The sequence below is a fragment of the Streptomyces sp. NPDC006235 genome, from assembly GCF_040613735.1.
Classification (GTDB): Bacteria; Actinomycetota; Actinomycetes; order Streptomycetales; family Streptomycetaceae; genus Streptomyces.
Map to the genome: position 1 here is coordinate 140804 of NZ_JBEXSR010000001.1, position 57671 is coordinate 198474.

47 protein-coding genes and 1 tRNA gene (1 of these 48 cut by a window edge) are annotated in these 57671 nt (G+C 69.2%); 25 read left to right on the forward strand and 23 right to left on the reverse strand.

What is annotated here, in order from left to right; genetic code table 11:
• Positions 1-138 precede the first annotated feature (138 nt).
• The 5 genes from ABZ192_RS00715 to ABZ192_RS00735 all read right to left on the reverse strand — a co-directional run bounded on the left by ABZ192_RS00715 (position 139) and on the right by ABZ192_RS00735 (position 6792).
• Positions 139-2616: a carbohydrate binding domain-containing protein gene (locus ABZ192_RS00715; protein ID WP_356922363.1), complete on the reverse strand. Its 2478-nt coding sequence runs from the start codon at positions 2614-2616 to the stop codon at positions 139-141.
• Between the two features lie 121 nt (positions 2617-2737).
• Positions 2738-3595, reverse strand: a complete 858-nt coding sequence (locus ABZ192_RS00720) for a glycoside hydrolase family 43 protein (RefSeq protein WP_356922364.1) — start codon at positions 3593-3595, stop codon at positions 2738-2740.
• 115 nt (positions 3596-3710) lie between these two features.
• On the reverse strand, positions 3711-4547 hold the full coding sequence (locus ABZ192_RS00725) for a carbohydrate ABC transporter permease (RefSeq protein ID WP_356922365.1): 837 nt from the start codon (positions 4545-4547) through the stop codon (positions 3711-3713).
• A 12-nt stretch (positions 4548-4559) separates the two neighbouring features.
• Positions 4560-5432 (reverse strand): sugar ABC transporter permease, encoded by an 873-nt coding sequence (locus ABZ192_RS00730; RefSeq protein ID WP_356922366.1) that lies wholly within the window; start codon positions 5430-5432, stop codon positions 4560-4562.
• Between the two features lie 91 nt (positions 5433-5523).
• Entirely contained in the window at positions 5524-6792 is a 1269-nt protein-coding gene (locus ABZ192_RS00735; protein ID WP_356922367.1) for an extracellular solute-binding protein, read from the reverse strand.
• Between the two features lie 495 nt (positions 6793-7287).
• Here ABZ192_RS00735 and ABZ192_RS00740 point away from each other — a divergent pair, with 495 nt between their 5' ends.
• Complete coding sequence (locus tag ABZ192_RS00740; protein WP_356922368.1) at positions 7288-8310, forward strand: LacI family DNA-binding transcriptional regulator; 1023 nt, start codon at positions 7288-7290, stop codon at positions 8308-8310.
• 663 nt (positions 8311-8973) lie between these two features.
• On the opposite strand, the gene ABZ192_RS00745 is transcribed toward ABZ192_RS00740, so the two are convergent.
• The gene (locus ABZ192_RS00745) at positions 8974-10023 is read right to left on the reverse strand and encodes a hypothetical protein (RefSeq protein ID WP_356922369.1); all 1050 of its coding nucleotides are present in this window, start codon (positions 10021-10023) and stop codon (positions 8974-8976) included.
• 413 nt (positions 10024-10436) lie between these two features.
• On the opposite strand from ABZ192_RS00745, the gene ABZ192_RS00750 reads away from it, so the two are divergent.
• Positions 10437-12233, forward strand: a complete 1797-nt coding sequence (locus tag ABZ192_RS00750; RefSeq protein WP_356922609.1) for a hypothetical protein — start codon at positions 10437-10439, stop codon at positions 12231-12233.
• Positions 12233-12628, forward strand: a complete 396-nt coding sequence (locus ABZ192_RS00755) for a hypothetical protein (protein WP_356922370.1) — start codon at positions 12233-12235, stop codon at positions 12626-12628. Before ABZ192_RS00750 ends, ABZ192_RS00755 begins: the two co-directional genes overlap by 1 nt.
• 160 nt (positions 12629-12788) lie before the next feature.
• Here the strand turns inward: ABZ192_RS00755 and ABZ192_RS00760 are convergent, their stop codons facing one another.
• From ABZ192_RS00760 to ABZ192_RS00790, 7 genes are all read right to left on the reverse strand, one after another.
• On the reverse strand, positions 12789-13832 hold the full coding sequence (locus ABZ192_RS00760) for a serine hydrolase domain-containing protein (protein ID WP_356922371.1): 1044 nt from the start codon (positions 13830-13832) through the stop codon (positions 12789-12791).
• A gap of 93 nt (positions 13833-13925) precedes the next feature.
• Positions 13926-15047, reverse strand: coding sequence for a glycosyltransferase family 4 protein (locus ABZ192_RS00765; protein WP_356922372.1), 1122 nt, complete (start codon positions 15045-15047; stop codon positions 13926-13928).
• The gene (locus ABZ192_RS00770; protein WP_356922373.1) at positions 15044-15580 is read right to left on the reverse strand and encodes a deoxycytidine triphosphate deaminase; all 537 of its coding nucleotides are present in this window, start codon (positions 15578-15580) and stop codon (positions 15044-15046) included. Before ABZ192_RS00770 ends, ABZ192_RS00765 begins: the two co-directional genes overlap by 4 nt.
• Positions 15577-16116: a dCTP deaminase gene (gene dcd, locus ABZ192_RS00775; RefSeq protein WP_356922374.1), complete on the reverse strand. Its 540-nt coding sequence runs from the start codon at positions 16114-16116 to the stop codon at positions 15577-15579. The genes ABZ192_RS00770 and dcd (ABZ192_RS00775) overlap by 4 nt, the downstream gene beginning before the upstream one ends.
• The gene (locus ABZ192_RS00780) at positions 16113-17354 is read right to left on the reverse strand and encodes a metallophosphoesterase (protein ID WP_356922375.1); all 1242 of its coding nucleotides are present in this window, start codon (positions 17352-17354) and stop codon (positions 16113-16115) included. The genes dcd (ABZ192_RS00775) and ABZ192_RS00780 overlap by 4 nt, the downstream gene beginning before the upstream one ends.
• The gene (locus tag ABZ192_RS00785; protein ID WP_356922610.1) at positions 17351-18631 is read right to left on the reverse strand and encodes a UDP-N-acetylglucosamine 1-carboxyvinyltransferase; all 1281 of its coding nucleotides are present in this window, start codon (positions 18629-18631) and stop codon (positions 17351-17353) included. Before ABZ192_RS00785 ends, ABZ192_RS00780 begins: the two co-directional genes overlap by 4 nt.
• 41 nt (positions 18632-18672) lie before the next feature.
• On the reverse strand, positions 18673-19113 hold the full coding sequence (locus tag ABZ192_RS00790) for an ATP-binding protein (protein WP_356922376.1): 441 nt from the start codon (positions 19111-19113) through the stop codon (positions 18673-18675).
• A gap of 176 nt (positions 19114-19289) precedes the next feature.
• Here ABZ192_RS00790 and ABZ192_RS00795 point away from each other — a divergent pair, with 176 nt between their 5' ends.
• Together ABZ192_RS00795 and ABZ192_RS00800 are read left to right on the forward strand one after the other, a co-directional pair.
• Entirely contained in the window at positions 19290-20561 is a 1272-nt protein-coding gene (locus ABZ192_RS00795) for a helix-turn-helix transcriptional regulator (protein WP_356922377.1), read from the forward strand.
• Complete coding sequence (locus ABZ192_RS00800) at positions 20558-21103, forward strand: flavoprotein (protein WP_356922378.1); 546 nt, start codon at positions 20558-20560, stop codon at positions 21101-21103. The genes ABZ192_RS00795 and ABZ192_RS00800 overlap by 4 nt, the downstream gene beginning before the upstream one ends.
• Here the strand turns inward: ABZ192_RS00800 and ABZ192_RS00805 are convergent, their stop codons facing one another.
• From ABZ192_RS00805 to ABZ192_RS00825, 5 genes are all read right to left on the reverse strand, one after another.
• Positions 21104-22789, reverse strand: coding sequence for a mobilization protein (locus ABZ192_RS00805; RefSeq protein WP_356922379.1), 1686 nt, complete (start codon positions 22787-22789; stop codon positions 21104-21106).
• Complete coding sequence (locus tag ABZ192_RS00810; protein WP_356922380.1) at positions 22786-23436, reverse strand: MobC family plasmid mobilization relaxosome protein; 651 nt, start codon at positions 23434-23436, stop codon at positions 22786-22788. Before ABZ192_RS00810 ends, ABZ192_RS00805 begins: the two co-directional genes overlap by 4 nt.
• Positions 23437-23468: 32 nt before the next feature.
• Positions 23469-24809, reverse strand: coding sequence for a hypothetical protein (locus ABZ192_RS00815; protein WP_356922381.1), 1341 nt, complete (start codon positions 24807-24809; stop codon positions 23469-23471).
• A 91-nt stretch (positions 24810-24900) separates the two neighbouring features.
• Positions 24901-25599, reverse strand: a complete 699-nt coding sequence (locus ABZ192_RS00820; RefSeq protein WP_356922611.1) for an ATP-binding protein — start codon at positions 25597-25599, stop codon at positions 24901-24903.
• Positions 25596-26528, reverse strand: a complete 933-nt coding sequence (locus ABZ192_RS00825; protein WP_356922382.1) for a hypothetical protein — start codon at positions 26526-26528, stop codon at positions 25596-25598. The genes ABZ192_RS00820 and ABZ192_RS00825 overlap by 4 nt, the downstream gene beginning before the upstream one ends.
• Positions 26529-27040: 512 nt before the next feature.
• On the opposite strand from ABZ192_RS00825, the gene ABZ192_RS00830 reads away from it, so the two are divergent.
• The 5 genes from ABZ192_RS00830 (at position 27041) to ABZ192_RS00850 (ending at position 31468) form a co-directional block, all read left to right on the forward strand.
• Positions 27041-27295 carry a helix-turn-helix transcriptional regulator gene (locus ABZ192_RS00830; RefSeq protein ID WP_356922383.1) on the forward strand — a complete coding sequence of 85 codons (255 nt, stop codon included), beginning with the start codon at positions 27041-27043 and terminating at the stop codon, positions 27293-27295.
• 132 nt (positions 27296-27427) lie between these two features.
• Positions 27428-27640, forward strand: a complete 213-nt coding sequence (locus tag ABZ192_RS00835) for a helix-turn-helix domain-containing protein (protein ID WP_242709562.1) — start codon at positions 27428-27430, stop codon at positions 27638-27640.
• On the forward strand, positions 27640-28791 hold the full coding sequence (locus ABZ192_RS00840; RefSeq protein ID WP_356922384.1) for a site-specific integrase: 1152 nt from the start codon (positions 27640-27642) through the stop codon (positions 28789-28791). The genes ABZ192_RS00835 and ABZ192_RS00840 overlap by 1 nt, the downstream gene beginning before the upstream one ends.
• A gap of 143 nt (positions 28792-28934) precedes the next feature.
• Positions 28935-30992: a GNAT family N-acetyltransferase gene (locus ABZ192_RS00845; RefSeq protein WP_356922385.1), complete on the forward strand. Its 2058-nt coding sequence runs from the start codon at positions 28935-28937 to the stop codon at positions 30990-30992.
• Positions 30989-31468: an ASCH domain-containing protein gene (locus ABZ192_RS00850; RefSeq protein WP_356922386.1), complete on the forward strand. Its 480-nt coding sequence runs from the start codon at positions 30989-30991 to the stop codon at positions 31466-31468. Before ABZ192_RS00845 ends, ABZ192_RS00850 begins: the two co-directional genes overlap by 4 nt.
• A 441-nt stretch (positions 31469-31909) precedes the next feature.
• Here ABZ192_RS00850 and ABZ192_RS00855 read toward each other — a convergent pair whose 3' ends face one another.
• A complete protein-coding gene (locus ABZ192_RS00855) occupies positions 31910-32452 on the reverse strand; it encodes a TetR/AcrR family transcriptional regulator (RefSeq protein WP_356922612.1) in 543 nt (180 codons plus the stop codon).
• Between the two features lie 247 nt (positions 32453-32699).
• On the opposite strand from ABZ192_RS00855, the gene ABZ192_RS00860 reads away from it, so the two are divergent.
• The 5 genes from ABZ192_RS00860 to ABZ192_RS00880 all read left to right on the forward strand — a co-directional run bounded on the left by ABZ192_RS00860 (position 32700) and on the right by ABZ192_RS00880 (position 40861).
• Positions 32700-35234: a glycoside hydrolase family 3 C-terminal domain-containing protein gene (locus ABZ192_RS00860; protein ID WP_356922387.1), complete on the forward strand. Its 2535-nt coding sequence runs from the start codon at positions 32700-32702 to the stop codon at positions 35232-35234.
• A gap of 70 nt (positions 35235-35304) precedes the next feature.
• Positions 35305-36603 carry an extracellular solute-binding protein gene (locus ABZ192_RS00865; protein WP_356922388.1) on the forward strand — a complete coding sequence of 433 codons (1299 nt, stop codon included), beginning with the start codon at positions 35305-35307 and terminating at the stop codon, positions 36601-36603.
• A 41-nt stretch (positions 36604-36644) separates the two neighbouring features.
• On the forward strand, positions 36645-37622 hold the full coding sequence (locus tag ABZ192_RS00870) for a sugar ABC transporter permease (RefSeq protein ID WP_356922389.1): 978 nt from the start codon (positions 36645-36647) through the stop codon (positions 37620-37622).
• 6 nt (positions 37623-37628) lie between these two features.
• Positions 37629-38504 carry a carbohydrate ABC transporter permease gene (locus ABZ192_RS00875; RefSeq protein ID WP_356922390.1) on the forward strand — a complete coding sequence of 292 codons (876 nt, stop codon included), beginning with the start codon at positions 37629-37631 and terminating at the stop codon, positions 38502-38504.
• A 107-nt stretch (positions 38505-38611) separates the two neighbouring features.
• Positions 38612-40861, forward strand: coding sequence for a discoidin domain-containing protein (locus ABZ192_RS00880; protein ID WP_356922391.1), 2250 nt, complete (start codon positions 38612-38614; stop codon positions 40859-40861).
• A gap of 294 nt (positions 40862-41155) precedes the next feature.
• Here the strand turns inward: ABZ192_RS00880 and ABZ192_RS00885 are convergent, their stop codons facing one another.
• A complete protein-coding gene (locus ABZ192_RS00885) occupies positions 41156-42145 on the reverse strand; it encodes a carbohydrate kinase (protein WP_356922392.1) in 990 nt (329 codons plus the stop codon).
• A gap of 237 nt (positions 42146-42382) precedes the next feature.
• Between ABZ192_RS00885 and ABZ192_RS00890 the strand changes: the two genes are divergently transcribed.
• From ABZ192_RS00890 to ABZ192_RS00925, 8 genes are all read left to right on the forward strand, one after another.
• Positions 42383-43375, forward strand: coding sequence for a LacI family DNA-binding transcriptional regulator (locus tag ABZ192_RS00890; protein WP_356922393.1), 993 nt, complete (start codon positions 42383-42385; stop codon positions 43373-43375).
• 74 nt (positions 43376-43449) lie between these two features.
• On the forward strand, positions 43450-45135 hold the full coding sequence (locus ABZ192_RS00895) for an ABC transporter substrate-binding protein (RefSeq protein ID WP_356922394.1): 1686 nt from the start codon (positions 43450-43452) through the stop codon (positions 45133-45135).
• Between the two features lie 81 nt (positions 45136-45216).
• On the forward strand, positions 45217-46194 hold the full coding sequence (locus tag ABZ192_RS00900; protein ID WP_356922395.1) for an ABC transporter permease: 978 nt from the start codon (positions 45217-45219) through the stop codon (positions 46192-46194).
• A 13-nt stretch (positions 46195-46207) separates the two neighbouring features.
• The gene (locus tag ABZ192_RS00905; protein ID WP_356922396.1) at positions 46208-47128 is read left to right on the forward strand and encodes an ABC transporter permease; all 921 of its coding nucleotides are present in this window, start codon (positions 46208-46210) and stop codon (positions 47126-47128) included.
• Between the two features lie 2 nt (positions 47129-47130).
• Entirely contained in the window at positions 47131-48084 is a 954-nt protein-coding gene (locus tag ABZ192_RS00910; RefSeq protein WP_356922397.1) for an ABC transporter ATP-binding protein, read from the forward strand.
• A complete protein-coding gene (locus ABZ192_RS00915; protein WP_356922398.1) occupies positions 48081-49124 on the forward strand; it encodes an ATP-binding cassette domain-containing protein in 1044 nt (347 codons plus the stop codon). Before ABZ192_RS00910 ends, ABZ192_RS00915 begins: the two co-directional genes overlap by 4 nt.
• The gene (locus ABZ192_RS00920; protein WP_356922399.1) at positions 49121-50644 is read left to right on the forward strand and encodes a glycoside hydrolase family 32 protein; all 1524 of its coding nucleotides are present in this window, start codon (positions 49121-49123) and stop codon (positions 50642-50644) included. Before ABZ192_RS00915 ends, ABZ192_RS00920 begins: the two co-directional genes overlap by 4 nt.
• Positions 50645-50730: 86 nt before the next feature.
• Complete coding sequence (locus tag ABZ192_RS00925; protein ID WP_356922400.1) at positions 50731-54303, forward strand: GH32 C-terminal domain-containing protein; 3573 nt, start codon at positions 50731-50733, stop codon at positions 54301-54303.
• Between the two features lie 147 nt (positions 54304-54450).
• Here ABZ192_RS00925 and ABZ192_RS00930 read toward each other — a convergent pair whose 3' ends face one another.
• Both ABZ192_RS00930 and ABZ192_RS00935 read right to left on the reverse strand, forming a co-directional pair.
• Complete coding sequence (locus ABZ192_RS00930; RefSeq protein WP_356922401.1) at positions 54451-55029, reverse strand: DUF4352 domain-containing protein; 579 nt, start codon at positions 55027-55029, stop codon at positions 54451-54453.
• A 378-nt stretch (positions 55030-55407) separates the two neighbouring features.
• Positions 55408-55481: transfer RNA gene (locus tag ABZ192_RS00935), tRNA-Gly, on the reverse strand.
• A 536-nt stretch (positions 55482-56017) separates the two neighbouring features.
• Between ABZ192_RS00935 and dcd (ABZ192_RS00940) the strand changes: the two genes are divergently transcribed.
• On the forward strand, positions 56018-56593 hold the full coding sequence (gene dcd / locus ABZ192_RS00940) for a dCTP deaminase (protein ID WP_356922402.1): 576 nt from the start codon (positions 56018-56020) through the stop codon (positions 56591-56593).
• A gap of 26 nt (positions 56594-56619) precedes the next feature.
• Positions 56620-57117: a phosphoribosyltransferase gene (locus ABZ192_RS00945; RefSeq protein WP_356922613.1), complete on the forward strand. Its 498-nt coding sequence runs from the start codon at positions 56620-56622 to the stop codon at positions 57115-57117.
• Positions 57118-57195: 78 nt separating this feature from the next.
• On the opposite strand, the gene ABZ192_RS00950 is transcribed toward ABZ192_RS00945, so the two are convergent.
• On the reverse strand, positions 57196-57671 hold the 3' portion of the coding sequence (locus ABZ192_RS00950; protein ID WP_356922403.1) for a Yip1 family protein. 538 nt of this gene lie beyond the right edge of the window; 476 of the gene's 1014 nt are visible here — the last part of the coding sequence; its start codon lies off the right edge, out of view; the stop codon is at positions 57196-57198.

The window sequence follows — 57671 nt, forward strand, 5'->3', positions numbered from 1 at the left end:
AGACAAGCCCCCGCCCCCAACCCGCCCGGGGGCCCCCCCCCGCTCTCGCTGCCGGGGGGGGGGGGGGGGGGGGGGGGGCGGGGCCCCCCCCCCCCCCCCCACTGTGGGGAAAGGATTCTCCTTGAGGGCCGTGTGCCGTCAGGAGAGCTTGATCAGGGTGTAGTCGTCGCAGTAGCCGGCCGAGGAGCCCGTGTCCTTGTAGCAGTAGACCGCGGCCGAGGTGTTGGTGCTGCCGGTGGTGAAGAAGATCGGCTGCTGGGAGTAGGCGGTGCTGGAGGTGCGCAGGTAGGTCTCGGTGCCGCCGAAGCTCTTCACACCGACGGCGACCTGCTCACTTCCGTTCGCGACCTTGGCCCAGCCGGCCAGCAGGTAGGTGCTGCCCGCGGTGAGGCCGGTGGCGGACTGCTCGACACCGCTGGTGGCGGCGCCGGTCTGCAGGGAGTAGGTGCCGGTGCGGGCGTTGGAAGCGACCACGTTGGACTGCGCGCCGCCGCCGCTTCGGGTCCAGGGGCTCAGGGAGCCGGTCTCGAAGCCCGCGTTGGTCAGCACGTCGGAGGGGGTGGAGATCCGTTCCACCGCGAGGTCGTCGCAGTTGCCGGTGCCGGTGCCGCCGGTGTTCTTCCAGCAGTAGACCAGGGCCGAGGTGTTGGTGCTGCCCGTGGTGAACAGCACCGCGGCCCGGGAGTACGACGTCGTGGCCACGTTGGTGAACTTCTCCGTGCCGCCGTAGTTCTTGACGCCGATGGCGAGGGTCTCCCCGGCGTTCGCCACCTTGGCCCAACCGGTCAGCAGGTAGGTGCTGTTCGGGCTGAGGCCGGTGATGCTCTGGTTGGCGCCGCTGCCGCTCGCCTGGGTGGTGAGGGCGAATCCGCCGGTGTGGGCGCCCGAGGCAGTGACGGAGGGGGCGGCGCCGCTGTTGGTCCAGGGGCTCATCGCGCCCGTCTCGAAGCCGGCGTTGGAGACGAGGTTGCCGCCGGTGCCGTTGTCGGCGCCGATGTTGGGTGCCTCCGTGGCGGAGACCGTGTTGCCGAAGGCGTCCTTGCCGCCGTTGTTGCTGATGACCATTCCGGCCCGGATCACCGGGGACGAGGGGTGGACCTGGTAGGCGTCGGTGCCGGTGTACGAGGAGGAGGTATTCGCGTTGCCGGGGTTGCGGAACTCCGGGTCGGTCACGACCTTCGCCGCATCGGCCGGTTCGGAGGACGGGTGGTTGCCGTAGAAGAGGTTGTTGTTGTAGGTGGAGTTGACGCTGGAGAAGTAGCCGCCGGTGCCGTAGTTGAACACCGCGTTGTTGCGGAACGACAGGTTGCCGGTGACGCTGGTGCCCTTGCGCGAGTACAGGATCGGGGTGTTCAGGCCGCTCTTGTTGATGTAGATGCTGTTGTTGTAGAACCGCGGGACGGCGACCGGACTTCCGCTCCTGTTGGGGACGTTGCCGACGAAGTGGAAGACGCCGGAGCCGTGGGACGCGGTGCCGGAGGCGGGGCAGCCGGCGTTGGAGCCGTCGTTCTCGCTGATGTTGTAGCGGACGACCGTGCCGTCACTGGCGATGGTCGACGTCGGCTCGTTGGCGATGGAGAAGGGCGGCATGACCAGCAGGAAGCCGCCGAGGTTCTGGTGGCTGTAGTTGTACTGGAACGTGGTGTTGTGGTTGCCCCAGTCGACGTCGAAGCCGGTGCCGTCGGCGCCGTTGACGTGGCAGTACACCTCGTTGTTCTGGACGACGGTGTCGTTGCTGCCGGACATCCAGATGCCGGCCGAGGCGCCGTTGCAGTACTGACCGGAGGGCGGGCAGGTGGCCTTCGCGCCGCCGTAGCCGGCCTTGTTGCCCTCGATGAGGGCACCGTCGTTCTTGACGACGAGGACATCGTCGGCGCCGTCGTAGGTCATGGTGTTGTTGCGGATGACCGTGCCCGTGGTCTGACCGGTGCCCTGGCCGTCCCCGTCCGGGGTGACGGCGACGGCGATGCGGTCCACGTGGTCGAAGGTGTTGTTCTCGATCACCACGTCGTCCCAGGTGGAGACGGTTGCGGTGTGGTCGGTCTGGACGCCGACGCCCGCGTTGGTGGAGTACCAGCCGCCCGGCCAGCCGCTGATGTGGTGGATGTTCATGTCGTGCACCCGGATGTGGTGCAGGACGCCGCCCGAGCTGTTCTCGGCGAGGACGCCGGAGCGGTAGGCGGGGGAGGAGGCCGCGTTGGTGAGTTCCAGGCCGCCGATCTCCCAGTACTGCTGGTTGAGCAGGTGGATGACGGGGCCGACGGCGCCGCCCGCGTTGATGACCGGCTTGGCGCCGGTGCCGTAGGAGCCCATGGTGACGGGGCTGCCGGAGGCGCCTGAGCCTTGCGGGGTGAGCTGGCCGGTGCAGGTGGTTCCGGCGGCGAAGAGGATGCTGTCTCCCGCGCCGAAGGTGGTGTTGTTGACGCTGGTGACGGTGTTCCAGGGGCTGGACTGGGTGCCGTTGCCGTTGGTCGCGGCCGAGCAGTCGACGTAGTGGGCACTGCCCGCCGCCATGGCGGCGGGGGCCGGGAGGAGCAGAGCGCCCGCCAGCGTGGCGAGCAGGGTGAGGACGCGGGAGGCCCTGAGGCCCGGACGGTCCGATCTGCGACGCTTCATTGCGACGCTCCTTGCTGGGTGAATGTGTTCTCCGCGCCGCGGGATGCGACGTGGGGCTTCCTGCACCGGGCGGGTCGGCCGAAGCGGGCACGTCCGGAATCTGTGGCTGGGGCGGGGGGCCTCAGCACGGCGGGATCGAGGGCGGGAGCGGCGTTTCGAGGACGGAGGCGTGGCGCATGCCCGGCGGCAGCGCCAGGGAGACGGGCTCCCAGTCCACGCCGTCCTTGCTGCGAGCCGCCCCGTACCGCCCTTCGAGGTAGTGGTCGAAGATCATGACCAGCTCGCCCCCGCGCCGGAAGATCGACGGCCCCTCCACCACCGAGGGGGTGACCGGTCCGGTGCCGGCGGTGTACGGACCGCCGGGGGTCTCGAAGGCGGTCAGGTGGATGTCCTTGTGTGCGGTGGCGAGGTCGTTGGTGCCACGCTCGTCCTTGAAGGCCATGAGGAACCCGCCGTCGTCCAACTGCCGCACGGTGGCGTCGATGACCGAGTGACCGGGATCGAAGAAGACCTCGGGGGCCGAGAACGTGCTGAAGTCCTCGGTGGTGCAGTGCCAGATGCGGTGGTCCTGGCCGACATGTTCGTAGTCGCGGCCCGCGGCCGTGCTCCCGGACTCGACGACCGACGACCAGATGAGGTGGTACAGCCCGGTCCCGCGGTCCAGGAAGAACTCCGGGGCCCAGGCGTTGTGGGCTCCGTCCACGCCGGCCATGACCGGGACGAGTTCCTGGTCCGACCAGGTGAGCAGGTCGGCCGAGGTGGCGTGGACGATGCAGGGGCTCGTCCAGCCGTCGGTGGCCAGCAGATGGAACAGGCCGTCGGGGCCCACCCCGATGAACGGATCCCGCAGTCTGCCGGTGCCGACCGTGCCCCGTAGGACGGGCCGGCCGCCGTTCACCACCGAGAATTCCTCACCGTCGTGGCTGTAGGCGAGGTGGAGCGCCTCGTCGGTGTCGGTGAAGTATGAGACCACGTACATCGGTGGATGGTCCTTCCGGGATGTTCGGGACGGCGGGGATGCCGGGTGTCGGGGCATGGGAGTGCCCTGGACGGTGACGGTGTTCGTGTTCAGGCCTCGGCGGCCGGGCCGGGCTCTACGACTTGACGGCGCCGGCCGACATCCCGGCGACCACGTGCCGCTGCAGGAAGACGAAGATCAGCAGCAGCGGGAGCACGCCGAGCAGGGCGGCCGGGAACAGGGTCGTCGGCTGCACGGTGTGCGGGTCGATGAAGGAGTAGGCGTTCACCATGACGGTGCGCTTGTCGGGGTCCTGCAGGAAGACCAGCGGAACCAGCAGGTCGTTCCAGACCTGGAGGGCGACGAAGGTCAGCAGCGTGCTGGTGATCGGGCGCAGCAGCGGCAGGATGATGGTGAAGAAGGTACGGAGGGCTCCGCAGCCGTCCAGGGCGGCGGCCTCCTCCAGGTCCACGGGGATCGAGCGGACGAAGCTGGTGTAGAAGAACACGGCGACCGGGAGGTTGATGGCCGTGTAGATGATGACCACTCCCGCGTAGCTGTCGAGCAGGTTCAGGTCCCGCATCAGCAGGTACAGGGGCGCCGCCACCACGAAGATCGGTACCGAGGTGCCCAGGATGAACAGCCGGTACACCCAGGTCGACCAGTTCTGGGTGATGCGGGCCAGCGGGTAGCTGGCCAGGGAGCCGATGACGGTGATGCTGAGACACGACAGACCCGTGATGAGCAGGGTGTTCAGCGCGCTGCGCCCGTAGTGGATCTGCCCGAAGGCCTCGGTGAAGTTGTGCAGGGTCAGGGAGTGCGGGAAGCCCAGGGGGGACCTCGCCACATCAGCCGCGGTGCGCAGCGAGGTGACCACGGTGAAGAGGAACGGCAGGACGAACGTCAGCGTGCCGAGACACAGCAGCACGGTGCCGAGGGTGCCGGAGGTCCGGCGCCAGAGGGTGGAGATCATGGTTGCCGTCCGTCAGATTCGTCGCTCGCGGAGCCGGAGCAGGGAGGAGGTGGCGCTGGACAGGACGACCACGGTCACCAGGAGCAGGACCGAGACCGCGATGCCGAAGGCGAACTTCCCGCCGCCGAAGACGTTCCGGTAGACGAGCATGGTCAGGGTGTCCGTGGCACCGGCCGGGCCGCCGTTGGTGAGGACGAGGGGGAACTCGAAGACCTTGAGCGAGCCGATGAGGCTGAGCGTGACGTTCACGGTCAGCGCGGGAGCCAGCATCGGCCACTCCACGCTGCGGAATCGCTGCCAGCCGTTCGCGCCGTCCACCGCGGCCGCGTCGAGCAGTTCGGTGGGCACACTCATGTAGCCGGCGAGGAAGATGGCGCAGGAGTAGCCCGCGAACATCCAGACGTTGACGGCGGCGACCGAGTACAGGGCGGTGGAGGTGTCCCCGAGCCAGACGTGCTGCAGCGAGTCGAGTCCGAACACGCCGAGCAGCGCGTTGATGCCGCCCTCCGGGGCGAACAGGTACGACCAGATGAAGGCCGCCATCACCGGGGAGACGAGGGTGGGGGTCAGCAGCACCACGCTGAGCGTCTTGCGCACCTTGGGCCGGCGGAAGAGCAGGCTCGCGAAGAGCAGACCGAGGGCGTTCTGTGCGACCACGACGACCGCCGCGTACAGCACGGTGTGCCACAGGGCCGAGGTGACCTTCGGGTCGTCGGCCATGGCACGGTACTGCTCCGTGCCGACGAAGTTGGCGATCGGTCCGCCGAGGCTGTCGGTCATGCTCAGATAGACGCCGCGGGCCAGCGGATACAGCATGAACACGCCGTATATGACGATCGCCGGAAGCAGGAAGGCGGCCATGGTGGCACGCCGTCGGTGGAACACGGGAGTCCTCCTCTTGCCCGGACGGGCCGTGGTGGGGGGCGGTCGGGAGCCGCCGATCGCGCTCCCCCCACGGCTGACCAGGGGTGGCCGGTTACTTGGCGGACGCCGCGGTCTGGATGTCCTTGAGGGTCTGCGCGGCGGACGCCTTGCCCAGCAGGTAGGCCTGGATCCTGGAGCCGATCTCGGTCTCGTTGGCCGCGGCGTACCAGGAGTCGGACGGGAGGATCCGGTAACGGCCTTCCTTGAAGGCTGTGGTGAAGGCCGTGGTCTCGGTGGCTTCCGGCGTGGTGCCGTCCGTGAACGGAGACTCCGCGTTCTCGGCCTCCAGGTACTTGGCGAGGTTCTCGTTCTGCGACCAGAACTTGACGTACTCGCGTGCCGCGTCACCCTGCTGCGACTGGGAGTTGACGCCCCACATCGTGCCGGCGAACAGCATGCTGTTGGGCTTGGTGCCCTCGGCGCCGCCCGGCCAGGGAGCGAAGGAGACCGGGAAGCCGGCCTTCTTGATGTTGGAGACCTGCCATGCGCCCTGGTACCAGAAGGCGCTCTTGCCGGCGCTGAAGTCCTGCGGGCCCTGTGCCCACTCGTCGATGCCGAGTTGGTTCTTCCAGTTGACGTACCCCTTGTCCTCCAGGGTCTTCAACTGCTCCAGCGACGCCTTCCAGTCGGGGTTGAACGACGCCTTGCCGTCGAGGAAGTCGGCGTCCCACTGCTTGTTCTTCTGGTAGACGGTGGTCGAACCGCTCGCCTGGAAGACGGAGCTGCCGGTCCACCCGCTCTTGTCGGGCAGCGCGATGGGGTCGATGCCGGCCTTCTTGACCTTGGCGAGGTCCGCGAGGAACGTCGGCCAGTCGGCGGGGACTTCGGTGATGCCCGCCTTCTTCAGCAGGTCCATGTTGGCGTACAGGCCGATGCCGATCAGCTCCATCGGCATCGCGAGGGTCTTGCCGTCGGCCTGCGCGAAGGGCTTGGCGTCCGGGGCTATTCTGCTCGCCCACGACTCCCCGGACAGGTCGGCGAGGTAGCCGGAGGCGCCCCACTTCTTCATCTTGTCCGTGTCGACCATGATCACGTCGCCGGCCTTGCCACCGAGCAGCTCGGGCTGGAGCTTCTGGACGTAGGTGTCGTTCGCGGTGATGTACTCGAAGTCGACCTTGATCTTCGGGTGGGCCTTCTCGAACGCCTTGTTGATCTCCGCGACGTTCGCCGGCTCAGCGCCGCCTCCCTTCCACGCCTGCACGTGGAGGGTCACCGTGCCGTCGCTGGAGGCGCCGGACGACCCGCCTCCGCACGCGGCCAGCGACATCGCCATGGCGGCGACCGTGGTGGCGACCGCGAGACGTCTCCCAGAGCGCTTCATTGCACACCTCACCCATCGTCGGTACGGACCGACTTGTCATCTCTGAAGGGGTTTGAGCGGGCTGGTCGGTTTCCGTGCCGGGTAAGTGCTGACACGTACGGAAAGGGACCGGTCGACCCGATTTTGCGGCGATCGTTCATGCCGATTGCGGGGACTGTAACGCAAAACTTAGCTGGCATCTATACGTAACTTTCTGTGGCTGATTGGCTTGGTTGGCGTGGTCGTGATCCCGGGAGTGGCAGCCCAAATGCCCGCTATATCCATCAATATTGGGCTTGCGCCATGCGGCAATAGGCGGTTTCGTTGACGCACCAGCTGCCTTATCGTTACAGTTTCCTGCGTGTGTTCATGGGGGAGGGCAGCGGGTGCGCGCCCTTCTGGCTCCACAGAGCAGGCCTCGCGCCGAAGGGGCGCGGCACCGCAGGGGAGGCGTCCGCCGGGGGATCCGACGAGCGGACACCGTTCGACCGAAGTCGGCAGACAGAAGGAGTTCGGGTGGCAGGGCGGGCGACGATCGCGCAGGTGGCCGAGGAGGCCGGCGTCTCCGCGATGACCGTGTCCAACGTCATCAACGGCAAGCCGGGGGCCTCAGAGGAGACCCGACGCCGTGTCCTGGAGGTGGCCGGGCGGCTCGGCTACCGGCCGAACGTCTCGGCCCGCAACCTCAAGGCCGGCCGTAGTGGGCTCATCGGCCTCATAGCGCTGGACCTGACCACTCAGTACGGACTGGAGATCCTGCGTGGCGTAGCCGACGAACTCGCCAGTGCCGAGCAGGAACTGCTCGTCAACGCCACCTACCACGACGCGGTGCGGGAAAAGGACCGGATCGAGTTCCTGGCGCGTGGCCTCGTCGACGGCGTGCTCATGATCGCGCCGGTCCTGGAGGACGAGACGGTCGAACTGCTGCGCCGGCAGAAACTGCCCTGCGTCATCATCGACCCTCGGCGCCTGGATGTACCGCTGCCCCGGCTGAGCGTCGACAACTACCACGGCATGCGTCAGGGCACGCAGCACCTCATCGACCTGGGCCACACCCGGATCGCCTACCTCCGCGGTGAGGAGGATCTGGAGAGCACGTCCATCCGCTTCCAGGGCTTCGAGGACGCGATGCGGCTCGCCGGACTGGAGGTCGACGAGCGGCTGGTCGCCTCGTGCGACTTCTCCTATGCCTGCGGCTTCCGCACCACGGCTCGTCTGATCGACGATCACAGTCCGACGGCGGTCGTCGCCGGTGCCGACCTGATGGCGCTCGGCGCCATCGACGCTGCCCGGGCGCGCGGCCTCAACGTGCCCGCCGACTTCTCCGTCGTCGGCTTCGACGACCTCCCGCAGGCGGCGCAGAGTTTTCCCGGCCTGACCACCGTGCGCCAGCCGCTGCACGACATGGGCCAGAAGGCGGCCCGCGCGCTGCTGTCCGTCATCGAGGGGCAGCGGCTGCTCATGGAGCACATGGAGGTGGGTACGGAGCTCGTCGTACGCAACTCGACCGCCCCGCCGCCCCGCGACGGCGCGGCGTGACCCGCGCGATGCCGCGCCGGCTCTTCCGGCGCGCCACGGGACGCAGGACCTGTGCGGCGGGCCGAGCCGGATGCGGTGGCGGACTCAGGAGCAGCACGCACTGATTTCCGGGCACGCCGACGGCGACCGACGACGGGGAGTCGCCGCCGGTTCGACGTGGACGTACGCGAAGGCACGCCGGAAGTGGCGGCCGTGCCGGATGAAGGCACCGGTGACCCCGACGATCACCGTTCTGACACGAATCCGGCACGCGGCTAGTGATCACAGCGGACAGCACCAAGGCCCGGGTCTCTGACCTGGGCCTTCATCATGGAGCGGGTGACGAGAATCGAACTCGCGCTCTCAGCTTGGCAAGCGACGGCGCTCATACAGCAGAGTCGTTTCTGACCTGCGGAAACGTCGCCTTCAGTGTGGCTTCGAGGGCTGCCATTGCACCGCTGTTTACCGTGGTTGTCCGGTCTTATGGGCACGCTGTGGGCATGGGCCCGTACGGAGATGCTGCGCGGGAGCTCGACCGGTCCGTTGTGGTGCTACTCCTCTGGGTTGGGATTGTCCCCGACATGTCGGCTTGCAGATGCACACTCCTGCGGCAGCGTAGGCGGTCAGAGGTGGGCCGTGTGGCCCCTCGGGCGCCCTCGGCCTGCCGGATGTGCCCTGGCGGGTTCAGAAGGTCATCGGCTGGGCAAGGAGCACTGGTTTCCGGTCCAAGCCCTCGAGTACGAGATGGGGGATGATTTCGAGGGCGATGTCCAGGGCGTACTCCAGGGCCGCCGCGCTGGGGGACTTGTCGATGCCCAAGGCTTCGGACCACTTGCGGGGCTGGTAGCGGGCCAGCATCGAGAAGCTATAGAGGAGCAGCCACCAGGTCATCAGGGGCGTTGGGGGCGCCTTCGTGGGCTCAAACGCTGGTCGCAGGTAGCGGTCTTCCGTGAAGCGGTAGGCGGGTGCCCTTGTGTCGAAGAAGTCGCCGATCTCAGCCTCCTCCATGTCCCTCTTGGGGGCCGGCCAGCAGAGTTCGACGAAGAACCGCCCGGGGCGGATCTCTCTGTAGGCGTCCCCTTCGCTCCCCCAGAGTCGTGCGTCGTGGACGCCTGGGTACCTCGGGAGAAACCTCGCCAGCCACGCTTTCCTGTCCGGAAGCGGGGGCATGTCCTCGTTCACACAGACCGACGCGCGCAGGTACTCGACTGGGGGAGTGGCATCGGCCACCCACCTGCCTGTGTCGCCTTGGACAGATGTGTAGCGGTCGGCGATGAAGGTGACCGCCGGATCGCTCGTCATCCCCTTGAGGGGTGCCTCTGTGAGTTCGGGTATGGAGTTCCACAGGGCCCCGATGCTGATCGCATCCGCCGTTCGCTCGGAGCCCGTGGTGTCTGACACGGCCTGGAAGGCACCTTCCCCGTCCGGCCTGACGGCCACATGAGGGATGTCCGGTTCCATGTCGACGACCTTCAGACCGTGCTTGCTGAACGTCCATGTGCCGGGCGTGTGTGCGGCGGTCATCGCCAGACCTGCCTGGACAAGGCCGTAGTACAGGTTGATGGGACGTGTGGCGGCGGAGACTACCTTCGCTGCGTTCATCTGCTCCTCGAACTGCTGCAGAGCAGCGGCGAAGGTCTTCCTTCTGGACGCCGAGTCCTTGAGCCTGGTCTTGTCCATCAGGCTTGTACGCCGGTGCCTCAACCCCACCCGAATCGCTGTTGTGCTGTCCATGCCCCCCGCTCTCTTCCGTGCGCGATAGTCTGCCCGTTTTTTGGCTGCGCGGTAGGGACTGAGGGCGACGTCCGTTGATCGGGGGACCAGTGCGTCCGTGCAGGTGGGTCCGACGACGTGCCTACGAGCGGGATGGAGCTGACCCGGATGATGGCCAACGCCCGAGGCAACTCGCCGAGCCGTAGCCACGCCGGGGCCCTGCGCGAGGCGGGAGGATAGTACGAAGTACGAGCATGCTCCCCGCTGTCGCCGAGCGTGGTCGACACTACCGATGCCTGCACTCTGAGTGTCGCCCGTACATCGCCGACGACCCGTCCGTGGGGAACGTCATTCAGTCAAACTCCGGACCACCAGTGGCCAGTTCGCGCTTTGTCCAGTTTGTGATCTAGCGGTTGCCGGACTGCGCCGTGAAGATGCCCGCCGTATCGGCGAACGGGGGGCGGCATATGGGGTTCGGGCGGGGGCTGCGTGTGCGGGAAGGCGCGGCGGAGGACGTTGTCCAAGGGCCCGCGGTGCCGGTGCAGCCTACGTCTGCGGCATCCGACGAGGTGGATCCGACCTCGTCGGAGGTGACCGGGTTGCTGTGCCAGTCCGTGTACGCGCGCCCGGACCGGGTCAAGGCCGTAAAGGCATGGTGGCGCAAGCTCCGGGGAAAGGAGAAGACGCCGGACAGGCCACGTCGCAGCACGCGAAGACGCATCTACCTCGAGGGCAGTGACGACTGCCCGCCTCTCGGCGAGCCCATGGCGCAGTGGGTTGTGGATCACGTCTTGCACGGGCCGCCCCTGCCTGTTCCGTCGTACGGCTTCGACCTCGTGCCGGTCATCGCGCACAGCCTGCGTGCACGGCGGCGACGCTGGCTGCGGCGGGTTGGCGTCCTGCTGGTCGCAGCGGGTGTCGCGTGTGCGACGCCCCGAGCCGCTGTTGTATGGGGTGTCGTCGTCCTGGTCGCCCTAGTGATGCGATGGGCTGCGCTGCGTGCGGCCCGGAAGGTGAAGAAGTCGCTGCTGGCGCCCTCCCCTCGCTCGGCGTACCTCGTGCTGTGCGTTCCATGGGTGCTCGCGGTGGTTCCTTTCCGGCCGGTCGTCGGCGAGATGGTCGGTCTGCGAGTCGGTCTGCTTCTGCTGCCCTTCGCGTTGCTGGGCGGGGCCGCGCTTGTGTGTGCCGCTGATCGGCTGGCGGCGCGGGCCGCCCTTGCCAGGATCACCCGCGAGGGAGTGTCAACAGACAGGCTGCCGTGGGTGGCTGGGAAGGCGCGGCGCCGGATGTCGCAGATCGGCCGAGAACAGACGTGGATGGAGCTGCCGTACGACCATCCCGAACGGTTCGTCGGGGCTGGGCGCGACGTGTGGGGTGCTGCCGACATCGGTATCCCGCTCAAGCCAAGAGACCCGGAGGAGTCGGTCAAACCGTTCGGCGAGTGGGAGCTGCTGCGACGGATGGGCGCCGCTCTCCGGGAACTGGGGCGCGGGGCCCGGGAGATCACCGATCCGCTGCCCGGCTTTTCCGTTGCCGAGGTGCAGGGTCTGCCGGCGACACTGTGGCTGCGGCGTACCCGTGCGACCAAGCTGGAGATGCCGGACCTGCGTGGCCGGGGTCGCCGGTCGCCGTCCAGCGTGCCGGACCGGCTGTATCTGCGCGCGCAGTGCGTCAGCTGGGACGGCCAGATCGTGGTCAGTGTATTCGTGCATGCCGCGTTGGAAGCGGGGGAACTTCGGCTGACCGTCCGGCCACAGGTGATCACACCCCTGTACAACGAACTGCGGGTCATCGGAGCGCCGGTCGCCAAACGTGGGACCCGCTTGCTCGGTTGCCTCGCGACGCAGTCGGTGTTGGACGCCGCCGCGGGGCCGGTCGCGCTGTGGCGGTTCGTGACCCGGCTCGGGCTCGGCCAGCAGGGCGAGGACGGCAGGGCCGAGGAGAAGGACCCGGTCAGCCTGCGCGACCGGTATTCCACCGAGGAAGTCACCGACATGCACCAGAGTGACGACGCCAAACGGCACGTCGTGCTGATGCAGACCTGCATCTTCCGGGCCGTCTCCGAATACCTCGAAGAGGCGGGCGTGGACACCGCCCCGTACGAGCGTCAGGTGGCCGCGGTCATCACCAACATCCAGGTCTACGGCGACAACAACGCGCCCATCCAGAACGTCGCGGGCAGCGACATCCACGGGGTGGGCCAGAGCAACGGCACCCAGGGAGGCAAGTGATGATCGTCGGACGTGGCCGCCGCGAACAGGAGCAGGGACACGGCTCGGGCATCAGCATCGGAGGCAGCAACCTGGCCCCGATCCAGAGCATCGTGGGGCAGAACATCTCGCATGTGTCCCAGTCCGCATCGGTCCCGGGCACCGTCGACATCGAGACCGTGCGAGACCTCCTCACCTCCTTCCGCACCGATGTCGAGCGCAACGAAGCGGGCCTGGCCAATGCGGCCGTGCTGCGTGCCATGGCGGATTCCGTCGACACATCGCTGGCCGCTCCCGACCCGCAGGCTGGCGCGCTGCGCGGAGTCGCCCAGAGCCTGCCCATGCTGGTGGCGGGAACTGCGGTCCAGCAGGGTGGTGAGGCGCTCGCCAATGCCCTTTCTGCATGGCTGGGGTGACGACAGTTCCGTCCTGGCGGTCACGGTCCACGAGGACGATTTGGGGGAGAGTGCGCTGGTAGTGCGGCCGTGATGCGTTGCTTCAGAGGTCCGCGGGTGCCGGTGCTGCCGAACAAGTGCCGCACCAGCCGCAGGTGACCTGGGGAAGTCACCCGGTTTCCTACCTGAAGGCGAGTCCCCGCAAGGCGTTGCGGACATCGGTCAGTGGTCCACGGTCGCGGGTGTAGTACAGCTTGTTGGTCAGAAGTACCGCCCATCGGTCCTTGGTGGGCGAGATCCACATGCCTGTGCCGGTGAAGCCGTAATGGACCCACACGTCCTGCTCGGCGGTAGTGCCTGGGGCGGGATGCCAGAACAGCCCGCGTGCGGGGTGGAGTTCGCCGGTCTGGATGGTCAGGGAGTAAGCGGTCCACTTGGTCCCGAAGCCGGCCCGAGTGCGGGATGTGGAGGCGTCGAGCATGTAGCGCAGGAAGGCGACGAGGTCGTCGAGGACGGTGAAGACGCCGGCGATGCCGCAGACGCCGCCCAGGAGGCGTGCGGAGAAGTCGTGGGCAGTTCCCTTGAGGTGGGCGTCGGTTTCCTGGTCGAGTTCGGTCGGCGCACAGCGGGCAGCGATCTCGTCGGGCAGAGGGCCGAAACGGGTGGAGTTCATGCCCAGTGGGTGCCAGGTGCGGGTGGCGGCCAGCTGGTCCAATGGCTGGCTGGAGAGGTGTTCGGCGAGGTAGCCGAGGATGAGGGCGGCCCGGTCGGTGTACTCGACCGCTTGGCCGGGGGGCCGGTGGAGTGGCTCGTGGAGAACGCCGCTGCGGATGTCCTCCGCATTGGTGCCGTAGAGGTTCTTCAGCTGGGCCCGCAGTGGGACGCCGGCCGTGTGCGTCAGCAGCTGCCGGGTGGTTACGGCGCCGAGCGGGTGGCCGGTGACCTCGGGCCAGATGGTTCCGAGTGGCTGGTCGAGGTCGAGGGTGCCGTCTTCCCACAGGGCGCCGATGGACGACCACACGGCGAGGATCTTGGTGAGGCTGGCGGCGTCGAAGACGGTGTCGGTGCGCATCGGCACGTCCGGCTGGTCGGGGTCGAGGACGCCGGTGGTGCCTTGTGCGCGGATACCAGTGGAGTCGCCGACGGCCCACACGGCGCCGGGGTACACCTTGTCGCGGACGCCCTCTTCCAGTAGGGCTTCGATGCGGTCGCTGTCGTACGTCATGGTCTCCCTGTTCGCCGGGGCATCCCGCCGGTCAGCGTAGTGAGGTTCGTGCAGTGGGTCGGGTAGTGACGTGTCGGGCCGTCGGAATGAGGTTCAGGCGAGTTGGCGGCCGAGGTCGGTCAGGGAGCGTGCGGTTGCCGAGAGCGGATAGCGTGCCGCGTTTGCGTAGCCTGCCTGCCGTAGAGCGGACAGCAGGCCGGAGGATGTGCGTAGCCGGTCGAGGTCACGGGCCAGGGCCGCGGAGTTCCTGAAGTCGGTGGCCACGCCGGAGGCGGCGAGGGTTTCGCTGAGGCCGGGTACGGGCTGGTACAGGACGGGCAGTCCGCAGGCTTGGGCCTCCAGCGCGACCAGGCCCATGGCCTCCAGGGTGGTGGACGGCATGACCAGCGCGTCGTGTTCGGTGAACGCTCTCCACAGCTGTGGACGGCGGAGCCAGCCGAGGTAGCGGGCCTTCACGCCGACCCGTTGCAAGAGCGGAGCCAGGACATGAAATTGGGCTCGGGGCGCGGCGATGCTGAGCTCGATGCCTGGGACTCGGGACAGGCTCTTGACCAGGGCCTCGACGCCCTTCTCGGCGGTCAGCCGTCCCGCGTAGAGCAGTCGCAAGTGGCTGGAGGCTGCTCGGGCTGGCCGGGTGGGCGGATCGGTGAGCAGGTGGTCGGGGATGCCCCAGGGGATGTGGGCGATCTTTCTGCGGTCGAGCTGTGGGGCGAGCTTGAGGAGGTGGTCGGCCATCGCACCGGTGGGCACCACGATGGCGTCAGCGGCTCGGGCGGACTCGCGCAGGACTTGTAGTTGGTCGCGGTGTGCCTCGGCGAAGATCAGGTCTGTGCCGTGGACCAGGGCGATGCGGGGATGCGAGGGCAGGGCCCGGATCAGGGCGGGAGTGGCGCCGAAGGCGAGGTGCTGTAGGTGCAGGACGCCGATCTGGGCGGGGTCGATCGCGATCGCGAGGGTCTTGCGCAGGGCTGCGACGTAGCGGCCGAAGGCGGGGCCCTCCAGGCACTTCCCGGCCACGGTCAGTAGGTCGAGTCCGGTGGGGAGGCGGTGTCTTGGAGTGGACGGACCGAGCATGAACGCGCGGGCTGGGACGAGGGGCTGGTCGCCGGTGTAGAGGTCGAGGAAGAGTTCGACGCTTCCACCGGGGCTTCCTGCCGGCAGGTCCAGGCAGGTGGCGGCCAGCGGCCCAGCGGTGTGCTGCGCGACTGGGTTCACGAGGCGCCTCCCTGCATCTCCTCGTAGAGCCGGGAGATGTCGATGCCGTTGCTGGCTGCGTACTTGGCGCACTGCTGCTGGTAGCTGACCGGGGCGCCGAAGGCTGTGAGGAAGACGAGCTTGCCGAAAGTCATGCCCGGGTAGATGCGGACGGGCTTGGCCGCACGGATTTCCAGGGTCCAGCGGATGGCATGGCCTTGGTGGCCGAGCGGGGCGGAGACGTGGACCCAGATGCCGAGCGCGCCGATGGTGCGGTCGCCGTTGAGGAGCTGTGCGTATGTCTCCGAGCTTGTCTGCTCCAGCGTGACGCCGAGGTAGAGCACTCCGGGCTTCAGCGCCAGGCCCGTGGCGGGAATGGTCTGTTCGGTGAACTCGGTGGGAGCGGCGGCGTCCAGGTCACCGGTGCAGACGCGGATCGTGTCGCCGAGTCGCCAGTCGTAGGCGTTCGGGGAGAGGCGGGCCGGGTCGTACGGGTGAATCGTGATCTCGCCGGTCTGGATGGCAGCGTTGATTGCGGGGCCGGTGAGGATCACGAGGCCACCGCCTTGATGCGAGCCGTGTCCCGCCAGTACCTCGACGGCTGCGGGCCGGCGGCGGCCTGGTACTTGCCGCGGTAGGGGTCGATGTCGCCGGTGGAGACGAAGAACATGATCTGCCCGATTCTCATGCCCGCGTACACCCGCAACGGGCGGGTCGGGGTGAGCATCAGCGTCCACTGGCCGTGAAAGCCGATGTCTCCGATCGGAGCGGTGATCTCGACGAATAGGCCGAGCCGCCCGATGGACGAGCGACCGAAGAGCAACGGGACGAAAGTGTCGGAGCCGACCTCTTCGAGGGTGTGGCCGAGGTACAGCTCGCCGGGCTGGAGGACCTCGCCCTCCGGGGCGATGGTGATGTCGCGGGTGGGGTTGGGGCGGTGGGCGTCTAGTACCTCGGAGGTGTAGACGATCAGGGTTGATCCGAGGCGCACGTTGTAGCTGTTGGGGTTGACCTGCTCGGCGGAGAAGGGGGTGATGCGGAGGCGGCCGTCGTGTGCGGCTGCGGTGATCTCGGGACCGGTGAGAATCATCGCTTGTCTCCAGGGGCGGTGTCGGGACGCGGCGTTGTGAGCACGTGCTGGACTGCCTGGTCGAGTCGCAGGCCCGCCTCGTGGGTGCGCCGGCCGAGGTAGTTCTCGGCGACGTAGTCGGTCGTCAGGACTGTGGTGATGCCGTCGGGCAGGGGATCCGGCATGGTGACGAGAGGACCGGTCTGTTCCACGAGCTGGGCGAGGAGGTCCTGTGGAGCGTTGCGGTACCTGTCTGGGATCTGGGCGTGGACCAGCTGGTTGCCGAAGGGCTCGATGGCGAGCAGGTCGCCCCGTGTGAGCGTGCTGCCGAGGGGCACGGGGCGGAGCGCGGTCTCGTTGAGGATGACCGCGTCGGCGCCGAGTCCGGTGTGCAGCCGCGAGGCAACATCGGTGAGTAAACGGTTCCGGTCTGGTACTTGATCGCAGTACGCCTCGCTGACGGGACCGATGGCATCGGCCAGCGCTCTGCGCATGCGGCCGAGCTGCCGTGTGACCTTGACGAGTCTTTTCGGAGTGGTGCTCGAGCTGTGCTCCGGGAAGTCGGCGATGCGCGCGGCCCAGCCGGTGCCGACCGGCTCGGCTAGGGCGTATCCGGCGGCGAGTTCTCGGCCTTTGAGGACGAGGGTGTCTCCGACATGGACAGGGCCGTACTGGTCGCTGTGGCAGTGGCCCGCGAAGATCAGGTCGAGGAAGGGGCAGGCGGTGGCCAGCTTGAGGTCCTCGTCGAAGCCGGAGTGGCTGAGCAGGATCCAGTCGTCCACTTCGTGGTGGTGGGCGAGCATGATCGCGCGCAGGGCCTGGACGGGGTCGGTGACGCTGTGACCGGTTCGCTGCCCGGCGGGGATGCCGTTGAACGCCTGCTGCCCGATGACCGCGGTGATGCCGACGCGCCGGCCACCGACGCGCGCGGTGCGTACACGGCGGAAGAGTGCGTCACCGGTGTCGGCGTCGACCGCATTGGCGCAGATGGTGAGCTGGTGGAGTCCGGGTTCGAAGTGGTGGTGCCAGCCATGGTTCCCGGGTGCCAGAACGTCGTAGAGCTTGAGCAGGACCTCGCGCTCGATGGCACCGTGGGCGAGGCGGTAGTAGCCGCTGCCTTCGAAGAAGTCACCGCAGTCCACGATGAGCGAGGTCTCGCCGAGGGTGTTGAGGTGGGTCAGGAAGGGCACGGCGTTGTCGAAGGTGGAGTGGACATCCGTGGTGGCCACGACCTGGCGCAGAGCGCGGAGAGTGGTCATGGGGTGACCTCGCAGATGTCCGCGCCCAGCGCGCGGAGCTTGCCGGGCAGGTCGGCGTGACCGCGGCGGAGCTGGTCGAGGCCACCGAGGGTGGTGACACCGCGGGCGGTGAGGCCGGCGACCATGAGTGCGGAACCGGTGCGGATGTCGGCGGCCTCCACGCCTGTCCCGGTCAGCCGCTGGGGTCCGGTGAGACGGCACTCAGTGGGGGAGATCTCCTCGATATCGGCTCCGAGACGGGCCAGTTGAGGCAGCAGATTGCCGTGGCGGCCAGGATTGATCGCGTCGGCGAACAGGTGGTTGCCGGGCAGGCCGAGGGCGAGTGCCATGAGCGGAGGTTCGAAGTCGGCGTCCAGGCCGCCGGGGCTGAGGGAGGCGATGGCCCGCAGAGGACGACCGGTCATCCTCGCATCCTGGGCGCGGATGGCGAGGGCTTCGGTCTCACTGCTGACGGGGATCCCCAGCCGTCGCAGGGCCCCGACCAGCGGCCCCATGTCCTTGCTTCGGACTCCCTCGATACGTGCGTCACCCCCGGTGGCGGCAACCGCGCAGGCCAGTGTCCCCGCTTCGACCTTGTCTCCGGGCACCGCCCAGACGGCGTCGGCCGACTCCGAGGACGGTGGTGACAGAGTCAGGAGGTGCTCGCTCGTCCGGGCTTCCCAGCCCACTGCGCTCAGGGCGTCGAGTACGCACAGAACTTCCGGCGAGAGGTTGGGTTCGCCCAGCCGTAGCGTTCGTCCGGCCGTGACGGCCCGGAGCACGGCCGCCACGGTCGCCCCTCGCGAGCGGAACGGCAGCATCAGGGAGACGGTGGCCGTATCGGGAGCGACTGCCTCGACGCGGTACGCGGAATCGTCCACGGCGGTGCGGTCTCCGAATGCCTGGTACACCTTGAAGTGCAGTTCCATCCCGCGCGCACCGATCCGGCAACCTCCCGGCCACGGCAGCCGCGCTTCCCCGTGCCGTGCGAGCAGGGCCGGCACCAGGTAGTAGGAGGCGCGGATCTGGGCGGCCTGGGCCAGTACGGGAACCGTGCACCGGCTCTCCGTCGGAAGGATCACCGCAGTGCTCGGCTCTCCGACGGGCTGCGCGACGTGCCAGCCGGCCTGCTGCAGCAGCGCGAGCATGATCTGGACGTCCGTGTTGGCCGGCACATTGCCCAGCCGCACAGGGCGGCCAAGTGCCGCCGCGGCGGCCAGCAGCGGGAGGGCGGCGTTCTTGGACCCATCGACGGTGACGATGCCGGTGAGCGGTGGTCCCGGTCGTACGGCGATCACCTCGGCCGCCCTGAGCGGGGTGGAGACGGTGTCTGCCACGATCAACTCCTCTGGAGGGGAAGGGAGACTGCGGTTTCCCGATCTGAGCGGGTGGTCAGGTCGATCTCGGCCCAGCACCGTTTGCCTGTGGGTGTCGGCTTGGCGCCGTATCGGTCGGTCAGAGCGGTGACGAGGAACAGTCCGCGGCCGTCCTCGCTGTGGTCGTCCGGGAGGCGGGGCCGCGGCAGCACCGGGCTGGAGTCCCAGACCTCGATGCGCAGAGCGGCATCGATGAGCCGCACAGCCATCGAAACGTGGTCGGTGTCTGCGTGCTGGACGGCGTTGGCCAGCAGTTCGCTGATCACCAGCCCGGCGGTGTGCAGCACATCGCCGTTCAGCTCCTCCGCCTTCCAGCCCGCCATCGCGTCTGCGGCCTCGTGCCGGGCGGCGGATACCGCAGCAGGTGTGGCGGACAGCGAGAGAGTGAGCTGGTGCGCTTCCATGAGCGGCCTCCTGGATCGGTGCGGCTACTCCACGCAACCGCTCCAGGGGCAAGCGGGGCCACGCCGTGTGCTGGGGCTGCATCACTTATGCAGGAGCTGCATCGCGGCCAATCACTGCTCGGTTACGCTCGGTTGAGCAGGCAGGATCGGCGACGGCAGGAGGGGCCGTGGCACAGATGGCCGATGCACTGAGTGAAGCGAGACGGATCGGCGAAGTGATCCGTCAGGCACGCGTGTTACAGCGGCGCTCGCAGAAGGACGTTGCCGCCGCCCTGGGGTATCACCAGTCGAAAGTGAGCCGCCTGGAGAGCGGCAGGGGCACGGAGGACGTTCGCGTGCTGCGCGAAATCGCGGAGGTGCTGGAGATTCCGCCGCGACGTCTCGGCCTCGCCGCCCCTTCTGATGCCAGCCCAGCCGAGCCCGGAACAGAGGACATGCACCGCCGTACTTTCCTCGCCGTGAGCGCTGCCGCCCTCGCGGCCCCACCGTCGTCCACCGCAGCACACCACGAGCTGGTCCGGGTCCTGCTGCCCGGCACGAGTCCTGGGGCCACCGGCCAAGCCCTGGGCATCGACGAGCTACGGGACCGGACACGGGCTGTACGCCGGATGTTCCACATGTGCAACTACGCGGAACTGGAGCAGACCCTGCCGGGCCTGATCGCTGACCTGCGCCAGGCCGCCGGCGGCTCATCCGGCTCGGCGGAGGCATCTGGGCTGCTCGCGACCGCCTACCAGACGTCCGTGAGCCTGCTGCTGAAGCGAGCCGATCAGGGCAACGCCTGGCTTGCGGCCGGCCGGGCCATGGCCGAGGCGGAACGGTCCGGGGACCCTGTCGTCCTCGCCGCGAGTGTTCGCGTGCACGCTCACGTCCTCGTACGGGAGAAGCACACCGCCCAGGCCGTGAACATCATCCGCCACACCGCCGACCAGCTCACCGGCTCCTATGACCAGCGCCCGCCCCGATACCTGGCAGCAGTCGGACTGTTGTTGCTCCGCGGGGCGACCGCAGCCAGCAGAAACGGCGACCGCGACACCACCCAGGACTTCCTCACCGAGGCCAAGGAGGTAGCTCGCCATGTCGCCTTTGACCGGCCGGACGCATGGGCGAACTTCAGCCCCACCAACGTCGCCTTGCATGAGGTCAGCGCGGCAGTCTCCTTCGGCGATGCCGGCATCGCCCTGCACACCGCACGGCCCCTCATGCGGCGACACATCCCCGTCCCAGAGCGCCGGGCCGCGCTCTGGGTGGATACCGCCCGCGCCTACAGTCAGCAGGGCAGGCTCGTCGACGGCTACCAGGCCTTGCGCATCGCCGAGAGCTGCGCGGCACAGGACATCCGCCGCCCGGCCGTACGCGAACTGGTCGCCGACATGGCAGCCCGCGACCACCGCCGGGCACTGCCCGAGCTGCACCACTTCAGCCGCCAACTGGGAGTTCCCGCGTGAGTGATCAGCCCGACAAGCCGTTCCTCCAGATCGTGGTCTGTGCGGCTGGGGTCGCCGCCGACGTCGGTCGGCTGATCACCGCAGCACAGGAGCGGCACTGGGAGGTCGGCGTCATCACCACTCCACAGGGACTCGGCTTCATTGACGTGGAGACGGTCGAGGCCCAGACCGACCGCCCCGTCCGCTCGGCCTGGCGATCACCGGGTGAGCCACGCCCGACCCGGCCTGCGAATGCGATCGCGGTCGCCCCGGCCAGCTTCAACACCGTCAACAAGTGGGCCGCCGGCATCTCCGACAACCTCGCCCTGGGCATCCTGTGCGAGGCACCCGCCATGGGCATCCCGGTCGCCGTGCTGCCGTACCTGAACTCCGCCCAGGCCGCCCACCCCGCATACCGCCAGAGCCTGGAACGGCTGCGCGAGATGGGCGTCCTGATCGGCTCGTACGAACCTCACCGGCCGAAGGCCGGCGGCGGCGCCGACCGCTACCGCTGGGAAGAAGCGCTGGAGCTGCTTGCGCCCAGGCTCGCTGCGCGGCCGTGATCAACGCCGCCGTGCTTGCGGGGCTGCTGGGGCAGCCGTTTCCGCAGACACCGGCGCGTTGGGCCGTTGCGCCGCGCTCCGAGCCTGCGCTGCACGGGCACCTTCGCTGACCGCCGCCCTTGCGCTCAGGCGCTGGATGCGCCAGGTCAGCACCCGTGCGAGGCGGCGGGCATCGGCCAGGGGACGCTGGTGGGCGGCCTGTTCGAGGAGCCGCTCGGGGTCGTGGCCGGCGGCCTCGGCGTCGGTGAGCACGGTGGCGAGTGCGTCGAAGGACGGGTCGTCCAGGACCTGCTGCGCATGGTCGGGTACTACCTGACGTATGCGGCGGATGTGCCGGTCCACTGTCTGCTGGGACGGTCGGCGCTGGGCCAGTGCGACCAGCGGCGCGGCTGCTGCCTGCTCATATGCAGCTTGAAGGTATACCAGGGTCTGGTGGGCGGCGGCGACCTGCTGGTCGTGGTGGCGGAGCTGGTGCCAGCGGGCCGCGGCCATGACGACGAAGATCGCGGCGTCGAGGAACATCGCCAGGACGGCGCCGTCCTTGGGGGCGGGCTCGCGGACCATGGCCCGCACGGCGCTGCGCAGGGCGCGGGCGTGGTGGTGTTCGGCCTGGATGCGGGAACGGGTGGCGCGCTCGAACGCGGTCGCTGCCTCGCGGAGCTGGGAGTGGATGGGGGCCGACGCGAGGAGGGGCAGGGCGTCGAGGGCTTCGCCGAAGGCGGCGAGGTGGGCCTGGGAGGCTTCGTCATCGCCCTGGTCGAGGCGGTGGGGGATGCGATCGGTGGCAGCGGTGGCCTGGTGCCAGGGGTTGGGCCGGCGCAGGCCCGGTTTGCCGGTGGGCTGCGGGTCTACGGCCTTCAGGCGTTCCTGGATCTTGTGGAAGGACAGGTCCGGAGCGAGTTTGGAGCCCGAGTACCAGACAGCGCCGTTCACCTCGTCTTCGAGAGCGACCTTGTAGCCACGGACGTCGCCGGAGGGGAAGTACACGACCTCGACGAGCACGCCGTCGATGTGGTTGAGCAGGTGGACGAACTCCTCGATGCTGGAGGTGGCGGCCACGGCGGTGCGCACAGTGCTGCGCAGGCGTTCGCGAGGGGTCTTGTCCTGGCCGGCGCGGCGGGCCTTCTCCTGCTCGGCGCGAGTGGGCCGCTTGGCGGCGGTGCGGTCCCCGCGTACGACTTGGAGCAGGCCGTATTCCTTCTCGATGGCGGCGAGTTCGCGGTCGGCGGTGAGGTAGTCGTTCCAGTGACGGGCGGTGCGCAGGTCCGCGCGGACCTTGGTGGCGGCGATGTGGATGTGGTCGGGGGCGTGGCGGACGGCGACCCAACGGCAGCCGTCCGGGTCGCCGTCGGGCGCGATGCCGGTGGCGGCGACGACGCGGCGGGCGATGTCGGCCCACTCCTCGTCGCTGAGGATGCGGTCTTCGGGGGCGACGCGGATCGAGCAGTGCCACACGTGTTTCTCGGGGGCGCGGCCGAGCCGCCGGGCCTGCTTGACGTGCAGGTCGAGGTCGGCGACTAGGAGCTTCCTGGCGGCGTGGAAGTCGTCGGTGCGGCCGGGGTCGGGGGCGAAGCCGTCCCAGGAGGCGACCAGATGCGGGTCGGTGTGGTCCTTGGCCTTCTTTGTGTCGAAGAGGTAGCGGATCAGGCCGGCGGTGTCCTTGCCGCTGCTGATCTTCGCGATCACCTGGCCACCGTCTTGGTAACGGCCTCGTTCGCGGCTGTGGCGATGTGACGGACGGTGGCGCCGACCGCGGTCAGCGTCTGCTCGGCCTGGGCCAGGACGGCGTTATCCCCAGGGTGCGCATGACCGCCGGAGTTGAGCTTCTTGGCGATCTGGTTGATGTTGTGGCCGATCTTGGCGACCTGCTGGCGCAGGGCGGTCAGCTCGTCGATGTAGTCGTCGAGCGGCGTGCGCTGGCCGGGCAGGGCAAGGTCGCCGTGGACGTGGGCCATGACGACGGCACCGACATAGTGTGCGCCGGCGATGTTCAGCGACTGCGCCATGCGCAGGATGTCCTTCTTCTCAGCAACGCTGTAGCGGGCGTCGACTCGCTCCTTGCGCTGGCCGTTCGGGTCGGGCTTGCGGCGTCGGGCGACACGGTGCAGCACGGCGGCTTCGGCAGCACGCGGCAGCGGCGGGTGCGCGGCGCTGCCGGCGGTCTGTTCCCCTTCGGGCACCCCCTGGTGCCCGATGGCCGCCGCCACCCCCGGGGCGGAGGCTTCCGCATTGGAGCCGTCCTTGGACGGTCCAGCGGCATACCTTGCTCCCGCTGAGGCTGCGGTGGTCGCCCCCTTTTGGCCGGTGGGAAGTTCGTGTTTCGAGTCGTGCATTGAGCGATCTTTCCTGGGTGTTGGTGAGGGGCTCAGGCGGGGCGGCTGGCGCGAACGGCCTTGAGTTCGGCCTTGATGGCGCGGACGACCTCGCCGGCTGTGTCGCTGGCGACGCTGTAGCCGTCCTCGCGCACGGTGTCCTCCAACAGGTCACGGGAGAGACGTCCGGTCTCGCGATGGAGGCGGTGGGCGTAGTCGGTGAGGACGTCCCGTGTCGCGCGTGGTTTGGGACCTGGGCGCTTTCGTTTCGCCCGTGTGGAGTTGCCCGGATCGATATCCAGTGGCTCCTTGCCCGGTGTCGGCTCCGATCTCGTGGCGGCGCGGGCGGGCTGTTGCGGGCGGTTTTCGGGCGATGAGCGGGCAGCCCGGTCGGCGGCGCCATCGCCCGTTTCCTTGGCGGGCGGGTGGCCAGGATGCGGATGCTCTGCCCGCCTTGACGCTGTGGTGCGCGGGCGGGCAGGGGCGGAGCCGCCGGTCGTGCCCCCGGTGGGGGCGGGCCAGCGCGGGGGCAGGGCGACGGTGGCCAGTGCGAGGGCTTGTTGGCGGGTGGCGAGTTTGCGCAGCAGCAGCTCGTCCTGGTGTTCGTCGCGGTCGACGTCGGCTTGCTCCAGCGCTTGGTGGAGGCGGCGGGTGAGGCGGCGGAATCGCCGCTTGGTGCGCTGGGCGGGCGTCATGGCTTCTGCCCGGAGGATCAGGGTGACGGCTTGGTCGAGGGCGCGCTCGCGGATAATCCGGGCGGCGTCCGCGTCCCGGTCTGCGATGCCGAGTCGTGCCAGAAGCCGCTCACGCGTCTGTCGGGCGAGGACGGCTGCCAGGCTGCGGGAGTCGGCGTGCGGGGCGTGGTATCGCAACTCGATGCCCATGGCCAGGTGCCAGAGCATGGCTGCCATGACCGGGCCGACGAAGGCCCGTACGGTCCCACCGATCGGTCCTGATTCGGCGTAGGCGGGCAGGATCTGGACGGCGGTGATGACCCAGGTGAGGGTGCCGGGCAGGCCGGGCGCCTGTTTCGGGCCGTTGAGGTTCTGCCGGGCGAGCAGGGCGGTGGCGAACAGGGCGAGTTCAGCTGCGGCGAACATCGCGGCGCGCTCGATGGTGCTGCCCATGTCCAGGTAGTCAGCGGCGAACCGCCAGCTGGTGTCCGCGCTGTAGGCGGTGCAGCCGATCGCGGCGACGGCGGCAACCCAGACCGCGGCGGTTCCTCGTCGCTGCCCCACGCTGGGCTTCCGGAGACGTCGGCGGAGTGGCCGCGTAGCGGCCAGGACGAGGATGAGCATGAGGAGCAGGGCTGCGGCAGCCGTGGGCGCAGTGATCCAGCGCAACAGGGCGTCTGTGCCTTGGGCGCTGGTGAGCGTGGTGTTGCCAGGTGTCATGCAGTGGCTCTCCTAGCGGCCCGCGCGGTCGAGGGCAGGCTGGGCGCGGGTGGGTGATGCAAGGGGGGAGGTGGGGTGGTGCGCGGGCCGGTCAGGCGGTGGGCGCAGTGCGGCGTCGGTCGGGGCCGGTGAGGATGACGCGTTCGGTCATCTCGGCGAGGCGGGAGGCGACGCGGTCTCCGAGCGTGGTGCGCAGCTCGGCGGTGGGGAGGTTGGTGGTGATCAGGGTGGGGAACAGGTGCTCGTACCGGTGGTTGATGAGCCGGTAGGTGAGCTCCTCGGTCCACTCGCTGGTCTTGGCCGCGCCGAGGTCGTCCAGGAGCAGCAGCGGGCTGCGGGCCAGCGTCTGCAGGTCCCGTTCGCTGTCGTGGCCGGCACGGGGGCGGAGCCTGGCGTGGAGGTCGGCGGTGGTGGTGGCTTCCCAGCGCAGGCGGACGCCTCGGGTGAGGAGCGCGCGGACGGCGCCGTACGCCTGGTACGTCTTGCCGGTGCCGGTGGGGCCGGCGATCAGCAGCGACGGTCCTTCGGCGATGCCCGGGCCGCCGGGGCCGGGGCGTCCGGCGCGGGCGATCTGGTCGGCCCATGCGGTGACCTGCGGGTGGTCGGCCAGGGCGCGGCGGTAGCGGGCAGGGATCCGGGCGTCCGCGAGCTCCAGCGCGGTGACGGGCTCGGCGTGCCGCTCTTCAGCGGCAGCGGCGGCGGGGTCGATACCGCGGCGGGCCAGGATGCCGTCGAGCCGGTCGGCGAGCGGGCCGACCCGGTGGGGCTCCCGGGCGAGGGTGGCGGTCAGAGGTCACCTCCGAAGGCCGCTTCGACATCCGTGGGGTTTGTCCACGCCCTGTGGACAACCGGCGCGGCGGGGGTCGCGTTCATGGCCTCGTGCACGAGGCTCGGCAGGGTGCTGGGGTGCAGCCCCTTGGCGCGATGGCGTTCGAGTCCGGCGCGGATGTGCGCGGGGGCGATGCCCTCGTCGAGCAGCTTGCGCACCTCCCGGCTGAGATGGCCCAGGACGTCCTTGGGCGGCCGGTGTGGGCAGGCGGCGGCGTACTCGGCGATGAGCTGCTGGGCCGAGACGGTGTCAGGTGCGGGGGCGCTTGCGCCCCCCGAAGGGGTATTTCCTAGATCCATGATCCTAGGTCCTAGATCCGTACGGTGAGGCGTCACTGCTCCCGCACCAAGTCCTCCCCGCCTCCTCCCGGAAGGCTCAGTAAAACCGGCCTGACCTGCGGTTTCGTCATCGGCGCCGGGGCTCACTGCGGGCTCGCGCACTTCGCCGGAGCATTCACGCACGGTTCCGTGAGGCGGCGGTGCGGTCTCCGTGACGCTGGCGCCCGCAGTCGGCGCGGCGAGGCTTGGTGTGGTGCCGGCCGGCGCGTCGTGGTGGGGGCAGGCGGGGAGGCGGCTCTTGCTGGGCCGGTTGATCTTCTGATGCCGGTGCCAGGTGACGATGTGCAGGTATCGCTTGTCGTCCGGCCCCCTGTATCGGCAGATCAGCCCGGCGTCGGCGAGCTGGGCGAGGTCGGTCTCGACGTCCGACGGTCCGTGATCCGGGCGTAGAACCCACAGCTGTCCGGCGATGATCGCGGCGTGGTCGCGGTGACGGCCCTGGTCGTCGGCCTGGGTGAGCAGGCCGAAGAAGGTGCGCTCGGCGGTCAGGGAGACGGTGGCGAGGGACTCGGAGACGAAGGCTTCGGGCTTGATGGTGCGGATTCGTGCCAAGAGGGCGGTCCTCACTCGGTGGCCGGTGGGCGGGCATCCCACGGCTCACCATCGATCGTGGCGGTACGGGCGTCAGGGGTGGGGGAGTTGGCCGGTCGGCGGCGCAGGCGCGCTGATGGCCGCTCGCGCTTTCCGGGGGTGTCGTCAACATAGCCACACCCAGGTCGCGCAAGTCCAGCCCGATCCCGCGCAATCTCTCACGGCAGAAAGGCTGCCGAAAAAACTGGCGGTGGAGGGCGGTGCCAAAACTGTAGGTCACGATCGCCGGTTACCGAAATAGTTGTCCTGGACGCCGAGCCAGAAGCATCACATCGAGAAGCCGTTGACGGCCTGCCGACGGGGAAGCTACAACACAACACCCCACGTCAGAACACCCTCAGCGTGCTGATCGACATCCGGACCGCAGCCCTTCCCGACCACCAGGAACCGCGTCGCCGGCGAACCGCGCGAGCGGAACATAGACCACGATCGCCGGTTAACCAAACCGGCGAATGGACGCTACAAATGGAGCCATGCCCGCCCGCTCATTGGAAATCGGACCCGCAGGAATACGGATGGCCCGCAGTATCGAAATGCTCCGTACCGAACGTGGCTTGTCGCAACGCCAGCTCGCCGCCCGCGTGACCGCGCTCGGCCACCCGATGTCCAACACCATGCTGTCTCGCATCGAACGCGCCCAGCGCCGATGCGACGTCGACGACCTCGTCGTGATCGCCGAGGCACTCCACGTCTCAGCCTCCATGCTGCTGCGCGGCTGGCCTGCCTGAACTGCCCGGCCACACCGAGGCTCGTCTCTTCCAACCCGCACCTGAGTGAGGACCCACCGCCCTTGCACCGACCCTCAATACCCCCTGCCCTTCCCCGTGCCCAGCGCTCCGCCGCGAAGGAGGTGATCGTGAATGGCTGACCGCCTCCTGACAGTGGCCGAGGCGGGCGAAATGCTCGGCACCGGCGAGCGCTTCGTCCGCCGCCTCATCGCCGAACGCCGCATCCGCTACGTCAAGCTCGGCCGCCCTGTCCGCATCCCCGAGAGCGCGGTCGCCGAGTACGTCGACGCACGCACCGTCGAGCCGGTCCGCCGCACCCGTGCCCGCTACGGGAAGGCGGCCTGATGGCGGGACGCAAGTCGCAGCGGCGGCGCGAGTTCGGCACGGTACGCAAGCTCGCCTCAGGCCGATGGCAGGCCCGCTACGTCGGACCGGACGGCCAGCGGTACAAGGCGCCGGAGACGTTCGAGACCAAGTCCGACGCCCAGGACTGGCTCAACCTCACCCGCGCCGACATCGAGCGCAACCACTGGCGCGACCCGGACGCCGGTGCGGTCAGCTTTGAGAAGTACGCGCTGCGTTGGATGGGGGAGCGCGGCCTGGCCCCGACCACAGTCGATCGCTACGACGGCCTGCTGCGCCTGCACCTTCTGCCCACCTTCGGAGGCAAGGACCTGGACGAGATCACCCCGCCCTCCGTCCGCACATGGCGAGCCGAGCGGCTGAAGGCGACCGGCGCCACCACGGTCGCCAAGTCGTACCGCCTGCTGAAGGCCATCCTGCAGACGGCGGTCGACGACGACCTCCTGCGCAGCAACCCCTGCCGCATCAAGGGCGCAGGTAAGGAGGAGGCCGACGAACGCCCCACCGCCACCATCGAGCAGGTCTTCGACCTCGCCGACGCCATGGGCCCGCGCTGGCGGCTGATGGTCCTGCTCGGCGCCTTCGCCTCCCTCCGCCCCGAGGAACTGGCCGAACTGCGCCGTCACAGTGTCGATCTTGACGAATGCTCGTTGCGTGTCACGCACGCTTCCCCCGAGCTGACGAACGGCAGGCGGGTCACCGGCGACCCCAAGTCCCGCGCGGGCAAACGCACCGTGTACCTGCCCGACTTCTTGCTCCCGGAGTTGCGTCGCCACCTCCAGTGGTTCGCCGAGAAGGAGCCGGACGGCCTCCTCTTCGTCGGGGAGAAGGGTGCCCCCTTCCGCCGCTCGACCTTCGGCCGCAAGTGGCGTAGGGCGAGGACCAAGGTCGGCATGCCGGACAACTTCCGCTTCTACGACCTCCGCCACACCGGCAACACCCTCGCCGCCGACACGGGCGCCAAGCTGAAGGACCTCATGGTCCGCGCCGGCCAGTCCTCGGAGCGAGCCCAGCTGATCTATCAGCACTCGACGGTGAAGCACCAGCGAAGGCTGGCTCAGGGCATCGACGCCGAGGTGCGGCAGCAACTGCGCGGGGCAGCTGAGGAGGGAAGGCCGGCCGCAGAAGCGTGACGCCGCGGTGGCCATACGGCCCCTGCAGCACCGTGCGCCCCTCGTGCCCCCTTGAGGGACGGCCTGCGTTGAGATCAGCTTTCCCTGTATGTACTGACAGGGGAGTTGAGGCTGGTCTCGGCCGGCCTGCCGGAGGGGGAGCAGTGGCGATCAAGTTGTTGTCGGTTGGGCCTGCGCGGAACGAACTGATTGACAAGGCCATCGCGCTGGGCGATCGCTACACCAAGACGCTGGGGCTCTTGACGCCTCCCGCGTACCGCCAGGCGGCGGAGGACGGTGGACTTCTGGTCGCCGTTGAAGCGGACGAGGTGATCGGCTACGCGTTGTTCGGGCTCCCGAAGAGGAGCGCGCACATACGCCTGGCCCACCTGTGTGTAGCGGAGGAGCAGCGCGGAAGGGGCATCGCTCGGCTGCTGGTAGAGGCGATCAAGGAGAAGTATCCGCAACGGCTCGGTATCAAGGCCAAGTGCCGACGGGACTACAACCTCAGCGATATGTGGACGAGTCTGGGCTTCGTCCCGAACGGCGAGGTACGAGGACGCGGCCGGGATGGAGAGATCCTCGACGGATGGTGGCTGGACCTAGGGCACCCGGACCTCTTCACGGAGGTGGAGAGCGACGCCCTGCTGGTGGTGACGGTCGACCATGGGGTGTTCGCCGATCTGCGCGGGCTCACCGACACAGCCGACGCAGAGCAATCGCGCGCGTTGGAAGCGGGCTGGATGACGGATCTCGTCGAGCTCGCCTACACACCCCAACTGGTCCACGACATCCGTGACATCACCGACACCGCCGAGCGCCAGCACCAGAGGGCGGCGCTTCACGGACTACGCCGGCTCGCCCCCGATCCCGCGGCCGTGGCCGAACGAACGGCTGAACTGGTCAGCGGGGCCGCGGAGTCGCTCCCGGACCTGCCTGCCAACGGGGCACTTCGACGGTGCGCGCGGTACGTGGCCGAGACATCGTGCGCCGGCCTTCAAGTGCTGGCCACACGGAGCCCGCTCCTGTCCCGTCTGGCCGACGTGGCGTGGGAGGTCGCCAGGGTTCGCGTCGTATCGCCCTCAACCGTGACGCTGCATGTGGACGAGCTGCGGCAGGCCCAGGTGTACCGTCCGGCCGACCTGATGGGGACGGACTTCCGGTCGACCGAGGTGTCGCCGGGCGCAGAGGATGAGCTGATCGCGTTCTTCAACCAGTCAGGCGGCGACGATGGTTCGGCCTTCGCCGAGCGCCTGCGGTCCCTGCACGCGGACACGGTCGTATGGCGCCGCGAGCTACTGCGGGACGGCGAGGGCCACCCCGTCGCCCTCTACGCGTGGGCGCTGGACGGGCGGACACTGATCGTCCCCGTTCTCCGCACCGCCGACCACGCGCTGGAAGAGACCCTGGCCCGGCAACTCCTCTTCTTGCTCAAGCGCCTCGGACGCGAGTGTGGCGCAGAGATCATACGGATCACCGATCCCCATCCCTCCGCGGTCGCCAAGGCCGCCGCCGGGGACGACGGCTTCTTCGAGCACGACGGCAGACTCGTCGCCCTGCTGGTGAACGTGTGCGGACCGGCAGCCGAGGTGGAAGCCGTGGCAGGCGGACTTGCTCGCGAGCTGACCGTGGAGACAGCTGTCCTGCATGCCGGGATGCCCGCCGAGGTGGCCGCCCTGGTGGAACGCGCCTGGTGGCCGGCGAAGGTCATCGACTCGGAGCTGCCGTCCTTCCTGGTGCCGATCAAGCCGCGTTGGTCCACCGAACTGTTCAACGTCCCGGCCATGCTCCTGCCGCGCAGCCATGTCCTGGGCATCAGTAGGGAGCACGTCTACTACCGTTCCTCGGGGCATCGAGGCGAGAGCGTTCCCGCCCGCCTTCTCTGGTACGTCAGCGAGGGCGCTGCCGGCGTGGACGGCCAGATGGTGGTGGGTAGTTCGCGACTCGACGAGGTGCTCGTCGACACTCCGGATACCCTCTTCTCGAAATTCGAACACCTGGGCGTATATGGTCGGACCGAGGTACAAGGAGCCGCTGATGCCTCCGGCCGCGCCATGGCGCTGAGGTTCTCGGACACCGAGATCTTCCCCAGGCCGGTGACGCTGCGGCGATTGACCTCCTTGGCCAAGGAGCTGGGACTACCGTTGTCGCTGATCTCGCTGTCGAAGATCAGCAACGAGCTGTTCCAGGCGGTCTACAAAGAGGGGCACCGAAAGACGTGAACGATCCGGAACGCGCGATGCTGCTGTCCGTCCACCCGCGCTTCGCCACCGCGATCCTGGCTGGCAGCAAGACGGTGGAGGTCCGCCGCCAGCGCGTCGCCGTTCCTCCTGGAACCCCGGTTCTGCTGTACGCGACCGCGCCCACCATGGCCCTGGTGGGCATGGCGCGCATCGCCGCAGTCCACGTCGCCTCCCCGAAGGAGGTCTGGTCTGCCCACCGCGCGCAAACAGGCATCACCCGGCGCGAGTACGACGCTTACATGAGTGGCGCCACCCAGGCGAGCGGCCTCACGCTCGAAGCTCCGGTGCCGTTCGACGAGCCGGTGTCACTCAGCGCGTTGCGTGCGACGGGGACCTTTCACCCGCCGCAGAGCTACCGCTACATGAAGAGCGATGACCTGCGGCAGGTGGCAGAAGCGGGGCCGGTGGTCGTCACGGCCCTTCGCGAAGCGCTGGGTGACTTGGTGCCTGCCTAGGCGACCACTCCCTCGCTGCCGACTGTAACGGGCCTCGCCGGAGCGCCGGCACTCGGGCATTCCGCTTGGCCGCAACCGTGGCTCTGAGGGACCGTCAACCCCCTGTGCCGGTGCTGGTGGGATCATCCACTGTGCGGCGTTCCCGCTCACCGGCAGACTTCCTGCCCGATGGCTGGTGGAGTCCCGTGCCGTTTCAGTGGCAGGCCGACCGGATGGGGTCATTGCAGGCACATGAAGCACCCTGAGGAACACGACGCTGATGCGCAATCTGGGCTCGGAGCGGGCGAGCCCCCGCGCTACCTCCGGCAGACGGACGCAGGTGACAAGCCCGCCAAGCTGTAGCAGCTCCACCCTGCCTCCTTGACCCAGTGCAGGACTTGAGCTGCACCGCTCCGGCCAGCCGTCGGACGGGCCTGCGACCGTCCGACGGGCCACTGCTGGTCAGGCGCGCTCACCTGACAAGTCGGCCAGGAGCGCGTTGATGACCCGGTCCGTGGCGGCGGCCATGTCGATGGTTTCGGGAGCGAGCAGCCACTGGATCTGGAGGCCGTCCATGACGGCAATGATCGCCGTGGCTGCCTCTTCGAGGTTGAGGTCGGGCCGCGTCTCACCGAGTTCGGAGGCTTCGGCGAGGGCCTCGGTGACGAACGCGCGCAGACCCGCGTAACGCTCGCGGAAGTAGTCCTGGGCAGGGTGGCCTTCCGTGACGCTCTCCGCGGAGAGGACCGCGTAGAGCCGGACGATGCCTTCGCGTTCGGTGTTGCGGCGGACGGTGTCGACGAGGTGGCGCAGGAAGGCGAGACCGCGGGGGCGCTCGGGGCCGAGCTGCTCGATGTCCGTTTCGTCCCGCAGGGCGAGGACGCTGGTGAGCAATTGGGGCTTGGAACGGAAGTAGTGCAGGACGCCGGCCTGGGTGACGCCGGCGCGGTCGGCGATCTCCTGAAGGGAGGCGTTGTTGTAGCCGCGGGCGGCGAAGGTGTCCATGGCGATCCGCAGGATTTCCTGTCGTCGCTGCTGGGCTTTGAGGCTCTTCCCTGTGCGGGGCTGCCGCTCCCCGTTCGGCGTGCTCTCGCTCATCGTGCGGAGTCTACGGGGGTGTCGATCAGTGGTCACCCTCCGATCAAACCTGAGAAAGAACTTACGCACAAGGACTTACTAAGTACTTAGTAAGTGTGCTTTCCTGCTCCCGTTCCGCCCGCTTCGTGCCGCGCTGCGGCCTGGAAGGACGAGCATGAGCCGCCCTGCCCTCCCCGATGACAACGAGCTCCGTGACCGCATCCGCCGCCTGGACCTGCACTCCAAGATCCGGCTGCTGACCGGCGCGGACCTGTGGAGGCTCCCGGCCGAGCCCCGGGTGGGGCTGTCCGCGGTGACGATGTCCGACGGCCCGCAGGGCGTGCGGGGGACCGGTGACGACCCTGACGAGACCGGGCTGCTGGCCCCCGCGCCGAGCGCGCTGGCGGCGACCTGGGACACCGAGCTCGCCGAGCGGCTGGGGGAGCTGTTCGCCGGCGAGGCCCGCCGCAAGGGCGTCGACGTGGTGCTGGCGCCGGTCGTGAACCTGCAGCGCACGCCGGTCGCCGGGCGGCACTTCGAGTACTTCTCCGAGGACCCACTGCTCACCGGCACCCTGGCCGCCGCCGTCGTGCGCGGCCTGCAGAGCCGGGGCGTGGGCGCGTGTCTGAAGCACTTCGTGGCCAACGACTCCGAGACCGACCGCACCGAGTACCGCGCCCGGCTGGACGAGCGGACACTGCGGGAGGTCTACCTGACCCCCTTCGAGCAGGTCCTCGCCGAGGCCGAGCCGTGGAGCGTGATGGCCGCCTACTCGGGCCTGGACGACGACACCGAGTCGGCGCCGATGACCGAGAACGCGCGGCTGCTGCGCGAGCTGCTGAAGGGCGAGTGGGGTTTTTCCGGGCCCGTGGTCAGCGACTGGGCCGCGACCCGGTCCACCGTGGCCTCGGCGGTGGGCGGTCTGGATCTGGTGATGCCCGGTCCCGACGGCCCGTGGGGTGACGCGCTCGCGGCGGCCGTGCGCGTCGGCGAGGTGGATGAACAGGTCATTGACGACAAGGTGCTGCGGCTGCTGCGCCTGGCTCGCCACGTCGGGGCGCTCGACGAGCCGGTGCCGGCCCCCGTACCGTCCGGGCCCGCTCCGGAGGAGTACCGGTTGCTGCGCGAGGTCGCAGCCCGCGGCACGGTCCTGCTCCGCAACGAGGCCGACCTGCTGCCGCTGGCGGCGACCGGCATCCGCAGCGTCGCCCTGATCGGCCCCAACGCAGTGGCGCCGTACCTCCAGGGCGGCGGCAGCGCCTTCGTCCCGGCGGTACGCACCGTCTCGTACGAGGACGGGCTGCGGGCCGCGCTCCCCGAGGACGTCCGGCTGACCGTGCACCGGGGCGGTGACGCCCGCCTGCGCCTGCCGTATGCCTCCGCCGACTTGCTCACCGATCCCGACACCGGCGCGGCGGGCATCCGCGCCGACCACCTGGACGCCGACGGCAACCGCATCGGCGGCGAGGCCCGCGCCACCGGCGACTGGACCATGTACGACGATTTCGCCCCGGAGACCCACCGGGTGCTGCTGCGCACGGAGCTGACCCTCGCCGAACCGGGGACGCACCGCCTGGAGTTCGGCTGCGCGGGGCGCTTCAGCGTCAGCGCGGACGGAGCGGAGGTCCTGGCCGGGGACGACGATCGGGGCGTGGAGCTGGTGCTGGAATCCAGCCACAACCACCCGCCACAGCGGGGGGTCGACATCGAGGTGGGGCCGGAAGGCCGCAGGCTTGCGCTCGCCCTGGACCTCACCGTCGTCGACGCCGGTGGTTACGGCCGCTTCGTCACCGCCCAGCTGCGGCACACGCCGCCGGGGACCACCCCGTACGAGGAGATCGCCGAAGCCGCCGCCGCGGCCCAGGCCGCCGATCTGGCCGTCGTCGTGGTGGGCACCAACGAAGAGGTCGAGTCCGAGGGCTGGGACCGCACCGGCCTCGACCTGCCCGGCCACCAGAACGACCTGGTCCGCAAGGTGATCGCCGCCAACCCGCGCACCATCGTGGTCGTCAACGCCGGCGCCCCGGTGCTGCTGCCCTGGGCCGACGAAGCCCCCGCTCTGCTGTGGGCCTGGCTGCCGGGCCAGGAAGCCGGCCACGCGCTCGCCGACGTCCTGTTCGGCCGCACCGAGCCGTCGGGCCGCCTGCCGTGGACGCTGCCCGCCCGCGCCGAGGACGTTCCCGTCCCCGACGCCCGCCCCCGCGACGGCATCGTGGACTACACCGAGGGTGTCCACGTCGGTCACCGGGCCTGGGACCGGGCCGGGCTCGTCCCGGCCTTCCCGTTCGGCCACGGTCTGGGCTGGACCCGGTGGACGTACGAGTCCGTGACCCTCTCCCCGACTCCCGTCTCCGCCGATCTGCCCAGCCCCGCGGGCGGAGACGGGCTCAGCCTGACCGTGGAACTGACCAACACCGGCCCCCGGGCCGGCCGTGAGGTCGTCCAGGTCTACCTGGAGCCGCCGCGGGACGGCACCGACCGGCCGGTGCGCCTGCTCGCCGGATTCGCCACGGTCGAGGCAGCGCCCGGTGCCCGCGTCACCGCCGAGGTGTGCGTGCCCGCCCGCGTCTTTCGGATCTGGGACAGCGAGGCGAGCGCGTGGCGTACGCCGTCCGGCCGCTACCGACTCCACGTCGGACGCTCCAGCCGTGATCCGCATCTCACCGCAGAGGTGACCGTCGACGACGGCCGCCTGCACCCCGCAGTCTGAGCCGTCCCGCCCCTGCCCGTCCCTTTTGCCCCCCGCGCCCAGTTCAGCACGACCGCAAGGAGCCGCAACCATGAGCACCCTCCGTCCCGCCACCAGAACCCTCCAGATAGCCTGCGCCACCGTCGCGGCGGCCCTGCTGGCCACCGGCTGCGGCCGCAGCGACGACTCCTCGGCCGCCGACAACGCCCCTACGAAGATCAGCAGTGGCAAGGCCAAGGGCAAGCTGGTCATGTGGTCCATGGGCGACAAGGCCGACAAGGACCTGGAGAGCCTGGCGAAGAAGTTCGAGCAGGAGAACCCGGATGTGCAGGTCCAGATCACCGCGGTGCCGTGGGACGCGGCGCACGAGAAGCTGACCACCGCGATCGCGGGCGGCAACACCCCGGACATGTCCCTGATCGGCTCCACCTGGATGGCCGAGATGGCCGCCATGAACGGCTTCCAGGCCACCCCGGCCTCGTTCAAGGAGTCCGCGTTCTTCCCCGGCCAGTGGGACACCACGAAGTACAAGGACACCTCCTACGGCGTCCCGTTCATCGCGGACACGTCGGTGATCTACTACCGGACCGACATCACCACCAAGGCCGGCATCAAGGGCGCTCCCGCCAGTGACTGGGACGGGTACCTGAAGGACCTCAAGACCATCCAGGCCACCGCGGGCAAGCAGAACCCCAAGGTGCGCAACGCCACTCAGCTGCAGGTCGGCTTCAACTCCTGGCTGTTCTGGCTGCCGATGGTGTGGCAGCAGGGCGGTGACATCTACGACGCCGACGCGAAGAAGTTCACGTTCGACTCGCCCGAGGTCACCAAGGCCCTGGAGTACTACGGCGGCTTCTTCAAGGACAAGCTGTCGCCGAACGACAAGACCGACGCCCGTCAGAACCTCCAGAACGGGCTGATCGGCACCGTGCAGCAGGGCCCCAGCACTGGCGGCGACCTCCACAAGAACGCTCCCGAGCTGGACAGCAAGTGGCAGACCATGCCACTGCCCAAGGGCACGCAGGCGGCCGGCCTGGCCGGTGGCAGTGACCTGGCGGTCTTCAAGGAAGCCGACAACGCCGACGCGGCCTGGAAGTTCGTCCGGTTCCTCACCGAGCCGAAGAACCTGGCCGAGTACGCGGACGCCTCCGGCAACCTGCCCGCCGCCGTGCAGTCCTGGTCGGAGGGCGACCTCGCCGGGAATCCGAAGATGGCTGCCTTCGAGACCCAGCTGAAGGTCACCAAGGCGCCCCCGGCGATCACCACCTGGCAGCAGATCGCCGACGCCATCGACTCCGAGCTGGAGAAGCTCGCTTACGGCAAGGCCACCGTCGCCGACGTGCAGAAGGCCCTGCAGTCCAAGGCCACCAGCATCGGCACCGGCCGCTGAAGCGCCGCCGCACGCATCCCTCGTACGGACGGATGACCACCATGTCCACGAACACCATCGCCGGGCAGGGCACCGAGGGGCACGACACCGCCGGCAAGCAGCCGACGGTGCTCCGCCGTACCTCCTCGCCGCGGCGGAGCACCGCACGGGGTCGCCAGGCCCGCGCCGCGTGGATCCTCGCCGCCCCGTTCCTCGCCCTGTTCCTCGCCTTCATGCTGCTGCCGGTCGTCTGGTCGACGCTGATGAGCCTGACCGACACCAAGAGCGCCGACCTGCGCACCCCGCTGAACGTGTCGTTCGTCGGCCTCGACAACTACGTACGGCTCTTCCAGGACCCGCAGTTCTTCACCGCCCTGCGCAACACGGCCGTGTTCGTCCTGGCGGCCCTGCCCCTGACCCTGGCCGCCGGGCTCGCTGCGGCGATCGCCCTCGACAGTGGCATCCGCCGATTCCGAGCCGCCTTCCGGGTCGGCTTCTACCTGCCGGTGATCACCAGCATCGTCGCCGTCGCCGTGGTGTGGAAAACCCTCCTCGAACCCCACACGGGCCTGGTGAACACCGTCCTCGCCTGGTTCGGCATCGACGGCCCGGCCTGGCTGGCCGACACCCGCTTCGCCCTGCCCGTCATGATCCTCATGGCCGTGTGGCGCAACCTCGGCACCGTCATGATCATCATGCTGGCCGGTCTGCAGTCCGTGCCCCACTCCCTGATGGAGGCCGCCGAACTCGACGGCGCCGGCCCCTGGCAGCGCTTCTGGCGGGTCACCTTCCCGCTCCTGCGCCCGGCCCTGCTCCTCACCGCCGTCACCACCGGCATCGGCTACCTGCAGTTCTTCGACGAGCCGTTCGTCATGACCGACGGCGGACCGCTGGACTCCACCCTGTCGGCCACGCTGTACGCCTACAAGCAGTTCGGCAACGGCAACTACGACATCGCATCGGCCGCCGGCTACGTCGTCTTCGTTCTCATCATCGCGCTGACCGTGCTGCAGTTCCGCGTGCTGCGCGACAAGGACTGATGCCCCATGACCACGACCACGATCGATCCCGCTGTACAGAAGTCCGTTCGACGCCGCCGCATCCGCCAGGAGTGGGGCCGCCCCTGGCTGTACCTGCCGCTCACCGGCCTCCTGCTGCTGATGGTCACGCCGTTCCTGTGGATGCTGTCCGGGGCGTTCAAGCCCGAGGCGGACATCCGCAAGATCCCGCCCGACCTGATCCCCACCCGGCCCACGCTCACGAACTTCCAGGAGCTGTTCGGCAGCCTGGACTTCACGACGATGTTCGCCAACTCGGTGATCGTGGCCCTGGCCGTCACCGCCGGGAACCTGATCTTCTGCTCGATGCTCGGCTACGCCCTCGCCAAGCTCGAGTTCCGCGGACAGCGGGCCGTGTTCACCGTCGTCATCGCGACCCTCATGGTCCCGGGCCTGGTCACCTTCGTACCGCTGTACGTGCTGGTGGCCAACATGCAGTTGACCGGCTCCCTGCTCGGGCTGATCCTGCCGTTCCTCGCCACCCCGTTCGGGGTGTTCCTGATGCGGCAGTTCATCTCCACCCTGCCCGACGAACTCATCGACGCCGCCCGCGTCGACGGCTGCCGCGAGCTCGCCATCTTCTGGAAGATCATCCTGCCGCTGACCAAGCCGGCCCTCGCCACCCTGGGGATCATCACCTTCCTCGGCTCGTGGAACAACTTCTTGTGGCCGCTGGTCGTGGCCCAGAACGAGAGCCAGTACACCCTCCCCGTCGGCCTCGCCCTGGCCAGCAGCGGACAGGACTTCACCCGCTTCGGCATCCTGCTCGCCGGCGCCGTCGTCGTCCTGCTCCCGGTGACCATCGTCTTCCTCCTCTTCCAGCGCCACTTCGTCGCCGGCATCGCCACCACCGGCCTGAAGTGACCCCGGCTCCGGCGCCCTTATCCGGCCCCCACGCGCCGGTCCCGCCCCACCCACGTCCTGCACGCGCGCCGCCGTGCCAGGCCGTCATGCCCGCAAGGAGCCGCACCATGAGAACCACCACCCGGCAACGGCGCCGGACATCCCTGGCAGCCGCCGCGACCCTGCTCGCCACGCTCCCCGTCCTGCCGTCGGCCACACCGGCTTCCGCCGGCACCGCCGGCAAGGCGTCGGTCTGGGTCACCAACCCGTCCACAAAGACGTACCTGTCCCAGCAGTCGCCGGTGACCTGGAAGGCCGGACGGGCACCGTCCGGCTCGACCATCACGGTCGACACCACCCGCAAGTATCAGCCGATGACGGGCTTCGGGGCCTCGTTCACCGACTCCTCTGCCTGGCTGGTCGGCACCAAGCTCAGCGCCGCAAAGCGGAACGCGCTGATGCGTGACCTGTTCAGCCGCCGCGACGGCATCGGCCTGAGCTTCCTGCGCCAGCCGATGGGCGCCAGCGACTTCACCGTGAACGGCAACTACTCCTACGACGACATGCCCGCCGGCGAGTCGGACCCCACGCTGGCCGACTTCACGATCGACCACGACCGGTCGTACACCATCCCCCTGCTGAAGCAGGCCCGGCAGATCAACCCGCGGCTGACCCTCATGGCCACCCCGTGGAGCCCGCCGGGCTGGATGAAGACCAGCGACTCGATGAACGGCGGCCGGCTCAAGCCGGACGCCTACCAGCCGTACGCCGACTACTTCGCCAAGTTCCTCAAGGCGTACGCGGCGGCCGGCGTCCCCGTCCGCTACGTCACCCCGCAGAACGAGCCGCTGCACAACACGTCCAGCTACCCGAGCATGAGCCTGACGGCGGACGAGGCCAAGACCTTCATCAACGACAACCTCGCCCCGACACTGCGGAAGCATGGCCTGTCCACCGGCATCCTGGGCTACGACCACAACTGGGACGTCACCAGCTATCCCGAGTCCCTGTACACCGACGCGGCGAGCGCCAAGAACGTCACCGGCACGGCCTGGCACTGCTACGCCGGCGACGTTTCGGCACAGACAGTCGTCCACAACGACTACCCGGGCAAGCCCGCCTTCCAGAGCGAGTGCTCCGGCGGCAGCTGGGAGGGCAACGGGCAGGGCGCCTTCGCCGGCGTCATGGACAACGTCATCAACGGCCCGCGCAACTGGGCCCAGAGCATCATCCGCTGGAACCTCGCCCTGGACGCCGGCGGCGGCCCCACCAACAACGGATGCCAGGGCTGCCGCCCCGTCGTGACCGTCTCCCCGAACACCGACGGCAAGTGGACCTACACGCCGACGGCCGACTACTGGGGCCTCGCACACGCCAGCAAGTTCGTCCAGCCCGGCGCCCGGCGCGTCGCCTCCAACACCCTGGGCAAGGGCAGTGTCGAGGACGTCGCCTTCACCAACCCCGACGGCTCCACCGCGCTGGTCACCTATAACTCCGGCAGCACGGCGCGCACCTTCAACGTGGGCTGGGGCGACCGCCACTTCACCTACACCCTGGCCGCCGGAGCAGCCGCGACCTTCACCTGGGCCGGAAACCAGCAGGGCAGCACCGATCCGGCCGCCATCGGCTCGGTCGACATCCCCTTCCGCAACCCCGACGGCAGCCAGGCCCTGATCACCTACGACAGCGGCCTTCTCGCCCAGCAGCCCCAGGTACGCGTCGGCGACCAGTGGCTCGGCTACACCCTGCCCACGGGCGCATCGCTCACCCCGCCCACCGGCGAGACGGCCCTGCCCCGCGACAACTGGCAGGCGACGGCCTCCGCGAGCAGCTCGGACGACCCGCCCACCAAGGCGATCGACGGTGACCCGTCCACCCGCTGGAGCCTGGGCCACGGCATGCAACCCGGTGACTGGTTCCAGCTGGACCTCGGCTCCACCCAGACCTTCGATCAGATCGTCCTGGACACCAGCGCCTCGCCCGGCGACTTCGCCCGCCAGTACGAGGTGTACACCTCCGACGACGGCACCAGCTGGGGCGAGCCCATCGCCACCGGCCCCGGCAGCACCGTGACCCGAATCCTGCTGCCCAAGACCACCGCCCGCTACGTCCGAGTGGTCAACAAGTCCGGCTCCGGCAGCTGGTGGTCCCTCCACGACGTCTCCGTCCTCGCCCCGGAGGGCAAGGACACGAAGGCCACGGGCACGAGCACCGGCCTCCAGCGCGAGAACGCGACCCTGCCCGACGGCACCCAGCTGCAGGTGACTTACAACTCCGGTGGCGAAGCAGCCGCATTCGACGTCCCGTGGGGCGGCACGACGTACAGCTACCGGCTGCCCGCCGACGCCGCCGCGATCCTCACCACACGGCCTGCCTGAACGCACGCCTGCGGAAACCGCCTGTATGAAGCCCGGACAGCGAGGGCACGCGCAGAGGGAATCTGCGCGGGCCCTCGCCCTCTTTACGCCCTCAGCCTGACACCCTGGCGCATGCGGCCGGCCGCCCGCCGTCCCGTACGAGGCGCTCGCTGATCTCCTCGCTGCGCTTGACGCCCGTGACGCGCCCGATGTCGGCTGCTGGGCGGCAGCCTGCCAAGGAGGCGTGACAACGCGTCGACTCCCCTCGGCACCCGTTCCCGCAGCCCTGGCTGCGGGAACGGGCGTTCCGTGTGCTCAGGCATGCGGCAGGAGGAGCCTGACGTCGCCCTCCGGAGCCGCCTCGTCCGCCCGGGGCGGGTTCGCACCGGGGACGGAGCAGGTCAGCGCGGACACGCGGGCGGCGAAGGAGCAGGCGTCGGTGATGTCGTCGAGACTCAGCCCGTCGAGTCGGCCCCCGAGGTGGCCGAGGACGGCGAGGCGATGCAGCAGGCCCGCCGTGAAGGAGTCCCCTGCGCCGACGGTGTCGACCACGTCGACGGCCGGGGCCGGGACGGTTACCCGTACTCCGTCGAGGGAAGCGACGGCGCCGCGCCCGCCGAGGGTGATGACGACGAGGCGCACTCCGGCGGCGTGCCAGGTGTCGCACGCCTGCTCGGGGCCGGCACCGGGAAGCAGCAGGGCGAGGTCGTCCTCACTGAGGCGGAGGATGTCGGCGAGGGCGCACCATCGGGGGAGCCGTTCGCGGTAGGTGGCGGGCGGGACGAGCAGCGGCCGGACGTTGGGGTCGATGGACACGGTGGCGTGCTCGCGGGTCTGTGCGAGATGGTCCTCGATGTGCCTGCCGCCGGGTTGGCGTATCAGTGCCAGCGAGCCGGTGTGCAGGCAGACCGCGTCGTGTTGTCGGGTGGCGGCGAGTTCGTCGGCGGTCCACTGCCAGTCGGCGGCGCTGTCGGCATAGAAGGTGTACGTGGCCTGACCGGTCTCGTCCAGATCGGCGACCGCGAGCGTGCTGGCCTCGGAGGCGGCCACGCTGCCGGTCAGGTCGACCCCTGACGCGGCGAGGCGGGCGCGGAAGAGCGTGCCGAAAGCATCGCCGGAGAACCGACCGAGAAACCGGGTGGGGGTGCCGAGCCGGGCGAGGGCGACGGCGGTGTTGGCGGGGCCGCCACCGGGCAGGGCGCGCAGCGCGAGCTCGCCGGGGCGGGATCCGGCGGGGTCGACGAAGGCGTCGGCGACGCACTCCCCAAGGACGGTGACACCGCGGGGGGACTGGGGTCGGGCCATGCGACGGTCTGCCTCTCTCAAGAAAGTGTGGGGCTGCTCTGCCCGCGCGTGGAGCCCGGTCCGGTGGCCGGATGCAGCCCATGCCGTAGGTATTGACATGCCACTCAAGACGGACGTAACTTCCGTGCAACACGGAACTAACGCGCGTTATTAAAGCGCGAAACCGGAGGCGATGTCTCGCCTCCGTCCGGCCGAAAGGGACAGGAAGTGGCCACGAACAAGCCGAGTCGCGTGACCATGAGCGATGTGGCGCGCCACGCGGGTGTCTCGCGGACCACGGTCTCCTTCGTCCTCAACGACCGGCCCGGCGCCGCCATCCCCGACGAGACCCGTCGGCGGATCCTGGAGGCGATCGACGAGCTCGGCTACCGGCCCAACGCCGGGGCGCGGGCGCTGGCCGCGAAGCGCAGCGGTTGGTTCGGGCTGATCACTGAGATCGTGACCGGCCCCTTCGCGGCCGAGGTGATCACGGGCGCGCAGAGCCGCGCCTGGGGGGACCGGCGGTTCCTGCTGATCGCTGCGAGCGAGGGCGACCCCGCGCAGGAGGCCGCCGCGCTCGACCAGATGCTGGAGCACCGTGTGGAGGGGCTGCTGTACGCCACGACCTGGCACCGGGCCGTCACGCTTCCCAAGGCCGTCCGCGAGGTGCCGACGGTGCTCGTGAACTGCTACGACGCGGCAGGGGAGCTGCCGTGCATCCTGCCCGACGAGGAGTCGGGCGGATACCGGGCGACCCGCCGGCTGCTGGACGCCGGGCACACCCGGATCGGGTTCATCAACCTCGACCCGGCGATTCCGGCCGCCGTCGGCCGGCGCGAGGGGTATGAACGTGCCCTGCGCGAGGCCGGGATCACCCCCGACCCCTCCCTCGTCATCCCCGGCTGGGCCACCGCCGACGGCGCCTACGACGCCGCCTGCGAGCTGCTGGACCGCCCTGCCGCCGACCGGCCCACCGCGCTGTTCTGCGGCAACGACCGGATGGCGATGGGCGCGTACGACGCGATCAAGGAACGTGGGCTGCGCATCCCGCACGACGTGGCCGTGGTGGGGTTCGACAACCAGGAACTCATCGCCGCCTATCTGCGGCCGAAGCTGACGACGCTCGCCCTGCCCTTCGAGGCCATGGGCACCAAGGGCATCGACATGCTCGCCGCTCTCGCAGCGGGGCAGCCGCTCGACACCCGCCGGGTGACGGTCGACTGCCCGCTGCTCGAACGCTCGTCGGTCTGACCGCTAATCAGCCCGCCGAGGAATCCCATCCCGTCTTCGCCCTGTGTGTTGAAGAGAGGAAAAGAGTCTCCATTATGGCACCCTCCCGCATACCTTCACGGCGGCCACGGGCCGTCCTGAGAGCGGTCACCGCGACCGCCGCCGCGGCCCTGGTCCTGTCCGCCTGTACGGGTGGCTCGGCCGCCTCCGGCGCCGGTGACACCTCCGGCAACCAGCTGCTGACCATCCCGCGCGAGGACTTCTCGACGTTCACGCGCAACTTCAACCCGTTCCTGAACCAGCAGGCCACCCCCATGACCATTCAGGCGATCTACGAGCCGCTGGTCGTGCACAGCATGTCGGACGCCAAGGACACGCCGTGGCTCGCCACCAAGTGGGTGCAGGCCAAGGACGCCAAGTCCCTCACCTTCACCCTGCGCCAGGGCGTCAAGTGGTCGGACGGCCAGCCGCTCACCGTCGACGATGTCGTCTACACCTTCCAGCTCCAGAAGAAGGTGCTGGGCGGCTTCGACTACCTCGACAAGGTCACCGCGGTCGACGCCCACACGGTGAAGTTCTCCTTCAACAAGCCTTACGCGCCCGCCTTCTTCGAGATCAGCGGCCACTGGATCCTGCCGAAGCACATCTGGTCCAAGGTGAAGGACCCGGCGAAGTTCACCAACTCGAACCCGGTCGGCACCGGTCCCTACACCAAGGTCGAGAAGTTCCAGAGCCAGTCGTTCGAGCTGCGCAAGAACCCCGACTACTGGCAGCCCGCCAAGCAGCAGATCGCCGGCATCCGGATGCTCGCCTTCTCCGGCAACGACAGCGCCAACCTCGCCTTCACCAGTGGCGAGGTCGACTGGACGCAGTCCTTCATCCCGGACATCGAGAAGTCCTTCGTCGCCAAGGACAAGAAGCACAACCACTACTGGTTCCCGGCCACCGGTGCCATGATCAACTGGCAGCTGAACACCACGAAGGCCCCCTTCAACGACGTGGCTGTGCGCAAGGCGCTCAGCATGGCGATCGACCGCGACCAGATCACCAAGGTCGCGATGAACGGCTATGCCGAACCCGCCGACTGCACGGGCCTGGCCCGCACCTACGACAAGTGGCGCGACACGTCCCTGGCCGCCTCCTGTACCTGGACGAAGTACAACACCGACGAGGCGGCGAAGGCCCTGGATGCGGCCGGCTACAAGGAGAGCGGCGGCAAGCGGCTGCTGAAGAACGGCAAGCCCTTCACGCTCGACATCTCCGTCGGCTCCGCCTCCTCCGACTGGATCTCGGTCGCCAACGTCATCAAGCAGGACCTGGCGAAGGTCGGCATCACCGCCACGGTGAAGACGCCCGACTGGTCGGCCGTCCAGTCGTCGTACAACGATGGCACGTTCGACACCGGCATCGTGTGGTCCAACAACGGCGCCACGCCGTACGAGTACTTCCGCGGCGTGATGTCGACGAAGATGCTCGAGCCGGTCGGCAAGCAGGCAGTCGAGAACTACCACCGCTTCGGCGACAAGAAGGCCGACAAGCTCATCGACGCCTTCGCCGCCGCCACGGACGAGAAGACGCAGCGCGAGCAGATGAACGGCCTGCAGGAGCTGTACAACAAGGACGCGCCCGTCGTCCCGCTGTTCACCGGCCCCGAGTGGGGCGCGTACACGGACGCCCGCTTCACCGGCTGGCCCACCGAGAAGGACCCGTACGCGACCCTCGGCAACCGCAACGGCAGCACGATCCTGGTGCTCACCTCGCTCAAGCCCGTCAAGGGCTGACGCACGGACCGGCGGCCGTCCTCCTCCCCGGACGGCCGCCCCCACCGACCCCTCGCACCCCCACCGACAGGAGCACGACCCGTGCGTCTCATCCTGCGCAACCTGGGGTTCTATCTGCTCGCCTTCTGGGCCTCCATCACCCTGAACTTCGTACTGCCGCGCTTCATGCCGGGCGACCCGGTCTCCCGGATGTTCGCGCAGGCCCAGGGCACGATGCAGCCCGACCAGATAGCCCAGCTGCGCAAACTCTTCGGCCTCGACAACCGCCCCCTGTGGGAGCAGTACGTCTCCTACGTCAAGGACGTCTTCACCGGCAACCTCGGCATCTCCATCACCCGCTTCCCGACCCCGGTCTCCGACGTGATCGGCTCGCAGATCGGCTGGACCCTGCTGCTCGGCGGCGTCGCGCTCGTCATCGCGGCCGTCGTCGGCAACCTACTCGGCATCGTCGCCGCCTGGCGGCGCGGCGGCGTTCTCGACTCCGCCTTCCCGCCCCTGCTGATCTTTGTCGGCTCCTTCCCGTACTTCTGGCTGGCGATGGGCGCGCTGTACCTGTTCGGGGTGAGCCTGGGCTGGTTCCCGCTGCGGCACGCCTACGACGTCGGCCTGACCCCCGGCTTCAACGGCGAGTTCATCTCCAACGTCGCCACCCACCTGGTGCTGCCGGCGCTCACCATCGTGGCCGTCACCATCGGCAGCTGGATGCTCGGCATGCGCAACACCATGATCGCCACGGCGGCCGAGGACTACATCACCATGGCCGAGGCGAAGGGGCTGAGCCCTGCGCGGATCATGTTCCGCTACGCCGCCCGCAACGCGATGCTCCCCTCCGTCACCAACTTCGGCATGGGCATCGGCTTCGTCGTCGGCGGCGCGCTGCTCACCGAGGTCGTGTTCGCCTACCCCGGTATCGGCTACCAGCTGCTGATGGCCGTCCAGGGCCTGGACTACCCGCTGATGCAGGGCATCTTCCTGACGATCACGGCGGCGGTGCTGATCGCGAACTTCCTCGTCGACCTCGTCTACGTCCGCCTCGACCCGCGCGTCCGCGTCCGCTGAGGGGGTTGCCGACATGACCACCATCGAGATCGCCACGGCCACCACACCGCAATCCCCGGAGCGCACAGCTCGTCGACGCGGCCTGCTGCGCCAGCTCCTCGGCAGCAAGAAGGCGTTGACCGGGCTGATCCTTCTCGGCCTCTTCGCGCTGCTCGCCCTGCTCGCGCCCGTCCTCGCGCCGGGCGACCCGTCCCTGATCAACGCCACGGGCAGCCAGGCCCCTTCGGCCGCGCATTGGTTCGGCACGACCGCCAAGGGGCAGGACGTGCTCGCTCTCACCCTGTGGGGCGGGCGCAGTTCCCTCCTGGTCGGGTTCACCGTGGGGCTCGTGGCGACCGGGGTAGCCATCGTCGTCGGCGTGGCGTCCGCGTACTTCGGGCGCATCGTGGACGACCTGCTTACGCTGCTGACCAACCTGTTCCTGCTGCTGCCCGGGCTGCCGCTGCTCATCATCCTGGCCGCGTTCCTGCCGCCCGGGACCTCCACCGTGATCCTGGTGCTCGTCGTCACCGGCTGGGCGGGCTCGGCCCGGGTGCTGCGGGCGCAGGCCAAGTCGATCCGGGGCAAGGACTTCGTGGCGGCGGCCGTCGTCACCGGGGAGCGCCCGCTGAGGATCATGTTCCGGGAGATCCTGCCCAACATGGCGTCCGTGGTGATGACCACGCTGCTGGGCTGTGTCGTCTTCGGCATCACGTCCCAGGCGGCGCTGGAGTTCCTCGGCCTCGGAGACACCAGCGTCGTCAGCTGGGGCACCAACCTGTACTGGGCGAGCAACGACGGCGCGCTGATGACCGGGGCGTGGTGGGCCTTCGTCCCCTCCGGCATGTGCATCGCGCTCGTCGCCTTCGCGCTCGCGCTGGTCAACTACGCGGTCGACGAGATCACCAACCCGAGACTGCGCAACCGCCGTTCCCGCCGTGAGAGGAGGGGCTAGCCATGGAACCCGTACTCGAGGTGAGCGGTCTCCGCGTCGAATACCGCGGTGACGGACGCACTGTCGTGGGTGCCGACGACGTCTCCTTCTCCATCGGCGCCGGAGAGGTCTTTGGTCTCGCCGGGGAGTCCGGCTGCGGCAAGTCGACCATCGCCAACGCGGTGATGCGGCTGCTGAAGCCCCCGGCGGAGATCACCGCAGGCAGCATCCGCTTCCAGGGCGGGGACGTCCTCGCCCTGGACGAGCGGGAGCTGCGTGCCTTCCGGTGGCGGCAGATCGCCATGGTCTTCCAGTCGGCGATGAACTCCCTCAACCCCGTCCTCACCATCGGCGAGCAGATCGTCGACATCTTCACCACCCACGAGAAGCTGAAGAAGAGGGCCGCGCGGGAGAGGGCGGGTGAGCTGCTGGAGCTGGTGGGCATCGACCCGGGGCGGCTGAAGGCATACCCGCACCAGCTGTCCGGCGGTATGCGCCAGCGCGTGGTCATCGCCATGGCCGTCGCCCTGAAGCCCCGGCTGCTGATCATGGATGAGCCGACCACCGCACTTGACGTGGTCGTGCAGCAGGAGATCATGGCGCAGATCCGCGACCTCCAGCGGGAGCTGGGCTTCTCCATCCTCTTCATCACCCACGACATGTCCCTGATGGTCGAGCTGTCGGACCGCATGGGCGTGATGTACGGCGGACGGATCGTCGAACTCGCCGACGCCAAGGACCTGTTCGCGAAGCCCCTCCACCCCTACACCGAGGCGCTGATGAACGCCTTCCCGCCGCTGACCGGCCCGCGCCAAGAGCTCACCGGCCTCTTCGACGCCCCGCGCACCGCCGACAGCTGCGGCTTCCACGTCCGCTGCCCCGAGGACCGCTCGGACTGCTCCATGAACATCCCCGACCTGCGAGAGGTCGCACCCGGCCGCTGGGTGGCCCGCAGCCTGGAAGGAGACCCCCGATGACCGAACCCCTGCTGTCCGTACGCGGCCTGACCAAGGACTTCCAGGTCGGCACCGTCTTCTCCCGGCGCCGTGTCCGTGCCGTCAACGACGTCTCCTTCGACCTCCCGGCCGGCCGGATCACCGCCCTGGTCGGCGAGTCCGGCAGCGGCAAGTCCACCATCGCCCGCTGCATCGCCCGCCTCGAACAGCCCACCGCCGGACAGGTGCTGCTCGACGGCGAGGACGTCCTGCGCACCGAGCGGCGCCGGGCGTCACGGGTGTACCGCCGCAAGGTCCAAATGGTGTTTCAGGACCCCTTCGGCTCGCTCAACCCCGTCCACCGCATCGAGCACTTCCTCACCCGGGCCCTCGTCCTGCACGGCCACCCCGCCACACCAGAGGCACTGCGGGAGCTGATGGCGACGGTCGGCCTGACCGAGGACATGCTCCAGTCCTACCCGCACGAACTCTCCGGCGGCCAGCGCCAGCGCGTCGCCATCGCCCGCGCCCTCGCCGTCGAACCCCGGCTGATCCTCGCCGACGAACCGACGTCGATGCTGGACGTCTCCGTGCGCGTCGGCGTGCTCAACCTGATGCGGCGCCTGCGCGACGAGCGCAACATCGCCATGCTCTACATCACGCATGACCTGGGCTCCGCCCGCTACCTCGCGGACACCACGATGGTGATGTTCGCCGGCGAACTCGTCGAGGGCGGCGACGCACTGGCCGTCATGGACGCCCCCGCCCACCCCTACACCCGCCTGCTGCTGTCCGCCGTACCCGACCCCGAACGGGCCGGGAGCTACGACCCCGTAGAGCGCGCCCGCCTGCGCGAGGCGATCCTCAACCCCACGTCCTGCCCCCACGGCGACGACGGCACGTGCAGCCGCACCGAGCCCGTCCGCCACATCGTCGGCGAAGACGACGGACAGCCGCACTGGGTGCGCTGCCATCTGCGCGCACCCGCCTCCGACATCGCCCGCCGCGTCCTCAAGGCCACCGACAGGCCGGACGGCGAGGCCACCGACGACACCGAGAAAGCGGAGATACCCGCCGCATGACCCACGACCTCACCCTCCCCTCCGGCACACCCACCGCCGAGGGGCTGGCCGAGCGCGCCCTGCGCGACCCCCACCGCCCCCGCTTCCACTTCACCTCGCCCGGCGGCTGGCTCAACGACCCCAACGGCCTGACCCACTGGAACGGCGTCTACCACCTCTTCTACCAGTACAACCCGCTCGCCCCCGCCCACGACCGCATCCACTGGGGGCACGCCACCAGCACCGACCTCGTCCACTGGACCGACGAACCGGTCGCCCTCGTCCCCGGCACCGACGGCCCCGACCGCGACGGCTGCTGGTCCGGCGTCCTCGTAGACGACGCGGGAGTACCCACACTCGTCTACTCCGGCCGTCACGGAGACCATGAACTCCCGTGCGTGGCAAAGGGATCAGCGGATCTGCGGTACTGGACCAAGGACCAGGCCAACCCGGTCATCACCGCCCCGCCCGAGGGTGTCGACATCACGGCCTTCCGCGACCACTGCGTGTGGCGGGAGGGCTCCGGTGAGGACGCGGTGTGGCGGCAGCTGATCGGCTCGGGCATTCGGGGTGTCGGCGGTACGGCCTTCCTGTACGAGTCGGACGACCTGCGCAGCTGGCGCTACGTCGGCCCGCTGCTGACCGGCGACGCCTCGCAGAACCGGGGCGAGCTCGACTGGACCGGCACGATGTGGGAGTGCGTCGACCTGTTCGGGCTGGACGGGACGGACGTGCTGGTCTTCTCCGCCTGGGACGAGGGCACCACCCACCACCCCCTGTACTGGACCGGCCACTACCAGGACGACACCTTCACCCCGACCGCCCTGAACCGCCTCGACTACGGCGGACGCTACTTCTACGCCCCCCAGTCCACCCGCGACGAGCACGGCCGCCGCATCATGTTCGGCTGGCTCCAGGAGGGCCGCACGGACGAGGCGAACGCGCAGGCCGGCTGGTGCGGTGTGATGTCCCTGCCGAGGATCGTCACGCTCGGCGCGGACGGCCGACTGAACCAGGCGCCGGTGCCCGAACTGGGGCTGTTGCGGCGGGAGCACCTACGGATCCCCGCCGGCCCGCTGGAGACCGCCTACACCCGGCTGCACACCGTACGCGGAGACCAGCTGGACATCGAGACGACCCTGCGCCTAGCCCCCGGAGCGACCGCCCGGCTCGTGGTCCGCGAGACACCGGACGGCGCGGAGCGCACGGTCGTGGAGGTGAGCCGGGCGCACGACGGGACAGGCACCCTGCATCTGCACCGCGAAACCTGCAGCCTCGATCCGATGGTCGACACCGAACCGCGGTACGGCGAGCTGCCGTTGGAGGCCGACGGCCGGGTCGACCTGCGCATCCTCGTCGACCACTCCGCACTGGAAATCTTCGCCAACGGGCGGCCCCTCACTGCCCGCATCTACCCCACCCGCCCCGACGAGGCCGTCGGCGTCGGCATCGGTGCAGACGGCGACGTGACCCTGGAGCGGTTCGACGCCTGGCAGATGGCGTCGGCCTTCACCGACGGACCCCGCCCGCTGTGGCCGTGACCGTCTTACCCACGACCACGGCCCGCGGGGTGGACGTCCCCCCGGGCCGTGGCCCACCCTTCCCTGCCTTTTCCCCAGGAGCCGCCATGAGCGTGTCCCGCCGTACCCTCCTGCTCGCAACAGGCACCACCGCCGCCCTCCTGCCCCTCGCAGGCGGCCTCCCCACAGCGCAGGCCGCCACCCCGAGCGCCGCCGGAGACACCCCCGCCCCCACCCCGATCCCCGACCCCCTTCCCGTCACGGGGGCCTGGACCCGCACCTTGGACGGCGGCCAGAAGGCGACTGCCGGCCGTCGCGGTACCGCCCTCGCCCTGTCCGAGCAGCAGCTCACGACCAAGGGCACGTACACAGCCCGTGTGACGCGCGAATCCACGTCCGCTGTGGGCGGTCTGGTGTTCCGGGCCGCCCTGGACGGCTCGGCCGGATATGTGGCCGCCCTAGACGCGGGCCGTGCCCGCGTACGGCTCTACGACCTGGCGAGCGGCAACACCCTCGCCACCGCTCCCCTGCCCGGTGGACGGACCGGGAGACCCCACGACCTCGCGGTGGCGGTGGACGGACCAGAGCTGACGGTGTCCGTCGACGGCAAGCGGCTCCTGCGCGTCGAGGACCACCGCCACGACACTGGCTCCGTGGGCCTGCTCGCCCAGGGCGGCACCATCACCTTCGGCCCACCCTCCCTCGCCGCTGTCACCACCAACCTCACCGGCTGGACCACGAGCGGCGGCACCTGGACAGCGACCTCGCTCGGCTGGCGCGCGGACCCACCCCAGGGCGCCACCGCCCGCGCCGTCACCACGACCCGGGCATACGACACCGCGTTCCAGGCCGACCTGCTCCTGCACGACGCCTCCGCGGTGGCCTCGTTGCTGGTGCGTACGGACGCGACGGCCACACGCGGCTACGGTGTCGAAGCCGACCCGGGCCAGGGCAGGCTGAGGCTCTACCGCATCGACGGGAACGTCACCCTCGGCACGTACCCGACCACCATCAAGGCCGACACGGTCTACCGCCTGCGCCTGGAAGCCGAGGGCGCAGAACTGCGCGTGCACTGGCAGACGAACTTCCTCTCACCCGACGGCTACAGCCCCGCCATCACCGCCCACGACTCCACCCACACCACGGGCCGGCTCGCCGTCACGGCATCGGCCGGCACGGTGTCCTTCGAGAACCTCGCCGCCACCGACCTGCTCACCGGCCTTCAGGGCTGGACGGACCGCTCCGGCACCTGGACCCCCGACCTGCGCGGCATCCGCGGCGAGAACGGCCTGCGCACAGCTCCCTTCACCGACGGCGACCTGGTGGCCCGGGCCGACATCACCCCCGCCGGCACCTCGTCCACGGCCGGTCTCGTGCTGCGCGCTTCCGCGAACGGCTCCGGCGGCTACGAAGTACGCCTGGAAGCCGGCCGCAACACCGTCGTGCTCCTGGACCGCTCCTCCGGCGCCCGCCTCGCCTCCACCTCCGGCCCGGTCCGGCCCATCGCGTCCGGCGGCACCTACCGCGTCGAGGCCCGCGCGACCGGCAGGACGATCGAGGTGTACGTGGACGGCGTACGGGCCCTGAGGACCCGTGTGTCCCGCACCACGGGCGCCGCCGTCGGCACCACGGCCGCGCACGGCACGTCGTACTTCCAGAACGTCGAGTTCACCAGCACCGCCGACTACTTCACCGAGCCGTACCGCCCCGCGTACCACTACTCCCAGCTCCGCGGCTCCACCAGCGACCCCAACGGCCTGGTGTACTACGACGGCGAATACCACCTCTTCCACCAGGACGAAGGCCGCTGGGCGCACGCGGTCAGCACCGACCTCGTCCACTGGCAGGCCCTGCCGATCGCCCTGCCCTGGAACGAGTACGGCAACTGCTGGTCGGGCTCGGCGATCATCGACGAGGACGACACCTCCGGCCTCTTCGACGGCGGATCGGGCCTGATCGCGTACTACACCAGCTACCACCCGGACAAGCCGGGCGGGAACGCCAGCGTCCGCATCGCGTACAGCAAGGACAAGGGCCGGTCCTGGCAGTGGCACGGCGGTTCGACCCCGGCCGTGGAGAACCCCGGCGGCCCCGACGCCGGCTGGACCTTCCGCGACCCGAAGGTGATCCGCGACGAGAAGCACGACCAGTGGCTGATGGTGGTCTCCGGCGGCGACCACATCCGCTTCTACACCTCCACCGACCTCCTCACCTGGACCCAGGTCAGCTCCTTCGGCTACGGCGACTGGGTCACCCCGGGCGTCTGGGAGTGCCCCGACTTCTTCCCCCTCCCGGTCGACGGCGACCAGAACAAGGTGAAGTGGGTCCTCACCCTGAGCACGGGCGCCGTACGCGCCACGAACGGCTCGGCCGCCCAGTACTTCACCGGCGACTGGAACGGCACGTCCTTCACCCCCGACCAGACCGCCGGGACGACCCTGCGCGCCGACTCCGGCCGCGACTACTACGCCGCCATGTCCTTCTACGGCTTGCCCGACGGCCGCCGCGTCTGGCTCGGCTGGATGAGCAACTGGGACTACCCCTTCAGCGCCCCGACCGGCGCTTGGAACGGCCAGCTGAGCACCCCCCGCGAACTGACCCTCACATCCACGGCCGACGGCGTACGCCTCGCCCAGCGCCCGGTCTCGGAGCTGACCGCTCTGCGCACCTCGACAAAGACGCTCAAGGGCGTCTCGGTCGGACCGGACTCCGCGAACCCGCTCGCGGGCACCACAGGCATCGCCTACGAGATCGAGGCGGAGATCAACCTCGGCACCGCCACGGAGATCGGCTTCCGCGTCCGCACCACCAACGACCAGCACACGACGGTCGGCTACGACGCCGAGGCGAACGCACTGTTCGTGGACCGGTCGGCGGCGGGCCTGAGCGACTTCACCCAGTACTTCGCGGGCCGCACGACAGCGCCGATGCAGCCGACGGACGGCCGGGTAACCCTGCGCGTGTACGTCGACTCGTCGTCGGTCGAGGCATTCGGTGCGGACGGCCGGGCGGCAGTGACCAGCCTGATCTTCCCGACCCCGGACGCGGACGGTATGTCCTTCTACGCCAAGGGCGGCACCGCACACATACAGTCGCTCAAGGTGCACCGCCTGAAGGGCGCCTACCGCCTGGTCGACCGCGTGAAGCCGCTGCCGACCGCCCCCACCGGCGGTGAGTTCCGCTCGGATCTGGGCAAGCTGACGATCACCCCCGCCGGTCACTGGTCCACGGACAGCGTCGGCCGCGCCGGAACCTTCGACAAGGACTCCAACGCCATGTCGGCACGCACGGCGACAGACCTGGACTTCACCACCCGTGTCCGGCTCGGAGGCCCCGACCCGGACACGGGCGGCGCCCTCTCCGTCCTCTGGCGCGCCTCCGCCGACGGCACCGACGCCTATTGCCTCAACATCGACCCCGACCTGCGCGTGATCCGCCTGGTCGCCAAGGCCAACGGCTTCTTCGACGACGGCGCCGCCCTCGCCCGCGTCCCGGCCCTGGTCCGCCGCGGCACGACGTACCCGCTCCGCGTCCTCACTGAAGGCGATCGCATCCAGGTCTTCCTCGACGGCAAGCGGATCATCGACGTGAAGGACACGACGTACGCCAACGGACACGTCGGCCTCAACGTGTTCGGAGGGAGGGCGGCGTACCAGGACACCTACGCGAAGGAGCTGTGACCGCCGACCAAGCGGACGTGCCACGGTGACGGGAGAGGCTTCGCCCTGCGGACCGGGGCGGAGCCTCTACACGGTCGAAGGGCAGTCTGCTGCGGGTTGGTCGGGGGGCGAGCCCCATCTCTGCACTGCGGGGGAACCGCTTCGGGACTACGCCTTCGGGATGGCCCACTCCAGCACCTCGCCGCTCTCCGGCTCGTACACGAGGCGCTCGGGCCGCTTGTCGCCGGATACGGGGAAGGCGATGAGGCCGGCGGCACAGCGTCCGGGCTTCACGGTCTTGTCCATCGGGTACTCGGGTTTGGGCATGTCCCCGCCCGACGAGCCGGTCACCTCGATGCTGGTGCCGTCGGCGTAGGCGAGGGACCAGGGGAATTGGCTGACTGAAATGTCGGCGCCTTTGACGTTGCAGACCTTGATCTCCGCGGTGGCCCAGGTGTCGCCGCCCTGGAAGTCTGCGGGGGCCTGCGGCTGGGGTCCCTTGTAGGGCTGCTGGTACTCGATGGCCTGCACAGTGGTGTGGATGTTGTTCTCGTCGTCATCGATGGCCTGCTTGGCGCCCATCTTCAGGACGCCATCGGCGGCGTTCGCTGCGGCCTTTGTGCTCGGCGAGGCAGTGACGGTCTGAGTGACGGTGACCAGAATGGTCTCGGGTTCTCCGCTGCTGCTGCAAGCGGTAGCAGCGGCGCCGAGCAGCAAGACGGCGGCGATGGTGGTACGGGTGCGCATGGTCCCCCCTGGACGTGCGTGCTGGAGAGGCATCATGCGCCGCGCAATGGGCCCATGCGAGGCATGTGTCCGTGTTGTGATGTCGATGGCGAATCGGCGCATGCGGCGACGGCAGCGCGGAGTGACGCTGGGCCTGGGGAGGCGTCAGCAAGTCGCCCTTTGCGTACGTGACTTGCTCACCCTTTGCTGGACGCGTGACCCAGGTCACCGAAAATGCGTCTCATGATTCGAGACGGCCTGGCGTCGTGGCGCCGAAGTCAGTGCTCGAAGGATCTCGCCGGAGGTGTTGACCTCGACTTAGGGCACGCGGAGGGCACGAAACCCTCAAATTGGACTAGACAACAAACAAACCCCAGGCCACTGACCTGGGGCTTCACATGGAGCGGGTGACGAGAATCGAACTCGCGCTCTCAGCTTGGGAAGCTGATGTTCTACCATTAAACTACACCCGCGTAAGACGCCGACCGGAGTCGGTGTCCGAACGGTCGCCACTTTACCTCATGTCAGGCTCCCGGTGTTCATGCCGCGGAGCCTGAGGGCGTTTCAGGGGCGGGATGCGGCTGCGGGTGGCCGGAGTTGGGGCGTACGGTGGGGGCCCTGGCGATGGTCCGGGCGGGACCGGAGTGCCGCCTCGAGGGCCGTCCCTTTGATCCCGTACTGTGGCTTTTGTCGTCAGGCAAGCAGCAGCCCGACGCGGCTCTTGGGGAAGGGACTCTTGGACTTGATGGAGCGCACCGTCGTCCGTTGTGCGGATGGGCACGTGTTCACCACCGCTTCGTTCCCGATGCAGCAGGCCGACCGGCTCGGCCCCGGCCGGCTGCTTCGCTGTCCGCGATGTGCGCGGCTGCGGAGCGTGGTGCCCGTGAGCTACGAGAAGCGGTAGAAGCGGCTCGGAAGCGGTAGCGGCACGGCCCGCCGGAAGTATGCAGGCAGGCGCGCGGAGACGTCCGGTTGTGGTCGCTCCGCGCGCCTTGCGTATCCTCGGGGCGTGCTTCTCTCAGACAAGGACATCCGGGCCGAGATCGATGCCGGGCGGGTACGCATCGATCCCTATGACGAGTCGATGGTGCAGCCGTCGAGCATCGACGTGCGGCTCGACCGCTATTTCCGGGTGTTCGAGAATCACCGGTACCCGCACATCGACCCCTCGATCGAGCAGGCCGATCTGACCCGGCTCGTCGAGCCGGAGGGGGACGAGCCGTTCATCCTGCACCCCGGGGAGTTCGTGCTCGCCAGTACCTACGAGGTCATCTCCCTGCCCGACGATCTCGCCTCCCGGCTGGAGGGGAAGAGCTCGCTGGGGCGGCTGGGGCTGGTCACCCACTCGACGGCCGGGTTCATCGATCCCGGGTTCAGTGGGCACGTCACCCTTGAGCTGTCCAACCTCGCCACCCTGCCCATCAAGCTGTGGCCGGGGATGAAGATCGGGCAGCTGTGCATGTTCAAGCTGAGCTCGCCCGCCGACTTCCCGTACGGCAGCGAGCGGTACGGGTCGCGGTACCAGGGGCAGCGGGGGCCGACCGCCTCCCGGTCCTTCCTCAACTTCCATCGGACCCAGGTGTGAGTGACCCGAGCATGAGCGAGACGAGCGTGAGTGACGTCCGCGAGAACCTGACCTACGAGCAGTTCGGCGTCGCCGTGCGCGAGCTCGCGCAGACCATCGCCGACGACGGGTACGAGCCCGACATAGTGCTCAGCATCGCCCGCGGCGGTGTCTTCGTGGCCGGCGGGCTCGCCTACGCCCTCGACTGCAAGAACATCCATCTCGTGAATGTCGAGTTCTACACGGGCGTGGGCACGACCCTCGAGATGCCCGTCATGCTCGCTCCCGTCCCCAACGTGATCGACTTCTCCGAGAAGAAGGTGCTGATCACCGACGACGTCGCCGACACCGGCAAGACGCTCAAGCTGGTCCGTGACTTCTGCCTCGACACCGTCGCCGAGGTGCGCAGCGCCGTCGTCTACGAGAAGTCGAAGTCGCTCGTGAAGTGCGAGTACGTGTGGAAGCGGACCGATGACTGGATCAACTTCCCGTGGTCCGTGGAGCCGCCCGTGGTGCGGCGGGCCGACCAGGTGCTCGATGCCTGAGACCAGAGGCCGCAAGAGCCGTCAAGAAAAGGGGCTCACCTTCCGGGGAGCCCCTTTTCTCATGCCGTGCGGCAGGCCTCAGACCGTGCCCAGCTTCACGATCGACAGCAGTGCGATCAGCTGGATCGCCGACGCGCCCAGCGCCTTCGGCCAGGGCAGGTCGTGGGAGCGGCCGACCATGAGGGTCAGCAGCGCGCCGCCCGCGACCCAGGTGGCCCAGCCCAGCAGCTGCACGAACGTCGCGTCGCCGCCGAAGAACATGGCGAAGACCAGGCGCGGCGCGTCCGTGAGGGACATGATCAGCATGGACAGGCCGACCGTGGGCTGCCAGGCGCCGTCGCCGCCGAGCTGGCGTGCCAGGGTGTGGGTGACCACGCCCAGGATGAACGCGCTGATCACCATCGCGACCGCCGTCGTCAGGACGATGGGGATGGCGTTGGAGAGTGTGGCGTTTATCGCATCCTTGCGGGCGCCGTCGAAGCCGAAGACGGCGAGCAGGCCGTAGAGGAACGTGACGATGAGGGCCGGGCCCCACATCGTGTAGTCCCGCATCT

Coding starts and splice junctions, on each gene's coding strand:
- ABZ192_RS00925 (WP_356922400.1), top strand. CDS start 50,731: ATGAGCGTGTCCCGCCGTACCCTCCTGCTCGCAACAGGCACCACCGCC.
- ABZ192_RS00890 (WP_356922393.1), top strand. CDS start 42,383: ATGAGCGATGTGGCGCGCCACGCGGGTGTCTCGCGGACCACGGTCTCC.
- ABZ192_RS00870 (WP_356922389.1), top strand. CDS start 36,645: ATGTCCACGAACACCATCGCCGGGCAGGGCACCGAGGGGCACGACACC.
- ABZ192_RS00745 (WP_356922369.1), bottom strand. CDS start 10,023: ATGGACAGCACAACAGCGATTCGGGTGGGGTTGAGGCACCGGCGTACA.
- ABZ192_RS00830 (WP_356922383.1), top strand. CDS start 27,041: ATGCCCGCCCGCTCATTGGAAATCGGACCCGCAGGAATACGGATGGCC.
- ABZ192_RS00835 (WP_242709562.1), top strand. CDS start 27,428: ATGGCTGACCGCCTCCTGACAGTGGCCGAGGCGGGCGAAATGCTCGGC.
- ABZ192_RS00815 (WP_356922381.1), bottom strand. CDS start 24,809: ATGACACCTGGCAACACCACGCTCACCAGCGCCCAAGGCACAGACGCC.
- ABZ192_RS00755 (WP_356922370.1), top strand. CDS start 12,233: ATGATCGTCGGACGTGGCCGCCGCGAACAGGAGCAGGGACACGGCTCG.
- ABZ192_RS00920 (WP_356922399.1), top strand. CDS start 49,121: ATGACCCACGACCTCACCCTCCCCTCCGGCACACCCACCGCCGAGGGG.
- ABZ192_RS00760 (WP_356922371.1), bottom strand. CDS start 13,832: ATGACGTACGACAGCGACCGCATCGAAGCCCTACTGGAAGAGGGCGTC.
- ABZ192_RS00915 (WP_356922398.1), top strand. CDS start 48,081: ATGACCGAACCCCTGCTGTCCGTACGCGGCCTGACCAAGGACTTCCAG.
- ABZ192_RS00735 (WP_356922367.1), bottom strand. CDS start 6,792: ATGAAGCGCTCTGGGAGACGTCTCGCGGTCGCCACCACGGTCGCCGCC.
- ABZ192_RS00750 (WP_356922609.1), top strand. CDS start 10,437: ATGCCCGCCGTATCGGCGAACGGGGGGCGGCATATGGGGTTCGGGCGG.
- ABZ192_RS00810 (WP_356922380.1), bottom strand. CDS start 23,436: ATGCACGACTCGAAACACGAACTTCCCACCGGCCAAAAGGGGGCGACC.
- ABZ192_RS00860 (WP_356922387.1), top strand. CDS start 32,700: ATGAGCCGCCCTGCCCTCCCCGATGACAACGAGCTCCGTGACCGCATC.
- ABZ192_RS00880 (WP_356922391.1), top strand. CDS start 38,612: ATGAGAACCACCACCCGGCAACGGCGCCGGACATCCCTGGCAGCCGCC.
- dcd (WP_356922374.1), bottom strand. CDS start 16,116: ATGATTCTCACCGGTCCCGAGATCACCGCAGCCGCACACGACGGCCGC.
- ABZ192_RS00795 (WP_356922377.1), top strand. CDS start 19,290: ATGGCCGATGCACTGAGTGAAGCGAGACGGATCGGCGAAGTGATCCGT.
- ABZ192_RS00840 (WP_356922384.1), top strand. CDS start 27,640: ATGGCGGGACGCAAGTCGCAGCGGCGGCGCGAGTTCGGCACGGTACGC.
- ABZ192_RS00790 (WP_356922376.1), bottom strand. CDS start 19,113: ATGGAAGCGCACCAGCTCACTCTCTCGCTGTCCGCCACACCTGCTGCG.
- ABZ192_RS00725 (WP_356922365.1), bottom strand. CDS start 4,547: ATGATCTCCACCCTCTGGCGCCGGACCTCCGGCACCCTCGGCACCGTG.
- ABZ192_RS00905 (WP_356922396.1), top strand. CDS start 46,208: ATGACCACCATCGAGATCGCCACGGCCACCACACCGCAATCCCCGGAG.
- ABZ192_RS00715 (WP_356922363.1), bottom strand. CDS start 2,616: ATGAAGCGTCGCAGATCGGACCGTCCGGGCCTCAGGGCCTCCCGCGTC.
- ABZ192_RS00720 (WP_356922364.1), bottom strand. CDS start 3,595: ATGTACGTGGTCTCATACTTCACCGACACCGACGAGGCGCTCCACCTC.
- ABZ192_RS00875 (WP_356922390.1), top strand. CDS start 37,629: ATGACCACGACCACGATCGATCCCGCTGTACAGAAGTCCGTTCGACGC.
- ABZ192_RS00780 (WP_356922375.1), bottom strand. CDS start 17,354: ATGACCACTCTCCGCGCTCTGCGCCAGGTCGTGGCCACCACGGATGTC.
- ABZ192_RS00855 (WP_356922612.1), bottom strand. CDS start 32,452: ATGGACACCTTCGCCGCCCGCGGCTACAACAACGCCTCCCTTCAGGAG.
- ABZ192_RS00910 (WP_356922397.1), top strand. CDS start 47,131: ATGGAACCCGTACTCGAGGTGAGCGGTCTCCGCGTCGAATACCGCGGT.
- ABZ192_RS00885 (WP_356922392.1), bottom strand. CDS start 42,145: ATGGCCCGACCCCAGTCCCCCCGCGGTGTCACCGTCCTTGGGGAGTGC.
- ABZ192_RS00895 (WP_356922394.1), top strand. CDS start 43,450: ATGGCACCCTCCCGCATACCTTCACGGCGGCCACGGGCCGTCCTGAGA.
- ABZ192_RS00865 (WP_356922388.1), top strand. CDS start 35,305: ATGAGCACCCTCCGTCCCGCCACCAGAACCCTCCAGATAGCCTGCGCC.
- ABZ192_RS00930 (WP_356922401.1), bottom strand. CDS start 55,029: ATGCGCACCCGTACCACCATCGCCGCCGTCTTGCTGCTCGGCGCCGCT.